Source organism: Halomonas sp. TG39a (genome assembly GCF_000744395.1).
In the GTDB taxonomy this organism is placed as follows: domain Bacteria; phylum Pseudomonadota; class Gammaproteobacteria; order Pseudomonadales; family Halomonadaceae; genus Vreelandella; species Vreelandella ventosae_B.
The window spans coordinates 3,913,659-3,970,610 of record NZ_JQLV01000001.1 but is presented as its reverse complement, the minus strand read 5'-3'; the positions used below and the strand labels follow the sequence as shown (position 1 = coordinate 3,970,610).

Sequence of the window (56,952 nt, the reverse complement as noted above, 5' to 3'; positions counted from 1 at the left end):
TACTTACTCGCTGCTTTCCTCTAGCACTGGCGCGGCATTATCCACGTCCGCAGGCCTGTCGTCAAGCGTTGGAACGCTTTGCTGCTGCTCGATCAGGCGCGAATCGGGAATACCCGCTTCTGGCGCCTGACCCGCTTGGGTAGCAAAGTAAGCTAGCGCCATTGAAGTGGCGAAGAAGCCCGCCGCCAAAATGCCGGTGGTGCGCGACAAAAAGTTACCGCTGCCCCGTGAACCAAACACGGTCTGTGATGCACCACCCCCGAAAGCCGCGCCGGCTTCGGCACCTTTACCCTGCTGAAGCAGGATGAGTACCACCAGGGCGACCGCAATCACCACATGAATCATAAGAATTGCAACTTGCATGGCGTTATCCTGCTGACTGACAAATGGCATAAAAATCATCGATCTTGAGTGAGGCTCCGCCCACTAGACCGCCGTCGATATCTGGCTGAGCGAGCAGCTCAGCCGCATTGCTTGCGTTCATACTGCCGCCGTAAAGCAAACGCAGTTGCTCGGCGAGCCCCTTATCGAAACCCGCCTGGTAGGCACGAATGCCTGCCATAACGTCCTGGGCCTGCTCAGGGCTAGCCGTACGGCCAGTGCCAATTGCCCAAACGGGCTCATAGGCAATAACAACCTGCTTGCGCTGATCAGGCTCTAAGCGGGACATGACATACCCCACTTGACGAAGCACCACTTCCATCGTGCGGCCTGCGTCACGCTCTTCTAGAGACTCACCCACACAGAGAATTGGCTTGAGCTCGACACTTAAGGCTGCCAAAAGACGCGCGAAAATTTGCTCATCGCTCTCTTTATAGAGCTGGCGTCGCTCGGAGTGCCCCACCAATACATAAGAGACCGCAAACTCTTTTAGCATACGGCCACTGACTTCACCGGTATGCGCCCCGGAGTGAATAGGGTTCAACGTTTGCGCGCCTAATGACAGCACCGTACCTTCAAACGCATGGCGCGCCGCATCCAAATAGGGGAACGGCGGAATAACCACGACATCCACGTTGGTTGGCGATACGGCGGCGGAGAAGGCCTGGCCGAATTCGTTAATCAGCGCCACGGAACCGTTCATTTTCCAGTTACCGGCAATTAAAGGCGTACGCATCGACTCTCCTCACTCAAGGTGGAGCGAAATGGTATAGGAGCGGCCTTGTCAAGACAACCGCTGTTATAACCACAAGCTGGGTTTACTAAACCAGTTTGCTGAACCGGTTTGCTTTCCCGGTTAGTTGAACACATTTAATTAAGTAGCGCCTGAACCTGACTGGCCAAGCCACGCGCCAATTGATCGACATCTAAATGGGCGCGCCCTTCCACCATCACACGAATGAGCGGCTCAGTCCCTGATGGGCGTAGCAACACTCGGCCCTCATCCCCTAACTCATGCTCTAGCGCCGCTACCGCCTGCTGAAGTGGTGCAGATGCCATGACGTCTTTGGCGCGGGTATCGGCGGGCAAGCGCACATTGACCAGTGCCTGGGGCACTTTTTCCAGCTCTTTTAACAGTGTCGGCAGGCTCTTCTGCTCGCGCATCATCAAGGCCAACACCTGCAGCGCGGAAACGATCCCATCCCCCGTGGTCTGCACATGCCCACATACAATATGCCCAGACGACTCACCACCCAGCTCCCAGCCATTGGCGGCCATGCGCTCCATCACAAAGCGGTCGCCCACTTTAGCGCGCTCAAAGGGAATCCCCAGCTTATCAAGCGCCATCGACAAGCCAAAGTTGGACATCAGCGTGCCCACTACGCCGCCTTGCAGCAACCCACGCTCGTGGCGATCGCGGGCAATCAGATAGAGAATATCGTCGCCGTCGACTTCGCGGCCATCGCCGTCTACCAGCAGCACGCGGTCACCATCGCCGTCAAAGGCGATTCCTAAATCAGCATTTTGCTGGATCACCGCAGCACGCAGCGCGGCGGGATGGGTTGAGCCCACCTGCTGGTTAATATTTAACCCATCCGGCGAGGCGCCAATGGTGGTAACGTCAGCTCCCAGCTCGCGAAACACATTGGGTGCGATATGGTAAGTAGCGCCGTGAGCACAATCCAGCACGATTTTGAGGCCATGCAGACTAAGCCGATCAGGCAGTGTCGATTTGCAAAACTCGATGTAACGGCCTGCAGCGTCATCAATACGGGTTGCTTTACCCAACTGGGCAGCTTCCGCGGTGGTCAGCGGCGCCTCTAGCATCGTCTCGATACGGTCTTCTGTCTCATCGGGGAGTTTCTTGCCCTCGGCAGAGAAAAACTTGATGCCGTTATCGTCAAACGGGTTATGCGATGCCGAGATGACAATCCCCGCGTCGGCACGGAAGGTGCGCGTTAAGTAGGCAATTCCTGGCGTGGGCATGGGTCCCAGCAGGGATACATCGACACCCGCCGCGGAAAGCCCTGCCTCTAAGGCGGATTCAAACATATAGCCAGAGATCCGGGTATCTTTGCCGATCAGCACCCGCGTTCGCCCTTTATCCCGGCGCAGCACCTGACCCGCCGCCCAACCCAGCTTGAGCATAAAATCAGCCGTAATGGGTGATTTACCCACCGTGCCGCGGATGCCATCCGTCCCGAAATAGCGTCTTGTCATGCGTCAAACTCCTTGTTTAGCGGCGGCTCGCAGCCTTCTTGTAGTACCGCCCACGCCATATTGACTGCATCAACCGTGGCAGCCACATCATGCACACGCAGAATATTCGCGCCACGCTCCACCGCCATGGCAGCGAGCGCTAAACCACCGCAGAGGCGCTCCTCCACCGGACGGCCCAGCACCTTGCCAATCATGCTTTTGCGTGACATACCCACCAGCAAGGGAAGCTCCAGTGCTTGTAGCGTTTGCATATATTTGAGTAAGCGTAGATTGTGTTCAACGGTTTTGCCGAAGCCAAAGCCGGGGTCAATCAAGAGACGATTGCGGCGCAGACCGGCCGCCTCGCACTCGGCCACCCGGCGCGCCAGATAGTCCGCCACCTCTTCTTCGATGGGGCGCTGATAGGCGGGCGATTGCTGCATATCCTGCGGCTCACCCTGGCGATGCATCAGGCAAACAGGCAGGCCACTGCCCACCGCGGCCAACAGCGCGCCTTCCCGTTCAAGGGCGCGCACATCGTTAATCATTCCAGCCCCCAGCTCACTCGCCTCGCGTATGACGGTCGGGCAGCTCGTATCGACCGACACCAACGCATCCAGCTCGCGCACCAGGACTTCCACCACCGGCGCCACTCGATCCAACTCTTCTTGCGGGCTGACCGGGGTAGCCCCTGGACGGGTCGATTCGCCGCCCACGTCAATCATCGCCGCCCCTTCGGCCAGCATCCGTTCACCGTGGCGCAAAGCATCATCCAATGCCACGTGCTGCCCACCATCGGAAAAAGAGTCCGGCGTCACATTGAGAATGCCCATCACCCGGGGAAAGGAGAGATCCAGCAGATGACGCCCACAGCGCAGTTGGAAAGCATTGTCAGCGTTTTGCGTAGAGGACGTGTCCAGAATTGATTTCATGCTGCAGCCTGGTCAAGAAAAGAAACATTGCAGTGCTATGTACATAGCATATCAAAAAAGGCGCCCCTTGACGGGGCGCCTTCGGCTCATACGAGGGGTGAACTATCTAGTCATTCACTAGGGGCCTGCAGGGCCGCCTAGCGGGTCTGAAGGGCGGCGACGCGGCTCGTCGTCATCCTCTTCACCATTGTCTCCAGAATCACCGCCTCCAGAAGCATCACCATCTGAAGCGTTGGAAGAAGCGTCGTCTTCGGCCTTCACCTGGGGCTTGTCATCGTTGACAGGCGTACCGCCACCGGATGAGTCACCGTCGTCCCAGCCTTCCGGCGGACGCGGATCACGACCTTCCATGATGTCCTTCAACTGCGTGGCATCAATGGTCTCGTACTTCATCAAGGCCTCGGCCATGGCATCCAGCTTATCGCGATTATCGGTCAGGATTTGGCGTGCCTGCTCGTAGCAATCGTCGATGATTTTGCGGACTTCCTTATCAAGGCGCGTAGTGGTGTCGCCCGACTTCATCTTACCGCCACCCTGACCCGGACCGCCGAGGAACTGATGAGACTCATCCTCGTCGTACATGATCGGGCCCATTTCGTCCGACAAGCCCCACTTAGCAACCATGTTGTGAGCCAGCTCAGTAGCACGCTTGATGTCGTTGGAGGCACCCGTGGTCACGCCGTTCGGGCCTAACGTCATCTCTTCGGCAATACGGCCACCAAACAGCGAGCAGATTTGCCCCAGAATTTGCTGACGAGAGAGGCTGTAGCGATCCTCTTCCGGCAGGAACATCGTGACACCCAGCGCACGACCCCGCGGGATAATCGTTACCTTGTAAACCGGGTCATGAGAAGGCACGACCAAACCGATAATGGCGTGACCCGACTCATGGTAAGCCGTGTTGAGCTTCTCTTTGTCGGTCATGACCATCGATTTGCGCTCAGCGCCCATCATGATCTTATCCTTCGCCAGCTCAAGCTCTTCCATGCTGACCAGGCGCTTATTGCGACGGGCTGCAAACAATGCCGATTCGTTAACCAGATTGGCCAAATCAGCACCGGAGAAGCCTGGCGTACCGCGCGCAATCAACTGCGGCTTTACGTCATCCGCCAGCGGCACTTTGCGCAAGTGAACGCCCAAAATGTGCTCGCGACCACGAATATCTGGCAAGCCAACCGTGACCTGGCGGTCAAAACGGCCCGGACGCATCAACGCTGGGTCGAGTACGTCAGGACGGTTGGTCGCGGCGATAACAATGACGCCTTCGTTGGCTTCAAAGCCATCCATCTCGACCAGTAGTTGGTTCAACGTCTGTTCGCGCTCGTCGTTACCACCACCCATACCGGTGCCACGCGAGCGACCCACGGCGTCAATCTCATCGATAAAGATAATGCACGGCGCCTGCTTCTTGGCCTGTTCGAACATGTCGCGCACACGGGATGCACCGACACCAACAAACATTTCAACGAAATCAGAACCGGAAATCGAGAAGAACGGCACTTTAGCTTCGCCCGCAATCGACTTGGCCAACAGCGTTTTACCGGTACCCGGCGGACCCACCATCAAGACGCCGCGGGGGATGGTGCCACCCAAGCGCTGAAATTTGGTTGGGTCGCGCAGGAAGTCGACCAGCTCTTCGACTTCTTCCTTGGCCTCATCACAGCCCGCCACGTCGGCAAAGGTTGTTTTGATCTGATCTTGAGAGAGTAGCTTGGCCTTCGATTTACCAAAGCTCATCGGGCCGCCTTTACCACCACCGGCTCCGCCCTGCATTTGGCGCATGAAGAACATGAAGATGCCCAAAATCAGCAGAATCGGGAAGCTGGCGATCAGCAGCCGCGTCCAGATACTTTGCTGTTCTGGCTCTTTGCCCACTACCGTCACATTGTTGCTCAACAGATCGTCCATCAGCTTCGGATCTTCCGCCGAGGGGCGGATCGTCTGAAACTGAGAGCCATCCGAGCGCTCACCCGTGATGGTGTAGCCATCAATGGTCACGCTACGCACCTGTTGATTTTGCACCTGCTGCACAAACTGGGAATAGTTTGTGTTTTGCGGTGCACTTTCGGTACTGAAATTGTTGAACACTGTCAGTAGGACGGCCGCGATGACCAACCACAGAATCAGGTTCTTCGCCATATCGTTCAAGGGGCTACCCTCATTACAAGAATCTGTCAGTTAAAGCCTGCTGCTTAATAATTCCTTTTACTAGGACATTACATCAGCATCAAGCGTTCAACCATTGCCAAAGCGTCTTATGCCTCGGGCCATCTGTGTCACGCGCACTTATGGCGACTAATGTGACACACGTTGCGCTTGCCTGTCTGGCAATCGCGATGATAAATCTTGGCTATGAACCACGCGGTCAATATCTAACCACACGGACGTTCTATGTCGCGAATAGCTATTTTTGAATAACTACCCACGAAACCCCTCTGCCAGAAAATAGACTTCACGGGAGCGTGCCCGCGAGGCATCCGGCTTACGAGTCACCACTTTGCTAAAGCTGCCACGCAACTCTTTCAAGTAGGCGTCAAACCCTTCCCCCTGGAATACTTTAGCTAAAAATCGACCACCAGGTGACAACGTTTCGCGCGCGAGTTCTAACGCAAGCTCCACTAAATACATCGCCTGAGGCTGATCAATCGCCGCCATACCACTCATATTGGGGGCCATATCCGACATCACAAGGTCTACACGGCGATTATCCAGGCGTTTTAGTATCGCCTCCAGCACCGCCTCCTCAGTGAAATCGCCCTGGATAAAGTCCACGCCGGCCAGCGCATCCATCTCTAGAATATCAGAGGCAATGACCACACCTTCTGGACCCACCCGCTCCGCAGCGATTTGACTCCACCCGCCAGGCGCTGCGCCCAGATCAATCACCGTCATACCCGGACGCAGCAGTTTATCCTTTTCATCCAACTCGATCAGCTTATAGCTAGCGCGGGAGCGGTAGCCATCTTGCCAGCTCTGCTTCACGTACTGGTCGTCGAAATGCTCCTTCTTCCAGTTATTGCTGGTCTTGCTGACGGAATGTTTTCGATTTGGGGGCTTTTGCTGCATGTAGGAATCTAACACTGGAATAAGAGATGGGCGCATTCACGCGATCGCTTTCACTCGGTGTCGTTTCACCGTAAGATGGAGCGTTAAGCGCTAACCGGGATACCGCAAGATACCATGAGCTTGTCACAGGCACAAAAGAAAGCATTTCGTAGCATTGGCCACCATCTTAATCCAGTGGTCACCGTTTCTGAGAACGGCGTCTCCGAAAATTTGCTCGCAGAACTTAACCGCGCACTCACCGATCACGAACTGATCAAAGTGAAACTCGCCCTTCCTGAGCGTGATGATCGCGCTGCCATCATCGCCGAACTGGTTGCTAACAGCCGTGCCGACCTTGTGCAAACCATTGGCAAAATGGCGCTACTGTACCGCAGAAACCCAAAGGTGAACCCGAAGCTTTCTAATGTTACCCGCTTTGAGAACCACCACGGCCGGTATTAACCGCACGCTGTTGCACTAAAACGCCCCTTCAACCGACTTAATGCAGGTCAATTGAAGGGGCGTTTTTTTATCACACGTACTCGACGCTACCTATTTCGTACTCGACGTCACCACCGGGGGTTTTGACCACCACGACATCACCCTCTTCTTTGCCAATTAAGGCACGGGCAATGGGGGAGGTAACCGAGATTCGCCCGGCTTTGATATCTGCTTCGTCTTCCCCGACGATGCGATACGTCACTTCTGCATCGTTTTCCAGGTTTATCAACGACACAGTGACACCAAAAATCACTTTGCCGGTTTTCGGCAACTTAGTGACATCAATCACCTGCGCGACGGAGAGTTTGCCTTCGATCTCCTGAATACGCCCTTCGATAAACCCTTGCTGCTCGCGAGCAGCGTGGTACTCAGCGTTCTCTTTTAGATCGCCGTGCTCACGCGCTTCGGCGATGGCCGCGATCACCTGCGGACGCGCTTCGCCTTTGAGATGATTCAACTCTTCGCGAAGACTTTTTTCTCCCGCAACCGTCATCGGGACCTTGTTCATTGACTTGCTCCTGCATGCAGATCCTGAAGGCGCCGCACCGTAATCTCCCTACCGTACTCAAGCGCCATGCAAACAGCATTAGCGCCCGCCAAGGTGGTCGCATAGGGCACCTTGCGCGCGAGAGCAGTACGGCGAATGACCGAAGAGTCGTTAATAGCCTGACGACCTTCAGTAGTGTTCACAATGTAGGCGATTTCGTCGTTCTTAAGCAGATCGACGATATGGGGACGACCTTCGTAGACTTTATTGACGCGCTCCACAGCGAGCCCGGCAGCTTCCAAAGCAGCTGCTGTTCCCTGTGTTGCACATAGCGTAAAGCCCAATGCTAACAGAGAACGACCCACTTCGATAATCCCTGCCTTGTCGGGTTCGCGTACAGAAAGAAACGCCTTACGCTCGCCGGTCAGCCCAGGGATCGCCTCGCCTGCCCCCAGCTGCGCCTTGAAGAAAGCTTCTGCAAAGGTGTCGCCAGAGCCCATCACTTCGCCGGTCGACTTCATTTCCGGCGAGAGAATCGGGTCAACCCCCTGGAATTTATTGAACGGGAACACCGCCTCTTTAACACTATAGAAGTGCGGCACGATTTCGCGCTCAAAGCCCTGCTCAGCCAGGGTTTTACCGGCCATGCAGCGGGCCGCAATCTGCGCCAGCGAGGTACCAATGCACTTGGACACAAAAGGCACGGTACGCGAAGCGCGCGGATTGACTTCAATGACGTAAATCTCGCCATCCTGCCAGGCAAGCTGCACGTTCATTAGGCCTTTAACGCCCAGCTCAACCGCCATCTGCTTAACCTGATGGCGCATTTCGTCCTGCACATCAGCGGGCAGCGAGTAAGGCGGCAGCGCACAGGCGGAGTCGCCGGAGTGAACGCCCGCTTGCTCTACGTGCTGCATGATGCCGCCGATCACTACCTGCTGACCATCCGACACCGCATCGATATCGATCTCGATCGCGGCACTCAAAAAGTGATCCAGCAGCACCGGTGAGTCGTTGGAGACTTTCACCGCGTGGGTCATGTAATTCTCAAGCTCGGAGGCGTCGTAGACGATCTCCATAGCCCGGCCACCCAGCACGTAGCTGGGGCGCACCACCAGCGGGTAGCCAATCGCCTCAGCTTTATCGAACGCTTCGGCAAAGCTACGCGCCGTGGCATTGGGCGGCTGCTTCAAGCCCAGCTTGTCGATCATCACCTGGAAGCGCTCACGATCTTCAGCGCGGTCGATAGCGTCCGGCGTGGTGCCAATGATCGGCACACCGGCTGCCTCTAGCTCGCGGGCCAGCTTTAGCGGCGTTTGGCCACCGAACTGAACGATCACGCCCACCGGCTTCTCTTTGTCAGCGATTTCGAGCACGTCTTCCAGCGTTACCGGCTCAAAATAGAGGCGATCAGAGGTGTCGTAGTCGGTAGAGACGGTTTCCGGGTTGCAGTTGACCATGATGGTTTCATAGCCGTCGTCGCGCATGGCGAAGGCAGCGTGAACGCAGCAGTAGTCAAACTCGATACCCTGGCCGATACGGTTGGGGCCACCACCCAGCACCATAATTTTCTGGCGGTCAGAGACATCCGCCTCGCACTCCTCTTCATAGGTGGAGTACATATAGGCGGTGTCTGAGGCAAACTCCGCGGCACAGGTATCAACGCGCTTATAAACCGGGCGAATACCAGCGGCCTGACGGGTTTCACGGAACGCTTTTTCGCTAATGCTAAGTAGCTTGGCCAGACGCGCATCGCCAAAGCCTTTGCGCTTGAGCTGATAGATCTCACGGGCAGAGAAGTCGGGCAATGAGCGCTTGGCGACGGCGTTTTCCGTCAGCACTAAATCTTCCAGCTGAACCAGGAACCAAGGATCAATATTGGTTAGCGCAAACACCTCATCAACGCTCATGCCCGAACGCATGGCATCAGCGATGTAGAAAATACGCTCGGCGCCCGCAGCCTGGAGCTCGCCCTGGATAATCGCCATATTGTCTGGCGTGAAATCGGTAATGATCGGATCGAGACCATCGTTACCGGTTTCCAGGCCGCGCAACGCCTTCTGCAGCGACTCTTGGAAAGTACGCCCAATCGCCATCACCTCGCCCACCGACTTCATCTGGGTGGTCAGGCGATCGTTGGCCTGGGGGAATTTCTCGAAGGTGAAGCGCGGAATTTTGGTAACCACGTAATCGATAGACGGCTCGAACGACGCCGGGGTACGCCCACCGGTAATATCGTTCTGCAGCTCATCCAGGGTATAGCCCACAGCCAGCTTGGCGGCGATTTTAGCGATCGGAAAACCAGTCGCCTTGGAGGCCAGCGCCGAGGAGCGCGATACCCGCGGGTTCATTTCGATAACGACTAAACGGCCAGTTTTGGGATCCATACCGAACTGGACGTTGGAGCCACCGGTCTCCACACCAATCTCGCGCAGAACCGCGAGGCTGGCGTCACGCATGATCTGATACTCTTTATCAGTCAGCGTTTGCGCCGGGGCCACGGTGATGGAGTCACCGGTGTGCACCCCCATGGGGTCGAAGTTTTCAATCGCGCAGACGATGATGCAGTTGTCGTTTTTATCGCGCACAACTTCCATCTCGTACTCTTTCCAACCCAGCAGCGACTCATCGATCAGCAGCTCGTGGTTGTTGGAGAGCTCAAACCCGCGGGTACAGATCTCTTCAAACTCTTCCTTGTTGTACGCCACACCGCCGCCGGAGCCGCCCATGGTGTAGGAAGGACGAATAATGGTCGGAAAACCCAGTTCAGCCTGGATCTCCCAAGCCTCATCCATGGTGTGCGCCACTTTCGCTTTCGGGCATTCCAAACCAATGCGCTTCATGGCCTGATCGAACAGGTCGCGGTCTTCGGCCATGTTAATCGCATCGGCGTTGGCACCGATCATCTCCACGCCGTACTTCTCCAGCACGCCGTGCTTTTCAAGCTCGAGGGCGCAGTTCAGCGCCGTCTGGCCGCCCATCGTCGGCAGGATAGCGTCGGGACGCTCGGCCTCGATGATCTTCTCTACCGTCTGCCAGGTAATCGGTTCGATATAAGTGGCATCGGCCATGGCCGGGTCGGTCATGATGGTGGCGGGGTTGGAGTTAACCAACACAACCCGGTAACCCTCTTCACGCAGCGCTTTACACGCCTGGGCGCCAGAGTAGTCAAATTCGCAGGCCTGGCCGATCACAATCGGGCCAGCGCCAATGATCAAAATAGTGTTGATGTCGGTACGCTTAGGCATAACGGTTCCCGCAAAAAATGGTGACGATGAGCGACAAAAGACGGCGATACAGGGCTGAGCGCGTTAGCGACGCGTCTGCATCATTGCAACAAAGCGATCAAACAGCGGCGCCACGTCACGCGGGCCGGGGCTCGCTTCCGGGTGGCCTTGAAAGCTGAACGCCGGTCGGTCGGTGAGCTCGATCCCTTGCAAAGTGCCGTCGAACAGCGAGCGGTGCGTGGCACGAACGTTGGCCGGCAACGTTGCTTCATCCGCCGCAAAGCCGTGGTTCTGGCTGGTGATCATCACCGTGCCGGTATCCAGATCCTGCACTGGGTGGTTGGCACCGTGGTGGCCGTGGCTCATTTTGACCGTCTTCGCACCGGAAGCGAGCGCCAGCAGTTGATGGCCCAAGCAGATACCGAATACCGGAATATCGGTTTTCAGCACCTCTTGAATCGCCTTGATGGCGTAGTCACAGGGCTCTGGGTCGCCTGGGCCGTTGGCCAGGAAAACGCCATCCGGGTTCATCGCCAGCACCTCAGCAGCAGGCGTTTGCGCGGGCACTACCGTCAAACGGCAGCCGCGCGCGGCCAGCATGCGCAGAATGTTGAACTTCACCCCGTAGTCGTACGCCACCACGTGGTAGGGGCGCTCGCTTTTAGACGCATCTGCATAGCCTTCACCTAGCGTCCATTCGCCTTCTGACCACTCGTAGGACTCCTTACACGACACCTCTTTGGCCAGATCCATCCCCTTCAGGCCAGGGAAAGCCTTGGCGGCTTCCAGCGCCCGCGCCACTGCATCTTCGCCTTCGGCATCAGCGCCCGCCAAAATCGCCCCGTTCTGCGCACCTTTGTCACGCAAAATACGCGTTAGGCGGCGGGTGTCGATATCGGCAATGCCCAGCACGTTCTGGCTTTTCAGGTAGTCCGACAGCGACTGCTCAGAACGGAAGCTGCTGGCCATCAGCGGCAAATCGCGAATCACCAAGCCCGCGGCGGCAATCGACGCTGATTCGACGTCCTCGGCGTTAACGCCGGTATTGCCAATATGGGGATAAGTGAGGGTCACGATCTGGCGGGTGTAGGAGGGGTCAGTAAGGATTTCTTGATAACCGGTCATGGCCGTATTGAATACCACCTCGCCGCTGGTTAATCCGTCCGCGCCAATGGCGATGCCGTGGAACACACTGCCATCTTCCAGGGCCAGTATTGCGGGTTTGCTCAATGCGGGGTTATTCAAAACAAGTCCTCCCATGCTGGTGGGAGCCTGTGGGGCGCAGGCTCAGCAATTTCTTGATTAATCCACGGCCTCATCATCAAACGATTCGTTATCAATAATGAGGTCGTAAAAAAGCGGGACGAAGCCGATAAAAAAGAATCGGTTTCATCCCGCTTGTTGTTCGATGCCTTCTGAGCCGCTGGCACAACCTAAAACTGGCTAGCGGACTCGGGGCAGGCTTTGGGCTGGCCAACGCAACAAGCGCGCCGTCTAAGGTCTGTAAGTCAGAGCTTCTAAGCCACCCGGCCAAAATTTTTGAAATGTTACAGGAATTCTTGGCCTAAGACTACCCCTTAATGACCGGGCTGTTCTAGCATGAGTGATCGCTTAATCCAGACCCAACACATCCTGCATATCGTAACGGCCGTTCTCTTTACCCGCGACCCAGCGCGCAGCGCGTACAGCACCTTTGGCAAAGGTCATGCGGCTGGAGGCTTTATGGGTGATTTCGATGCGCTCGCCTTCGGTGGCAAACATCACCGTGTGTTCGCCAACGATATCCCCCGCACGCACGGTGGCAAAACCGATCTCTTTATCGCTGCGCGGGCCGCACTGCCCTACTCGTTCGAACACGCCGTGCTCTTTCAGGTTACGGCCCAGGCTATCGGCGATGACTTCGCCCATTTTGATCGCGGTGCCGGAAGGCGCATCAACCTTATGGCGGTGGTGGGACTCGATCACTTCAATATCGTAGCCTTCATCGCCCAACGCTTTGGCAGCGGTTTCAAGCAGCTTCAGGGTTAAATTAACCCCGACGCTCATATTGGGCGCGAACACCATGGCCACCTTATCGCGGTAGCTATCAAGCTGGGCCAGCTCATCATCGCTCATACCGGTAGTGCCAATCACAATACGCTTACCGTGCTCAGCGCAGAACGCCAGATTACCCAGCGTGACCTGCGGAGCAGTGAAGTCGATCAACACATCAAAGTCATCGACAATCGACGCCAGGGAATCTACTGCGACAACGCCGCGCTTACCTACCCCGGCAAGTTCGCCAATGTCAGCGCCCGATAAGGAGCTGCCTGGCTCCACAATCCCACCGGCTAGCGTCGCCTCAGCCTCTTGCTCTACAGCATTTACCAACGTCCGGCCCATGCGGCCAGCCACGCCTACAATGGCAATTCGGGTCATGCGAACTCCTGCGCTCTGCGTTTCGGTGCATAAGATTTATGTTTTCAAAATCAGCGCGATTATAGCAGACCCGTCGTGGTCTAGTTTTCCCAAACAATCGCCAGCTCTTCATCACCGGCCATACGCATAAGGTGGCGCTCGACTACCCCCTCCAATTCATCCAGATGCTCCTCTTCGAGGGTTTCCAGGGCTACTACCAATTTATCCGATTCAGCGACCATTAAGCAGGTGCCGGTGGCAAAGGTAATGGTAGCTTGCTGATCACTCTGCTCGACCTCCAACTTATGCGCCCAGTGTTTGCACAGGCGATTGATTAAATGCTCGGCGGAAGGCGTGGCAATTTCAACACGAGATAAAGGCATAGCGGCCTCTCCATAAATGTAAGTACTTGCTAACTAAAAAAGCTACAACAACACAATTGCCGTTTAGAGCCCAATACGCGAAGCCGTCGCCGAAGAATAAATGGCAAAAACAAAGCGTAGCATGTGAACCATTCAGCGCGGCACCCCAGTGATGCCGCCTAAACGCTAATCAGTTACAATAGCAATTGCATCTCTGTGCTATCAAAGCGTTACTGCGCATCAGTGACGCCAGACCTGTTAATCAATATTGACCAACGAGTTTAAAAAATGCTCAGTTCTCCGCGCTTAAAAATCCTGTTTGGTACGCTTATCAGCTTTGCTTGCGGCGCCACTGCTATGGCTGACGCTATCACTGTTACCGATGTCGCTGGCCGCGAAATCTCTCTGGACGCCCCTGCCGAGCGGGTTATTTTAGGTGAAGGGCGGCAAATTTATCTGCTTGGGCTACTCGAACCGGAAGACCCTTTTGCCCATGTGGTCGGTTGGCGCGAAGACTTTTCTCAGGCGGACCCTGATAACTATGCCCGCTATCTAGAGCGCTTCCCAGAGATTGAAGCAATCCCCACCTTTGGCGGCTTTAAAGACGGCACCTTCGATGTAGAGCAGGCCGCCGCGCTGAACCCTGATGTGGTGCTGATGAACATCGAAGCTAAAGCCGCCACAGAAGACGCCGCCTACGACGACAAGTTGGCACAACTCGGCATTCCGATCATCTATGTGGATTTTCGTGAAGATCCGCTTGAGAACACCATCCCCTCCATGCGCATCATTGGCCAGATCATGGACGATGAAGCCGCGGCCGAAGCGTTTATCGAGTTTGCCGAGGCACAGCTGGCACGGGTAACCGACGTCATCGCCGAGGCCAATCCAGAGCGCCCCAGCGTGTTTATTGACCGGGCAGGCGGCTACTCCGACGAGTGCTGCATGAGCTTTGGCCCTGCCAACTTTGGCGATTATGTCACTCTGGCGGGCGGCCACAACATTGCTGAGAGGATTATTCCTAACAGCTTCGGCAACCTGAACCCTGAGCAGATTATTGCCGCCAACCCCGACCATGTGGTTGTTACCGGCGGCAACTGGGATGCCTACGTACCTGGCGGCGACTGGGTGGGTGTAGGGCCTGGTGCAGATATGCAAAGCGCTCACGCCAAGCTGGAAGCGCTGACCGAGCGCACCGCGATGACCGGCATTAAGGCCGTTGAATCTGGCAATTTCCACGCCATTTGGCACCAGTTTTACAACAGCCCCTACTACTTCGTGGCCGTGCAGCAGTTAGCCAAGTGGCTACACCCTGAGCTCTTTGCCGACCTAGACCCGGAAGCCACCATGGAAGAACTGCACGAACGCTTCCTGCCCATCGGCTATGAGCCCGGCTACTGGATATCGCTCCATGACGACTGATACGAGGATAACGGAAACGGAGGTCACAGAGCGCCTTTCACAGGGTCGCGCCTTCTACCATAGCCAGGTGTTCCGCCGCCAACTGATATTGGCGGCACTGGTGTTAGCGCTGTTTTTTAGCCTCTGCGTTGATCTGGCCCTCGGCCCCGCCCGCTACAGCCTGGGCGAAGTCATCGCGGCGCTATTCACGCCGGGCAGCGTTAGCCAGCAGGCGCGGGTGATTGTCTGGGAAATCCGCATGCCGGTGGCGCTGATGGCGCTCGTAGTGGGCGCCAGCCTGTCGGTGGCCGGGGCCCAGATGCAGACCATTCTGAGCAACCCTCTCGCTAGCCCGTTTACCCTGGGGATTTCCGCCGGGGCCAGTTTTGGTGCCGCTTTGGGTCTCGCCTTCGGGGTGGCGCTGGTGCCTGCCGCCATTGAGTTTGTGGTACCCATCAACGCCTTTGTAATGGCCATGTTCACCGCGTTTTTAATTCATGCCTTAAGCCTAAAGCGCGGCGTAACGGTAGAGACCATTGTGCTGCTCGGCATCGCCATGGTGTTTATCTTCAACTCATTGATGGCACTGATTCAGTTCTTTGCCAGCCAAGAGGCGGTATCCGCGGTAGTCTTCTGGACCATGGGCAGCTTGACCAAAGCGACCTGGCCCAAGTTCTGGATCGCCCTTAGCATTCTCGCTTTGTCGATGCCGCTGCTTGCCCGGCACGGCTGGGCGCTGACTGCTATGCGCCTGGGCGATGCCAAAGCCGAAAGCATGGGCGTCAATCCCCGCGCGCTGCGCTTGGAAGTGCTGGTACTGGTGTCGCTACTCGCTGCTATCGCGGTAGCGTTTGTAGGCACCATTGGGTTTATTGGCTTGGTGGGGCCGCATATTGCGCGCATTTTGCTGGGTGAAGATCAGCGCTTCTTCCTGCCCGGTTCGGCACTGTGCGGCGCGCTCATCCTCTCCGTTGGCTCAGTTATCTCCAAGATCATTATCCCCGGCACTATCATCCCCATTGGCATCATCACTTCGCTGGTGGGCATTCCCTTCTTTCTATTTCTAGTGCTTAACCACAAGAAGGCCTCATGGTAACGCTACAACTGAACCGCGTATCCGCCCGCTATGGGCGGCGCCCTATTCTGCAAGAGATCACCACACCCTGCTTTCAAGGCGGGCAAGTCGTCGCGCTACTGGGCCCTAATGCAGCGGGTAAGTCGACGCTTTTTAGGCGCGTGTTAGGACTATTGAAAGGCGAAGGCGAGGTGATCATCAGCGGCACCAGCGCCGAGCGCCCAGTGGGCTATATGCCCCAGGACACCGGCGCCAAAGCGGTGCTCACGGTGTATGAATCGGTGCTTTTGGCGCGCATGCAGGGGCGTGGATTAAAAGTGCAGCCTGAGGATTTAGCCCAAGTGGATCGGGCGTTGGACGAGCTGGCGATCACGGCCCTTGGCGAGCGCGATATTGGTGACCTTAGCGGCGGCCAGCGCCAGTTGGTAAGCGCTGCCCAGGCCCTGGTGCAAGAGCCTGAGATTCTGATGCTGGACGAGCCCACTTCAGCACTCGACCTTAACCGGCAAATTAGTCTGTTGACGGTGCTGCGCCGGTTGGCCGACCAGCGCCAGATGCTGATTCTGGTGGCACTCCACGACCTGGGGCATGCGCTACGTTTCGCCGATGCCGCCATGCTGCTGGAAAATGGCCGCCTGATTGCCTGCGGCCCCACCGCTGAAGTGATTACGCCAGCACTGTTGCAGCAAGTATATAAAGTCACGGCCCGAATTGAGCCGTGCTCGAAAGGCCAGCCGCAGCTTATCGTCGAAGCAGCCATTTAGCCGTTAACCTAAGCCGTCGCCCTTCCATCGCCGCTAGCGCTACCCCGCTTAACATCAGCGGTAGCGCTAGCAGGAAACCACTGGAGACCGGTATGCCAAACAACACCCAGTCGGCGAGCACAGGCCACACCAGGGCAATATATTCAAAAGGCGCCAACCGCGACGCCTCGGCGTAGCGCAGCGCTAATGTCATCGCGATGTGGGCGGCGCCGCCAAACAGGCCCGAGAGCACCAACAGGGCAAACTCCGCCTGTGTGAGCGCGGCCCAACCCAGCGGGAGCGTGGCAAGCCCAGCCAGTGCTGCCACCACAATAAAGTAGAAGGCGATGGAGGCAGCACTCTCGGTGCGCGAAATACGTCTCACGGTCAGTAGCGCCCCCGCGGTTAACAGCGCACCCAGCGCTCCTAACGCGTACCCGGTTATTTGCCCATTGCTGGAACTGGCATTGAGCCCAGGCAAGATCAGCACTGCCACTCCAGCAATCGCCAATATTATGCCGCCAGCGCGGTAGAGCGAGAAACGCTCCCCCAACAGCAATATGCCACCTATCGCCATAAACACCGGTGTTAGCTGGGCTAATAGTGTCGCCTCGGCAACGGGTAGCAGTGCCACCGCCGCAAAGGAGGCAAACATCGCCGCCGCCCCCATCCCCGAGCGTAACGCATGCCCCAAGGGGCGCCGCGTAGCCAACCCCTGGGGGAACTCCCGCCGCAGCAACAGAAAAATCACGATAGGCAGCAGCGCAAACAATGAGCGAAAAAACACCGACTGCCCCACCGGCACTGCGTCGCTCACGGCTTTAATGCACACCAGCATGCCGGTAAACAGAGCGCCTGAGAGCACCCGGAGCAAGATGCCCTTTGTGGGCCTTTCCTGAAGGTTATCCATTGCGCGCAGCATCCCCAAACAGCAAAAACCCCCGGCGAACCGAGGGTTTTTGAACCAAACAACTAATTATTTACCATTATTGCAGCTTTACGGCTTCATATCTTCAAAGAAGCTCTTCACGCTGTCGAAGAAACCAGTCTTCTTCGGCGAGTGGTTGTGGCTGTTGCTGTCGTCGAAGCTCTGTTGCAGCTGGCGCAGTAGGTCGCGCTGCTCGTCGTTGAGCTTGACGGGGGTTTCCACCACTACCTTGCACAGCAGGTCGCCGGGCATGCCACCGCGCACGGGCTTGACGCCTTTACCGCGCAGGCGGAACAGCTTGCCGGTTTGGGTTTCCGGCGGAATCTTCAGCTTCACGCGGCCATCTAGCGTGGGCACTTCAAGCTCGCCACCTAGCGCTGCATCGACGAAGTTGATCGGCACATCGCACTGCAGGTGCTTACCATCACGCTGGAAGATATGGTGCGGCTTGATCGCCACCTGAACGTACAGATCCCCAGGCGGGCCACCGTTCACACCGCTTTCGCCTTCACCATTCAAGCGAATGCGATCGCCGGTATCCACGCCGGGCGGAATCTTGACGGACAGCGTGCGCGTCTCGCGTACGCGCCCTTCGCCATTACACTTATGGCACGGCACTTTAATGTGCTGGCCAGAGCCATGACAGGTTGGGCACGTTTGCTGCACGGCGAAAAAGCCCTGCTGCATACGCACTTGACCGTGACCGTGACAGGTCGGGCAGGTCTCTTTCGAGGAGCCTGGCTCGGCGCCACCGCCATCGCAGCGATCACACTCGATATGCCGCGGCACGCGGATATCGACTGTGGTGCCTGCAACGGCGTTCTCTAGATCCAGCTCTAGGTTATAGCGCAGGTCGGAGCCGCGTGCCGGGGCATTGGGCCCACGGCGACGACCACCGCCTCCGCCAAAAATATCGCCAAACACATCGCCGAAAATGTCGCTGAAATCGCCGGCACCTGCGCCGCCGAAACCACCGCCGCCACCTTGGCCATCAACGCCCGCATGGCCGAACTGGTCATAGGCAGCGCGCTTTTCGCCGTCGCTGAGCACTTCATACGCTTCGGACACTTCACGGAATTTTTCCGCTGAGGTTTTATCGTCCGGGTTTCGATCAGGGTGGAATTTTTGCGCCAGACGGCGGTAGGCCTTCTTGATCTCTTTCTGATCGGCCCCTTTTTCGACACCCAGGACTTCGTAATAATCGCGTTTGGACATAGGCCCTACGCCTCCTGGTTAGCTACGCACTCAACTGCACATTTAGGCGATACACATTTAGCTACATACCTAGCTATATATCTAACTACGTGCGTCTTGGTCTCGGAAACAGCAACGCGGGAGTAAGCTCCCGCGTCACCGCTTTCCTTGGCAGAAAGAGGATGTTACTGCTTTTTCTGATCGTCGTTGACTTCTTCGTACTCGGCGTCAACCACGTCTTCTTCCGGCTTGGAAGTGCTTTCAGCACCTTCGCCGCCCTCTTGCTGCGCTGCTTCTGCCTGCTCGGCGTACATCTTCTGGGCGAGCTGGCCAGAGGCTTCGGTCAACGCATCCAGTTTCTTCTGGATGTTATCAACGTCGTCGCCTTTAACCGCTTCTTCCAGTTCGCTGATGGCCGTCTCAATCGCCTGCTTCTCGTCGTCAGTGGCCTTGTCACCGGCCTCTTCCAACGTCTTGCGCGTGGCGTGAATCATGCCATCGGCTTGGTTACGCAGCTGCACCAGTGCTTCGAACTTCTTATCTTCTTCAGCGTGCGCTTCCGCGTCGCGCACCATCTGCTCAACTTCTTCTTCCGACAAGCCGCTAGAGGCCTTGATAACGATGGACTGCTCTTTGCCGGTGGCCTTGTCTTTCGCCGAAACGTTCAGAATACCGTTGGCATCCAGATCGAAGGCAACTTCAATCTGCGGTACGCCGCGCGGTGCGGGCGGAATGTCGGCGAGGTCAAAGCGACCCAGCGACTTATTCTGCGCGACTTGCTTTCGCTCGCCCTGCACGGCGTGGATGGTAACCGCCGTCTGGTTGTCATCCGCCGTTGAGAAGGTTTGTGTCTTCTTGGTCGGGATGGTGGTGTTCTTCTCGATCAGCGGCGTCATGATGCCACCCAGGGTTTCGATGCCCAGGGTAAGCGGGGTCACGTCGAGCAGCAGAACGTCTTTAACGTCGCCACCCAGTACGCCGCCCTGAATCGCTGCACCCACGGCAACCGCTTCGTCCGGGTTAACGTCTTTGCGGGCTTCTTTACCGAAGAAGTCAGCGGCTTTCTTCTGCACCATCGGCATACGTGTCTGGCCACCGACCAGGATCACTTCGTCGATTTCAGACGCGGACAGGCCTGCGTCTTTCAGCGCCATTTTGCAAGGCTCGAGCGAACGCTGAACCAGCTCTTCTACCAGCGACTCCAGCTTGGCACGGGTCACCTTAACGTTAAGGTGTTTCGGGCCAGTGTTGTCGGCGGTGATGTAGGGCAGATTCACGTCGGTCTGTTGAGCGCTGGAGAGCTCAATTTTGGCTTTCTCAGCGGCTTCTTTCAGACGCTGCATGGCCAAGTTGTCACCGGAAAGATCGATGCCGCTGTCAGACTTGAACTGGTCAACTAGGTAGTTGATCAGCGCCAGGTCAAAGTCTTCGCCGCCCAGGAAGGTGTCGCCGTTAGTGGCCAACACTTCAAACTGGGTTTCGCCATCAACATCAGCAATTTCGATGATCGAAATATCGAAGGTACCGCCACCCAGGTCATAAACCGCGATGGTTTTGTCGCCGCGCGATTTGTCCATACCGTAGGCCAGTGCGGCAGCGGTCGGCTCGTTGATGATGCGCTTAACGTCTAGACCTGCAATGCGGCCGGCGTCTTTAGTCGCCTGACGCTGACTGTCGTTAAAGTAGGCCGGTACGGTGATAACTGCTTCGGTCACCGCTTCGCCCAGGTAGTCTTCGGCGGTTTTCTTCATTTTCTTCAGCACTTCCGCGCTTACCTGCGGCGGTGCCATTTTTTTGCCTTTTACTTCAACCCAAGCGTCACCGTTGTCGGCTTCGGTGATTTTGTACGGCACCATTTTGATGTCTTTTTGGACAACGTCGTCTTTAAAACGACGGCCAATCAGACGCTTGATGGCGTACAGGGTATTTTCTGGGTTAGTCACGGCTTGGCGTTTAGCTGCCTGACCAACCAGCGTTTCACCATCATCGGTATAGGCGATGATAGAAGGTGTTGTGCGACCACCTTCAGCATTTTCAATGACTTTAGCGCTGTCACCATCGAGCACGGCCACACAAGAGTTAGTGGTGCCCAGGTCGATACCAATTATACGTCCCATAGCAATACCTCGAATTCGGTTGTTACAAAACTGGAAATTTATTTTTTAAAGCTTGTCTGCGGGTTTCCCCGCGGGGTTGCCCTTTATTTGGGGGCCGCCGCTGACATTTCAAGGGCTTTTTTTCACACTCTTATTTAAGACTCTGTGTCGCCAGTGGCTTAATCGGCTTTTTTACTCACTACGACCATGGCCGGGCGCACTAGGCGTCCATTGAGCAAATAGCCTTTCTGCATAACGTCCATCACGGTATTCGGATCAAGATCCGGGTTAGGCACCATGGTCATGGCTTCATGCACCTGCGGGTCGAAGGGCTCGCCATGGGGTTCAATGCTTTCAACGCCGAATTTGTTAAGCACATCCAACTGCATCTTCAAGGTCATGGAGACGCCTTCACGGTGAACCTCTGAGGCCCCCTCTTCCATGGTCTCAAGGGCTTTTTCCAGACTATCCACCACCGGCAGCAGCTCTTTAACAAACTTCTCTAGGGCAAACTTGCGCGCTTTCTCGGCTTCCTGCTCAGCGCGGCGACGCACATTTTGTGCTTCCGCGGCGGCGCGCAGGGCTTGATCCTTGGCATCGGCCAAGCTCTGCTCTAACTCGCCCACCTGGGCGGCCAGCATTTCCGCTTCAGGATTGTCGGAACTGCCTTCTAGGGGCTCTTCGTCATTGATCAATCCTTCCAGCTCGCCCTCCATCAAACGCTCTTCAGCGACTTTCTCAGCCGCTTGCTCGGCGCCATCGGCTTCTTGCTCGTGGCGGGCCAGCTCATCGTCCATTGGTGTTTGCGGTTCTTTCGCCATGTTGTGCTCCTAAAAAGTAGGGCGCAGCCACGCGGGCGGCGCGCAGAGAAGTAAGCCTTTAAATCACTCGCTTTAACTAACTATGCACGCTATATGGGGGCCATAAATTCCATCTCAAGAGGTGCATTGAAGTGAGTTATTAACTACTGTATAAATCAACAACTATTGGATAAGTATCCAGCTTCTGCGCTGAACCGCCTCAGGAGGCGCCATGCTTACTCAGCTAGCCATTCAAGATTTCGCCATTGTCGATCACTTAGAGCTCGACTTAACCGGCGGCATGACCGCGATTACCGGGGAAACCGGGGCAGGCAAATCGATTCTGTTAGGCGCCCTTGGGCTGTGCCTGGGCGAACGCGCCGACGCCGGTAGCGTGCGCCACGGCCGCGAGCGTACCGACCTCTCCGCACGTTTTGACATTCAGCACCTACCCGCCGCCGTCGAGTGGCTGACCGCCCGGGAACTTCCAGTAGAAGAGTGTTTGCTGCGCCGTGTGGTCACCGCCAACGGCCGTTCCAAAGCATGGATTAACGGCCAACCCGCGACGATTTCCGATCTCAAATCTCTCGGCGAGCAGCTGATTCAAATTCATGGCCAGCATGCTCATCACGCTTTAATGCGCGAAGAGACCCACCTGGCCTTGCTGGACGATTACGCTGGCCTAAACGATGCCACCGCTCAATTAGCCATCACCTTCCGCGAATGGCGCAATGCGCGCCGCCAGTTGAAAAAGCTCAGTGAAGAAGGCAGCGAAGTAGAGGCCAAACGCCAACTGCTGCGCTATCAGGTAGAGGAGTTGGATCAGCTCGCTTTAGCGGAGGGGGAATTAACCACGCTTGAGGAAGAACAGCACACCCTAGCTCACGCGGAGGAGACCCTGCGCGAAACCCAGTTTGCCGCCGACTGCTGCGCCAGCGATGAGGGGGGTGCGCTGTCTTTACTCAACCAGGCGTTCGCTCATTTAAGCGCACTGCCGGGAAGTGACAAAGGCACCCTGGCCAATACGCTTGCCATGCTGAGCGATGCGCGTATTCAAGTGGAAGAGGCCTCCAGCGAGCTCAACCGCCTAGCCAGCACCACCGAATTAGACCCCGACCGGCTGGCCTGGGTAGAAGAGCGCATGACCGACGTCCACCGAATTGCCCGCAAGCACCACGTTGCCCCTGAAGAGCTATGCGCCCTGCATGCCGACCTACAGCGAGAAGTCGCTCAGCTCGAAGAGGGTGGCAATGACCTGGAGGCACTCAGTGCACGGGTAGTCGAGCTACGCGAAGAGTACCGCTTAGAGGCGAAGAAACTCACCAAGAACCGTCAAAAAGCCGCGCTTCGTTTAGGCAAAGAGGTGCAGCAGCAACTGGGCTTTTTAGCCATGGGTAAAGCGCGCTTTGAAGTGGAAGTCACCGCCAAAGACGCGCCCTCCCCTGAAGGCCTCGACCGGGTGCAGTTTTTAATTAGCGCCAACCCCGGCCAGCCCGCACGCCCATTGACCAAGGTCGCTTCCGGCGGCGAATTGTCGCGGATTAGTCTCGCCATTCAAGTCGTCGCGGCGACACACTCAACGGTGCCCAGCCTGGTATTTGACGAAGTGGATGTGGGTATCTCGGGCGCCACCGCAGAGATCGTTGGCCAACTGCTGCGCAAACTGGGCGAAAACGGCCAGGTCATGACCGTGACTCACTTACCGCAAGTGGCAGCCCAGGCCCACCAGCATCTGCATATCGAGAAACAGGCGAAACGCGACACCACCTTGACGCAAATGGCACTGCTCGACGAACAGGGCCGCATCAGCGAACTGGCGCGCATGCTGGGCGGTGTGACGCTTTCTGACCAAACACTCGCCCACGCGCGGGAAATGCTCCACGCGAGCCAGCGTCCGCCCCACTGACGCGCTGAACTAATGCGCCGAATTAACACGCTGAATAGCTGGATAAACACAAGCGCCCCTGATCCACTGGACGAATTCACTTAGCAAATTCGGCCCAGTAGATTAGGGGCGCTCACATTTCGAACAGCGACTAGCGTTTTCGACTAGCGGCGACCTAGAACGTTATTTCTTGTTCGTCGGCCCGCTGTCCTGGCGCGTTACGTCGGAACCGCGCGGACGCACATATAGCACCAGGGCATGATCGACTAGTTCGTAGCCGTGCTCTTCAGCAATTTCTTGCTGACGTCGCTCGATGATCTCATCAACAAATTCAATGATCTCACCGCTTTCAAGGCACACCATATGGTCATGGTGGTCCTCTTGGGTCATCTCGAATACCGCATGTCCTCCGTCGAAATTATGACGAATTACCAAGCCCGCTGACTCAAACTGAGTCAATACGCGGTATACGGTTGCCAAGCCAACATCTTCGCCCGCATCGATCAGTGTTTTGTACACTTCTTCCGCGCTAAGGTGGTGCTGACCCGAAACATTTTCGAGAATTTGAAGTATCTTGACGCGCGGCAGGGTCACTTTTAGACCGGCTTTGCGCAATTCATGGTTCTGATCGGCCATGGTCGCTCTTCGCAGTAACAGGTTAGGTCGGGTATGATCAACCGAAACCACGATAGTGAAGAATAGGCCCAAATGCAAAAATTGACTCGAATCATCACACTCTCCGTCGCCCTTACCGTTGTTAGCGGCTGCAGCTACGTCGGTGTTTACAAGCGCGACATCCCCCAAGGAAACCTGGTGACACAAGAGATGGTCAGCCAGCTTCAGCCGGGAATGACCCAAGAGCAGGTTACTTATGTCATGGGCAGGCCGCTACTGGAAGCGCCCTTTGACGCCAGCCAGTGGGATTACGTGTTTCGTTTAGACAAAGCGTATGGCGATGTGGAGCAGCGTCGCGTCACCCTTACCTTTGACCCTCAAGGGCGCTTAATGAATATTGAGGAAGAGGGTGATTTATCCAAACCGCTGCCGCTTGAAGGCGAGAGCAGCATGGGCCCTGCAACGGAAGGAGTTGATCCCATGGATGCACTCCCGGCCGAGAGCACCCGTACACAGCCACCCACGGACACACAGCCCGTTCAGCAGCCTTAATGCTACCGCACCGGGTCGCTCGCTTGGCGTTTAGCGCGCTCTAAGCGAGCGGCTTTGGGGTCAATGGCTAATGGCCGGTAAACCTCGACCCGATCCCCGTCGCGTAACGGCTGGGTATCGGGGTTGCGTAGCGCCTTACCGAAGATCCCCAGCGGTGCCTCGGCAAACGTATCGCCGGGCACCTCGGGAAACAGCGTTGGCAAATCAGCCAAGGCAACGGCTTGGCGCGCAGTCGTGCCCTCAGGCACCCTCAGAGCCACTATGCGCTGTTTAGATGGAAGCGCAAAGGCTACCTCAATGGCTAGCGTTTCAGCGCCCATACAGCTCGTTTGCGCGCTTGGTGAAGGCATCGACCAACTGCCCGGCTATTTGCTGAAAGAGTTTCCCAAACGCCATGCCGAGCAAACGATTGGCGAACTCAAACTCCATTTCCAAGCTCACTTTACAGGCGCCCTCCCCCATGGGGATAAACAGCCAGCGACCTTTAAGTCGCTTGAAAGGACCTTTGACCAGCGACAGCTCTATACGCTCAGGCGCGAAGAGGTCGTTGCGCGTGGTGATGGTTTGTTCGACACCGGCGCGCCCAAGGGTCATTTCGCCGATCAGATGCACATCATCATGTTCGAGCAAACGCGCCTGTCGGCAGCCTGGCAAAAACTCCGGGTAGCGTTCGAAGTCGTTAACCAAATCGAACATTTTCTGGGGGGTGTGCCGCACTAAGGCGGAACGATTGACGGTTGGCATTGACCTCTCCGCTGACTTCACAGTGCCCAAAGCGTATCATGGGAAACATTTTTCAGACCCTAAATGGTATCACGCCTCCCCTAATAACGAAGGGGATGCCACTGACAGATTAATTATGAGGTTCCATGGCCACTAAGAAAGGTAACAGTAAAGGTCCCGGTAGCAGCGTCATTGCCCAAAACAAGAAGGCCCGATTTGAATATCATATCGACGAAACCTTCGAGGCAGGCCTATCACTCGCTGGCTGGGAAGTTAAAAGCATGCGGGCCGGTAAAGCTCAGCTCACCGATACCTACATTTTGGTGCGCAACGGCGAGGCGTTTCTGTTGGGCAGTCATGTTATGCCGCTTAACACGGCAAGCACCCACGAGATTGCCGACCCGACGCGCACCCGTAAACTGCTGCTGCATCGTAAAGAGATCGCCAAGATCTTTTCGGTCACCCAGGACAAAGGCCACACCTGCGTGCCCCTTAAACTTTATTGGAAACGCAATAAAGTGAAGTGTGAGCTAGCGCTCGTGACCGGTAAACAGCTGCATGACAAGCGCGCCACAGAAAAAGACCGCGACTGGAATCGTCAAAAAGGTCGAATCATGCGGGAACATACCAAGGCATAACTGGTCAATCAGCTGTGAGCACGTTAGAATGTTCACCTGTATTAAGGGGGCGACATGGTTTCGACGCCGGTGACAACCCTTGAGGTGCATGCCGAGAGCGTGATGTATCTCGTAAATCCCACATCACGAAAAAATAGTCGCAAATGACGAAAACTACGCTCAAGGCGCGCTAGCAGCTTAAACACTGTTAGCTTCTTGTCTGGCCCCAAGGTGATGTGCCTATTCATCACTGCGGGGATATGAGCTAAAGCTGATAGGACCGCGGTTGGTGGTGTCTTCTCGCCAACCGTTAAACTTTAGAAGGCTCGCGTTGCTGAATCCTGACCGTCGGAGTCAGTCGCGCTAAACTAAATGACGGAATCTAAGCATGTAGAGCCAATAGGAGCGTGCTGGCGGACGCGGGTTCAATTCCCGCCGCCTCCACCACCTTACTATACAAATCAAGCACCTACGGGTGCTTTTTTTGTGTCTATGGGCTGAAAAGGGCCTGTTTAGGCATAGCGTGGTCAGCTTTTTGGTCAACATTTTTCAGTTATATTTTTAGCCAGAGCGGATTCAGTGGGTTCGTCGCCCTACTCCTTCTGCCGGTTTATTGGCCATTGCGCTTAAGGCCCATATCGTTTTCGGCAGAGTTTGCGGCACTATGATTATGATTGTTTTTCGACGGCAGATATCGGCCAGGGGCGGCCTTTTAGGAGCCACTGATATAGCGCTTTAACGCCCGGCTTTGGGGCGGCGGAAAGGCCCTCCCAGTCCCGAAGGGGCGACAACAGCCGATTGTTAGGCTTCGCCACCGAATTCCGGAAACTTAGCCAGATACTGCTGAAGCCCATAATTGCCTTTCAAAATATTGGACTCCTGAAAAAGCTGTTCTAGGTTCAAGATGTCGATTGGATCTTGCCTTGTGTGGGACCAAGCGGCAAATCCGTATATAACAATCGCTGATCGTGGTTCGATGGGACCCGCTTCGAAGTAGGAAACCTGAGTCATGCGCTCCCTATTGAAGAGCTTTAGATAAAACTCATAGCGCCAATGCTCTTCATGCTCCTGAGAGAGGCGTTTATATAAGGCCGTCTTAAGTGATCTTCGCAGTGACTTGTATGACTCGATGTGCCTTGCTGATGTTAACCAGTTCAATCGATCGGGTGCAGGCTGTCCATCCTCGCCTGCGTTCAACATGAGGGAACGAAATGCCCTTTCCAGCGCTAAGACAGACTCTTTAAAAATTTCTGCGTCGTGAGCATTTCGCCAAGGAACATAGATGGCCAGAATTGAAACCATCGCTGAGCCAAAAGCTATAGCTGCTGCAATAACGGCAATTTTATTTGTTATATCCATGACTCCCTCAAGAGTCCTAACACCGCCAACACGCGCAGCTCTATAGTGTAGGCGAAGCCGCAACGGAATAGCTGTCGCTGTACTTTGCCTTGTTAAACGCCATGGCTATAGTTACTAATGCCAGCTTGATTTAATAATTTTCTTCGAGGCTCACCAACGCTTTTGGATAATTGTCTTATATAAACACTTAATTCGTTTACCTGGATATCGTCATTGTACCCAGGCCAAAAGAAAGGCACATCTTGGTTGCTTAGACTTTCTATGAAGGTTATGTGCGTCATTGCCAAGAAGATGCGTGAAAAATTTGCAGGGTTATTAAAGTCATTTCTGAGCAAATGAACTATGATATGCCTATTTAAACCAACAACCCCCTCATTGCTGTTTTTGTATAGGACATTAGAAAAGAATAACCTAAATGCATTTATTACATCAGACTGAGGACATATGTGAGTTAGAAAATCAACTTCCACAGCGGTATTATATGATTTACCAGGATACCAAATATATTCTCGAGTTCTTCGCCGCCCCCAATCAAGGCATAGCTCTTTTAAACCCTTTTCAAATTCTTTAGAGCTGACATTTTGAGCGCTCATTCCCAGCACCGAATTTTGAATTTTTCTTAATCCGGCTTCAAATACTGGAACAAGCGACATTATTGCCAAATGATCCATTCCCATGTAATACGCTTCGATAGCTTCAAAAATTATTGTTTTATATTCTTTGAAGCTATTGCTCACGCTAAAGTAACGTTGGAAATAGGTTAATGCCACCTCTATAGAGAAATTACTGTGTAGCCATTCATCAGAGTCGCTTAGTGGGATGCTAGATTTGTTTATCTCATGGATTTCTTTGGAAATGGTCCCTTCACCAATATAAAGAGGGACAGGTATAGATAGGCCAAGCATTCTTTGTTGGAGCCCAGTGACTCGACCCCATTTTTTGTTGTAATAATCAATGGTTCTCTCAGTTACAAAGCAGGTTCCCTCATTGGTAGTTATCTCAAAGCCGGGCTTCCCTAGGTTCTTAGAGACGACTTGAACCGTGCAATTTTCATGCTTGAGAAATATGGAATGAATCAGATCTTCTGTGACTTTCGGTAAGCGACAAATCTTTTTCAAAGTTTTTTCATAAATCATGGTTGATTGTACTTACCGTTTAACGCCGCTGAGCACTCGCGGCTGCGGAATGGAGGCGAAGCCGCAATGCAGTAGCCGTCGCCGTGACTTGCATTGTTAAGCCTTGATTCGATCTAGCAAAGAGATAACATCTTGCTCCATTCTTTGTTCTGCACGGAGTTCGTAATCTCCGATTTTTTGTAACTTCCCATTGTGCATTAGATCAAAAACTATGTTTTCAATTTGACCGAACAATGCTAAAAAACTCTGGATTTCGCCAATATTGGTCCGACCAAATATCTCAGTTACATTTGACAAAGATGCAATTTCCTTATGAGCCATGAACTTGTTCCGTATCGGTCGGTAGATCTCTTCATAACGTCTTTGGTGTTTGGCTACTTCTCCTCTCAGACGCTGGAAATCTCGCTCCTTTGCTTCATAGACTTTCTCCATGTAGCCCTCTAACCACTCAGGCTCAACACCATTCTGGTCAGTCATCTTGCGCTCACGAATACGCTGAGAGGCGAACTGATCAATGTTTTCGATACAAAACCTGAGAAATGCGTGTACCGAGAATGCATCGCCATCGATATCGAAGAGCCTGCCAATCGTTATAAAAAATGTCGTCTGCAGGGAATGCGTAATTACGTTCCAAGTTGCCGCGTTTCGATTTAAACCGCTTCTTACCGCTCGATCATTTGATCCAATATTGTTCAAATGCTTCCATGCGTAAAACGCCCAGGTAGCCGTGGCAACCTCATCTCGATATAGCTTGAGCGCTTCCTCAACCTTATCCAAGAATCCCCCTCATGCTCCAAACTTCCAGTCGCCCCTTTCTGTGCATAGAGCCTGCCACGTCCATTTGTCTATCAGTTTTTTACCATACGGGCCATAGGTGCCCCATGCTACCGATATATCCTCATCCCAGCAGGCATCGCACAACAGCGCTTCGTAATGTATATCGCCCGAAACGATATCGTTTGCTATTTGTTCCAAAGAGGTGGGGTTACAGCAATAGCAACTTTTGCTACCCATAGAGTCTCGGACGTGTAACGGTCCAACGATCTGCCTGTATTTGGCAGGAGCTATGATTTTTAGCCTTTGTTGCGCAGCCTTCAATATCTTCTGCTTTTCCAGACGAGTTGCATTATCTATTAGGTTCAAAAGCTCCTTCTCAGTGTCATGGCAACCCTGATTGATCTTGGCCAAAAGCTTCTGAGACATGGATAGCCCCTAATCTGACGATCATACCTGCCTAACGCCGCCATAATTTGCCGCCTGGAGCGCAGCGTAAGGCGGTGGACTTCCCCCAATTGATGCCCTGCTACCCTTAATCCATTTTTCTGGCGGCTTGGGGTCTTTTTCAATATATTGCTCAAACAAATCTAACAGTTTATCTCTATCACCAAATTCTAGGCCACTCTTCTCCGAAACCGTCCGAGCAAGATCGTGTTTGTCACTGCGCCAATCGATAAAGCAGCATTCAGCACTACATGAAGCAACCAAAAAGTTAGGAATATGCTCAAATGCCAGCTTATCCACTACAAGTACGTTGCCAGATACACGAGACGACAATTTGTATGCCTTTGTCAAAGCCGTTCCCATTACGGGTATTGTAGTCATTAAACCAGCACCGAACCGCAGAGTTCCATTGTCAGAGAATCTGACCGAGTCGGGGTAGCAGCCATTAATGTCAGCCATGTCACCAACGGAGATAGCGGCTTTTGTGCAAAATCCTCTTATCGCCATATGGCGCATTATCGCAGTTGCGATTGCGATACACCTGCTAGAATCGGTTTCTTCACAGTTTGAAACAATAACAAATCCATCACCAAATTGGTGGGCAAAAATCCGATCAGCTTCATTAAAAGCAATATCACCTGGGTATGCGCGCTGACCAATTTTTATTACTGCGTCCATCAGCTCATGTAACGCCCATATCGCCTTGCTTTTCCCGGTCTCACCGCTCTCGTAAAGAGCAGAAAACCCTTCAATATCAATCGATATTCCCCAGCGTCTATCCACAAAGGTTATCCTTTTTCTCCATCAGCGTGACCACACATAACGCCGCCAACAGACGACCATTTGGAGTGGAGCCAAAGGCGGAACGGAAAATGGGTCGCTCTGCTTGGCCTGGTTATGCATTTGGTAGCCTACTGCCACTCGCATCAGCTTCCTCTAATAGGTCTTTAATCCTAATGATTTCGCTGACGATAGGCTCCATTTCGTGATCGCTATCTAGAAGACGAAAGATGCCAACGTCTGTGAAGAAAGCACGAAACAAGTGGCCTGGAACACCATCATCGATTGGCTTTGGACCAACATACTCGGGAATCACTACTCCCACGATGCCTTGAGATAGATAGCGATCAAGGCGCTCATCAAAGTGCTCTATGGCATTTCTGAGCTCACGCGAAAAAAGAGGGTTAGTCTCGTTGATATTGAATGACTCACGTAGATGTGCTCCACGCTCTTCGTGCCCTTTTCGAACTGGCCAGAAATAGCGAGATAATGCCGCACCATGAACAATAATATTCTGCAAGTCATTTAGAATATTGTGAGTAAGGACCCGGTCAAGCCCCTCTACCATCGCTGTTTCCGGCAGGTCTTCGAAAGCATGGGAAATACGAGCAATCGAGCGAAAAGCAGACTGGGCATTAAATAACATCCCATTGATATAGAACGCTTCATAAGGTGGCCAAATCCGGCCGTCCACCACTGCCATCAATTTCTCCCTACTGCATAACGCCGTTGTTCAGCGACAGCCTTGGCAGAGCGAAGCGGCGACAAGGCTGTCCGGTGGAGGGCCTTCAGGCCCGGAACGAACTGCAACTACTTGTTATGCGGCACGCCCTTCAGCCCGAGCCGAGTCCAGCGAAAGATTCTATACCAATTATTTGCTTACTCATTCGTTGAGTCACTATCCTGGGCGGCATTTGGTGTTGTAGATTCCGCTTCATGCTCTCTCAAAGTGACAGGAGAAACTTTCTCCCCGCCAGGAAAAAGCCGCTCTAGGACGATGATCATTTCATTAACTAATTCAATTGCATCTGGCTCCACCGAATTTAACTCCCGGTGAGCCACCCTTGGTATCCGGTGCAGCCGATGAAGTGGGTTGTGGCAGGTCACAAAGTTCGTGTCCCGTACCGCTGCCCAATTTCCATGAATGTAGCTCGAAGACCAATCATAGTACTTGTCATAGATATCCTTCGCACCACTGCCGATTGCAAGTTTTCGCAAATTGCTACTCGCCCAATGGCCGACGTCGATGTTTACAAATTCTTGCCATATATCCTCGTTAGCAATCGAGTGAAGCGTGGATTCATCGAGAAAATTCGGTAGGTCGCCATGAGTCTGCTGTATTTTCAAGAAAGCAAGCTTTGCTTGACCAGCTCCATAGACTCGATACGACTGCCACATTTCAGGCGAGTCGGTTTTTGCAAGATAGCGAAACGTTATGGAAACCTCAGCTAGGGACCGAAGCGCTAAAGCACCAACGATCCTCGTGTGGATGCGATGCATCCCAATCTCTTCTAAAATGCCAAGAGCGTAAAGCACTAGCCCGAAAGCTGAGTCCAGCCGGGAGTCAACGCGTTCCGCTCGAATATTTCGCCGAAAGTTTTCAATAACCCCATCGCGAGCAGCATAGAGAGTATCGGGGTCAATCTCGGTTTCTTTGAACGTGTAGCCTTCACCTTCCGAGGGATCTATACAAACTGTATCGCGAAGTACTTGTTCCCAGTATTGCTCAATCCATTCCGCCGTATGACTTCGACGGAGAGACATTTCCATAGAGCGGATTGATGGGCGCACTGATCTCATGTCGCCCTTGTCAGGAAATAACCGAAATTCCTCAAGCCGCTCTTCAAAAGAGGCTGGGAAGCGCATTCGACCCGAGATGATGGCAATGATGACCTTAAACCACCGAATGTCGGTAGATGCTTCGGACTGGTGATCGAGCACATTAGCAGTGACTCGGGCAAGCGTGTTCCAGTCATGTTCTGTTGGTTCCTCATCTAGGTATTTCTTCCATCTTTCAATTCCAGGAAGACTATTAATAAGGAGAATCGGCCGAAGGGCCGCATAACCTGATGGGTGAGCTAAAGGTATTTTGATGAAATCATGGAACTCCTCATCTGAAACTTCAGCCAACTTCGTTTGATCAACAATAATCGAGAAGTTAAGGCCTACCTCTGGATCAGGTGACTTCTCTTCGGCGATTTCGTCATCTTCTATCAGGAACCAGCTCCGGCAATGAATCGCAACCTTCCGTAGAATCTCTAAATAATGCCGCCGTTCGAGAACACCAGAAAGGAGGACGGCCCAAAGCATTTCTGGCATATGGTGGTCCGACCAAGAAGATGTCGCCATATTCGGGATCTGTGCCAGCGGAGGTACCAGCTTGCTTCCGTCGCGCTTGTGCTGATCGATCATGCTGATATTTAAGGAAGAAAAACGAGAATCCTTACGTCGGCCCCCTTTCCCTGACTTATTTCGCTTTTTCTTTGCGCGGTTACTCACATGCCCCCTCCTGCGTCTACGACTTTCTGTCCAGCCTCATGATGGCAGACAAAACTTCGACTTCAATCTTCGGCCTCAAAGTTCGAGTGTCGGAGAAATTCGGAAACGTATAACGCCGCAATCACGCGCTTGTCGCGTGCATTGCCTTGTTAAGCATCATCTTCATTTTCATCCCCATCTTCTTCGGCAGCGGCTACCATGCTTAAAAGCTTATATATCTGATCACCCACGACTGGGTCACTCAATAAGCGTTGCAGATTTTTTTCAAGGGACGTCTTATCCTCACAGTACATCTCATCGCGGTCTAGAATTATTGTACAAGGATATCCGTTTCTGTCGATTTTCCATTTAGCCAGTTGCTTATATTCACAATCTTGAATGGTTCGGTTTTTGGCTGCAATTGCCGTATATTTTTCCCTAGGCCTTAAGTTAGCCAGCGAGGCCAAATCAGCGATAGGGCTATTTACATAGAACTCAACACGCGAAATATATATTTTTCCATTAGTTGCCTCATCCATCTGCTGATTAAGCTCTTCAAACACAGAGTCTATCTCAGCTTTGTTGGCTTCAGCTTTCTCTGCTGCGCTCAACCCTTTTTCAAGGAATTTTTTGAAATCAACCATATCAATATACCTTCTCTACCTGACCTGAAACAGGAACGTGATCGAATATACTTTTTCTATTTATGATAGCCTCCACTACACCGGGTACTTGAACAACATGCTCAAAGTCAGTTGTTAGTCGCCAATGCTTTCCTTGTATAAATGCATGCGAAAAAATTATCTGATCGAATGTATGCCACTGAGTAACTTGTCCATTACGATAAAAGTAGCTCCCAGAGCATTCATAATCCCACTGAGTTTGACTTAGGCACTTCCAGAAAGGGTTATAAAATAGCTCATCCCTTTTAGATGCGAGCTTTAAATCTCTTGTCGCCATAACATGCTGACTTAAAGAATCTGCAAATGGATCATCATTATAGTCCCCCAATAAAACTATATATGGAGGCTCTCCATGCTCCTCAATGAGAGCATCAATTGAATCACGCAACCGGATTCCATAAAGATGCCTATTCGGGTCACCTTCTGAACACCATAATCGGCTCGGCCAATGCGACACGAACAAATAGAATGGCGTTAAGCACTCACCTACCAACAAATCTACGCGCTGGGCAATCCTCTTTTTACCTTTACCCTTTTGGCTCTCAATATTAGAAACATTTAACAATGCGACTTTTGAAACATCGTAAATATAGCATGTGTCAAACGAAGAACGTCCAGAACTCGAAACCCCGATCTTGTACTCATACCCCTCAATAGCACAAGCTTCTATTAAGTATTGAGCATCTTCGGTAGATATTTCCCCCAATGCAATAAAGGTTGATCTTTTCACATTGATGAGAAAGCGAATAACATTACAGACAAGCTCTCTGTCTTCAGGAGAAGCTCTTGATTTCGCTGATGGTGCAAGACTTGTATTCCACCATGTAAATATCAAACTGTCATCTTGGTTCAAACGACTTTCCTTATTACTCGCCATTGCTTAACGCTGAAGGTAACGGGCCGCTTTGGAGCAGAGCCAAAGGCGGCGCGGAAAAGCGGTCCCGTTGACCGCTTGGTTAGGGCTTTTTCCGCCCAATCCAGTTGTAAGGCAGATCCAGACGGCCAATCAGATATTCTTCAATTGCTGTTACCTCAAACGCACGATCAGCATCGACGCCAATTGTGTATACGAAAGTAGCATCTTCATAACCCGGATGCTTAGGCTTACCTTCACAATCACCATCCCCCCACTTGAAATATGCTCCCAATCGTACCGTTATGGTACTCCGACACGAAGCCTTGCCGATTCTCAAAATCCTTCTGTCGCTGTTACAGATAACGTATACGCCTGGCAAATTCCCATTTGGGTAGGGATTACAGTATTCAGTTCGAAGATTGTAAGGACCGTTCAACTCGATGGGCGCCATGAACGGTCGTGGATACTTCCTATTGAACTCGTCTATCACTTGTCTTAGTTCATCTATCGAAGCCATTGTTGCCCCTAACGCCAGCAGCACGCGCGGCTTTGTAGTGAAGGCGAAGCCGCAACGAAAAATCCGTCGCGGTGCCTGCGATTGTTAGTTCTACTCCTTGATAAGCTTACCCCAGTCGTCGTCTGTCTCTTCAACAACGATGTTAACTCCGCAAAACACCTCTTCGTCGTTAATGCGAACATAATTGAATAACCGGGACTTAACCTTCCCTGAGAATTTACTGCGTTGGCCTCCGTCAGCAGAATTGTCAATGTGTACGTAGTCTCCAACGTTGGGCAATATTACCTGACCTGACTCGCTAGTGGCTTCAATACCAACTATTTCACCGTCATCCAACGGGCGGGCTGAGCCCTTTGGAAGATACTGATAATCGATCCCATACTTAATCTTCATCGAATTCTCCTAAAATTCATTAAGAACTAACAGGTATTAGACTGCCCATCCTATGATTGGATAAACATGCAGGCACGTTTACCCGACAAATGCAGCCTACAAAATCCACTCTAAGTCATTGATAGGTATTTTTGCTAATTTTTATTAGGCTACATATCCAAAATTCGCGCGCCTCCCTTATTACCCTGCACCTCCGCCTTGGGCGATTATCTGTCTTGCTGAACTCACCCACCCTACCGAATCCAGATTAGCACAGTGTTCTTAAGACGGCTGATTATCTTAGGTTGGGCTTTCAACGCCGACGTTGTTAGGTCAGCGGGAGCTGCTAGGGATAAAAAGGCTCTTAGTAAACGCGATATCCAACCCCATTCTTTGCCCTTGCGTGGAGGCGGACTGAACGGGATATCTGGATACAGATGCGAGAAGAAGTAACATTTACCGCTGGGCGGGTTAGATGCTCAGCGATCTGAACAATCAACTTATTGCAGGTAATAGCCATCACCTGGATGATGGCATAGTTGCACGGAGTGGGTATAACGCGGGGTTGGAGAAAGTGGTGATCGGCTGTTTAACGCCTTTCCCTCCACTTACGCGGATCAATGCGGCCTTCGTACATGGGTAACTCCAGCACTGGGTCATCCTCCCGGAACTGAGACCACATGCGGTTTAGGCCCGCGGTGCCGAAGGTACGCACACGCTCGACCTCATCAATGTTAAGTACATCGGTGAGTATGCCCGGGGTGGCGCCGGGCATACTGGCGCGGATGCGGCCTTCGGGGTCGACGATCAAACTCTGACCTTCTCCCGCAGGCGCGGCTGAATTAGCGCTCACCATATACACCTGGTTGAAAATAGCATTGGCCTGCACAAGGATTTGCTCCTGGGCGCGGTCGCAGGTGGTGGTGGCCACTTGGTTGATGATCACCTCCGCCCCCAGCCACGCTAGCTGACGTACCGTCTCGGGGAACCAGATGTCGTAGCAGATGGCCAGGCCGATCCGGCCTATGCCCGGCACCTCGAACACTTCAAAGCGATCTCCCGGCTGATAGGGCTCATAAGGACGCCAGGGGAAGCACTTACGGTAGGCAGCCACTCGCTCACCTTCAGGCGAATACACCGGCGCGGTGTTGTACAGATGCCCGTCCTCACCTCGTTCGCATACCGTGCCGGGCAGCAGCCATACTCCCAGGTTGCGGGCGATACGTGACAAGTGCTGGTGACGGGGGCCATCGATCGGCTCAGCCGCGGCTTCCAGTTGCTCTTTGCGCTGCTGAGGCGTACCCGTGGCGCCGCATAGATGGAGCTCCGGATAAACCACCATCCTTGGCTGTTCAAAATCGGCACCGAAGTCGCTCAGGTGCACCGCCAGCGCGGCCTCAAAGTCCAGCAGTTCGGAGTCAATGCCGTGCGGCCGCGAGGCTTCCTGCACTACAAGGACAGGCAAATTTCTGGACATAGTGAATCTCCGTTTAAAGGGTCGCTTTTACCGAGGCGGGCTCTGATTCATCAAAGGCCACTTCCGGCGGCTCGCGACGGAAAAAGCGGGTCAGGTAGGCCAGTTGGGCGAGACCGATTGAAAGCCAGATCAGGCCCAGAATAAAGGCGTTGATATCCAGCTTACTCATCAGCCAAAGGTTGACCAGGGCACCGATGAGCGGCACCACCATTCCTCTCAGCACACCATACTGGCGCCTTGCATCGGCGTCTTTGCTGACCAGAAAGATCACTGACAGGTTCACCATCGTAAAGGCGATAAAGGCACCGAAGTTGATAAACGATGCGGCCGATAACACATCAAGGAACAAGGCAATGATGCCAATGGCGCCCGTTAACACGATATTGAACACTGGCGTGTGGAAGCGCGCGTGCAGCGCACCGAACAGCTTAGGCGGCAATACCGCATCCCGCCCCATGGCAAACAGCAACCGAGAGGCACTGGCTTGAGCGGCCAGGCCGGACGTGAACTGGGCAAGCACCATGCCGGCCAGGAAGATAGCGCCGAAAAGATCCGCACCGATGGTCGTGGCAATCTCAAAGGCGGCGGAGTCGGAATTTACGAAACTGCTGCCAGGATGCACCAGCTGGGTGGTGTAGCCCACGAGTACGTAAATACCCCCGCCGATCAGCGCGGTGAGCATAATGGCCTTAGGGATATTGCGCTTCGGGTCGATGGTTTCTTCGGTCAGTGTGGTGACGGCGTCGAAGCCAAGAAAAGAGTAAGCGGCCACCGCGGCGCCCGCAGCAATCGCGGTAAAGCCAGCCTCTTCACCCAAGAACGGCCCCAGGCTAAAAAGCGCATCGCTGCCACCGGTCGCAAATACGTGACGAATAGACAGCAGCACGAAGAAAGCGATCACCAATATCTGGAACACCATCAGCAACGAGTTCACTTTGGACGCGAGCTTGATGCCGTAGATATTCAGGAAGGTGGTGATACCAATGAAGCCGAGCAGGAATATCCAGCTCGGCACGTCAGGAAAGCGCGCATTCAAGTAAGCAGCGCCGATCAACCAGATCACCATGGGCAGGAAGAAATAATCCAGCAGCACGCTCCAACCCACCATAAAGCCGACCCTGGAGTCGATAGCCCTGCGGGCATACGTATAGGCAGAGCCTGATACCGGATAGGTGCGCGCCATAATGCCATAGCTGTAGGCCGTGAATAGCATGGCCGCGGTGGTGATCAGGTAAGCGGTGGGTACGGCGCCATTGCTAGTGCTGGCAATGACCCCGAAGGTGCCCAGCACGATCAATGGCGTCATGTAAGCCAAGCCAAACAGCACCACTGCTTTGAGTGATAGAGTTCTTTCCAGTTTGATATTGTTATCCGTCATGATCCATCTCCAGGAAACGTTGGAACCGACATCGGGCAATTGCCCTCACAGTTGCTGACGTTGTTGCAATGCAGCTAGACTGCGACAAAAGGTAGCCGATCTCCTTAGAACGGTATTGGCAGCCAACTTGAGCGTATATAACCCCAGAGTGGTATGGGCCTGCGGATGTGGAACGGGTGACGCATAGCGAACATGACGAGGAACTGGCCAACGCCATCATGGCGTTAGCGACCCCTGAGCTGCCTCAATATTTCTCCAGCCTGGTGAAATGCCTAGCGGCATTCGATAACTTGATCATCATCGCTTACCACGGTGAACATCGGCCCGCGGTGCTCTATCGAGAGTACACCGACCCTGTCGTCTATCTACCCATGGATAGCCAATATCTGGGGGGAGCTTACTTGTTGGACCCCTTTTACCGCGAGCATCTCAGGGGCAGTGTGCAGGGTATTCGTCGATTGATGGACGTGGCGCCCGATCACTTTAGGCGCACGCATTACTATAAAAATTACTACCAGCAAACCACGCTACTAGACGAAGTGGCGGTTTTCGCTAGCATCACCGAAAGTGTCACACTAACCGCCTGCTTGGGCAGAGACTGCTCCAGCGGCAAGCCTTTCAACAAGCGAGAACTACAGGCTTTGCGGCAGTACGGGATGACCCTCAGCTCGCTGCTGAAAAAACATTGGCAGGATTACCGCTCTGACAATGTGATGAAAGCGGCACCAGCCCCAGTAGAGGAACGCCTGAGAGAGGCGCTGAATCAGCAACACAGCATCCGGCTAAGCCCGCGCCAGGCGGAGGTGGCGCTGTTTATTCTAAGAGGCCACTCATCCCTATCGATCAGCCTACACCTGGGCGTCAGCCTTCAGACAGTTAAGGTCTTCCGCCGCCAACTCTACGCCAAGTGCTGCATCTCCTCCCAGGCGGAGCTCTTCGCGCTGCTTATGCCGCTGTTCGCTCGGCTGACCGAGCACGGATGACACCTGTACCTCGGGGCAACGGTTTGCATTCTAGCGCTTGACCACCGTTTACCGAGAGCAGCTGAGATCGCCCTCTTCACAACTAGCATGCTCGCGCAGTTGTTCAGTGCGTTCCGCTGTCAGCGTTTCCAGACAGCCGTTACGCACCATGGGTTGGGCGCTACCGCCTTCCACAGCGCTACTTTCAAACGCGCACTCAGCATCACGAAAGCCGATCCACGCCCGCTGCGCCGCTCGGAGCTTCTCGAGTGACGCTGAATTGTCCTCCAGACGGCTAACAACGGTTTGGTAAACCGTGTTGAGCTCGTCATCCGCCGCTTGATAGGCCTGCGCCGTACACTGGTTTAGCTCGGTTTGCGTATTGGCGCTAGCGCACGAATCATCCGCGGTAGCAAAGCTACTTGATAGCAAAAACCCGACACTCAGAAAGAGAGACGATAAGCGCATAGTGACACCTCTTGATGCTGGTTAAATCCGAACCGGAAAAAGTTAGCACATGTCCACGAAGCTGTATTTACCCTGTACTAATAAAGCAAAGCGCCGGCATCTCGGCCAGCGCTTTCTAGGTACACATCAAAAGATGTTTTTCGCTTAGGCGGTAACCGCTAGTGCGCAATCATTTCTTCGACAATTTCTTCACCGCTCAACTCGTATGGGTAATAAGTCGGCCAGTTGGTAACTTCTTCTAACAACGCCTCACGGTCATCGCCCCAATAGAGATGGAAGTGATGCGCATCGGTGGGGTAAATACTGTGGTCACTAAATTGGATGTATTGGGGTAGCTCATCGGATGCTTCTTCAAGCGCGTAGATGAACCGCACACCCCGGTTACCGGCTTGGTAATTTAAAATTTCATAGCCATCGTATTGGTATTCACCCGTGCGCTCTTGGCCATTTTCAAAGAAAGTGACGTCGCTTCCATCAATAACGATACGCTCTACATCCGTTTGGTAACCGGTATCGTAATACGCTTTATACTCTTCGGCGGTCTTGTCACCATTGTCTGCTTTATGCGCAAACACTTCGTCAAGGGTGCCATCTTGTAGGTAGAGATAAACGGACTGCCAATCACCCTCCCAGTCAGATAGCGCGCGATCCTCAACCTGGTCGTCATCAAAATAGCCCGAATAGATATCGCTATCGTGGTCGTGGTCGTGGTCGTGGTCGTGGTCGTGGTCGTGGTCGTTATGAGTATGATCGTGCTCATGCTCATGCTCATGCTCATGGCCATGATCGTCGGCGCTAACGCCTTGAATGCCCGTCAGTATCAAAGCACTCAATACAAGCGCGCTGGTGCTCTTAAGTGGCAATGCTGTCATCTCCGATCTCTCCTTTTGTCGATTACAAAATAATGCATTTCCACTTTAAAGATATAATATAACATACCATTAATCAAACACATTCCTACCGATGTCGGGCACTTCAGCAAGAAAGGAGACATTGAAAGAGAAACAATAAAATTAGCAGACACAAACGCATCGGGCCCCGCTTACGCGGGGCCCGATCATCGAATCTAGAAGATTCGAGAGCTTACATAATCGCTAGGATTAAGAAAGCAGCTTGATGTTTGAAGCTTGAAGGCCTTTCTGACCTTGGGTAACGTCAAAAGAGACGTTAGCGCCTTCCGGCAGGGTCTTGAAGCCGTCAGACTGAATTTCAGAGAAATGAGCAAAAACGTCATCACTGCCGTCAGAAGGAGCGATAAAGCCAAAGCCTTTAGAATCGTTGAACCACTTAACTGTGCCAGTTGCCATGATATAAATCCTTTTCGCAAGTCGCGAATTGTAAGAATCCTGGTATTACCCAGATAAATAGTGAGTAGAACAAGGAATACAATTACAGACTACCGAAAGAATTCGAATGTTTCTGGAACCATGCTTGCTTGCTAACTTACTAACTGGGCTCATCCTGCCACGTAGTCAGCAGCAGGTCAAAGCCTTTGTGTTTTTTAATTTGCAGTCCTGGCTCTCATAACCGCTTTTAAACCGCGCAAATTAGCCAAAATAGTCGTAATCTTGCCGATAAGCTAGGCACCCTTAATTCGACCGCCTGGCGCGCTTTGGCTTGCCCGGTGAATCCCGCATTATTCGCGGCCTGGCGAGCACTCTGGAAGAGGTTTGAACATGCTATACGGACTTAGTTTGTTGGCGGGTATTGTGCTACTGACCCTAGGTGGGGAGTCGCTTATTCGCGGCGCGGTGGCGGGCGCGCGAAGGGTCGGGGTTTCGCCACTGCTCACCGGGCTAGTAGTGGTGGGTTTTGGCACCTCGGCCCCTGAACTGGTTGTCTCGATTGATGCTGCGATTAATCAGCAGCCTGATATTGCGGTTGGCAATATTGTGGGTAGTAATATCGGCAATATCTTATTGATTTTGGGCATGTGCGCCGTTATTAGCCCAATGGTGGTTCAACCTTTAGCACTGCGCCGGGATGGCCTGGTGGTGGTACTCGCCAGCCTGCTGTTTATTGGGCTTTCGTTTAACGGCGCTCTAGGACGCGCAGATGCCGGCATTTTCCTAGTGGGGCTGGTTGGCTACCTTATTTGGGCGTATATCAGTGAAAGCCGCCATCACGTTCCCGCAGCGGATATGCACACCGCTGAAGCGGATGAAATGACCAAGCTACCCACCACCGGGTGGATGATTGCCTTGGCGCTGGTGATCGGCCTGGGCATGCTCATTGGCGGTTCGCAACTGCTGCTCTTTGGCGCCATTGGCATAGCGCAGGCTATGGGGATTTCCGAAGCGGTGATCGGCTTAACCATTGTGGCTGTGGGTACCTCGCTGCCTGAAATGGCCGTATCGGTGATTGCGGCCCTACGCCGCCATGCTGATGTGGCGGTGGGTAACATTCTCGGCAGCAATATTTTTAATCTGCTGGGCATTTTGGGCATCTCAGCTTTCTTGCAACCACTGCCGCTGGTCGAGCGGGTCGTCTTATTTGATCAGTGGGTAATGCTAGGTGCCGCCGGTGTACTGGTGCTGTTCCTGTATACCGGCATGCGCTTATCACGCTGGGAGGGCGCCGTATTACTCGCAGGTTATGCGGCTTATATCGCGTTAAGCTTTACGATTTTTTGACATTCGTAGCTCTGGTCGCCCTTGGCGGCTAGCGCGCCGCCTGACATAGAAGCACCGGGGCGATCAGTGTAACGAGCTAGTTAAAAGGCTAACGCAGTGCGTCAGGCACCTCGATACCTGCTTCCTGGTAGTAACGCAGCGCTCCTGGGTGGAGCATCCCGGTCATGTTTGCCAACATATCGGGGGTAATACTGCTCCACCACGGGGCCTCTTCTGCCATTGCATCGAGGCGCTCCCAAAACGTTCTGGTTAGCGTATAGGCAGTTTCGTCGTCCATTGCCGTGGTGGTGTAGGCAATCACAGGGAGCGACGTCGTTTGGACATCGTTGTTAACGCCAGGGTAAGTGCCGCCGGGTATCAATTGGCGTAACGCCCCGGTTTGCTCGACTTGTTCGTCGGTCAGGCTGACCAACGAGATAGGCAGACTGCCAGCCGCCTCGATCACACCGGGCGAGGGGTAGGCACTCGCGGTAACAAAGCCATCAATCTGGCCGTTTTTGAGCGCATCGGGCCCGCTGTTAATAGCCGCATCAGCGATTCGGACGCCCTCGTCCAGGTCAAACAACCCCAGGTAGCGAGTTGCCTCACGAGCACTGAAGGTGCCTCGCCCAATCAATATATGTTTGCCTTCCAGCGCGGAAAAATTAATGTCGCCTTTATCGCCTGCAAGCACAAAGTGCATGGTCATAGGGGGCAACGGAAATAAACCACGAATCTCTTGGAAACGAAGATGCGGGCGCTCGGCAAAATCCCCTTCACCAGCCATGGCCTGCTCAATTAAAGCTGACGGTGAGGTGAACACGTAATTGCCTTGGCGAGCCAATACTTCCATTACGTTTTGTACAGACCCCTGACTCTCTTCCGAGGCGAGAATAATCGCATCATCCGTCCCTTTGCGGACGGCTTCAGAGAGCTCTACTCCCATTAGATAGTAGGAAGTACCCGCCGCGGCTGATTTATAGGTCACGCGGGTTTCAGCCTGGGCGGAGAAAGCGAGACTTGCCAGCGCTAGCGTCGCTGCCGAAACGCCAAGCGCATGGCGTAGGAAGCAAAAGGGGTTGCGCATTGTGTTATTCCTTAACGTAAATCGGCCTTGTTTTATCGTCACCAGCTGTTTTGGCTATTGATCAAGCTGAGAGCATGGCGCTGCTCAACATAGCACGACTGCGCTCAGCCGGGCACGCGACGCCATCGCGCCTTACCCCGCCCTCGCCACATCCGCGGACATATAGTTTAAATCCAAACATTAGCTGTAAAAGATATATGTTCTGAAACTTACTCAACAATGCTATGCGGCGATAGTATAATAATGAACTGTCTATTAACTTTTTTATAGAACTAATACTGGGAAATTTACCATTACCTAAAAGATTAATTTCCTAAAAAAAGATGCTATTACCTTAAGAAGAACTACTTTCGTTCGTTTTAATAAGGTATTGCGGCGCAATATAGGCTGATAAGATAAGTCCGTTTTTACACCACTCCTGACAACTTAACCATGAGGAAGAACGTCACATGCCTACGTTGTGCCAACCCTCTTGCCAGCCACGATTATATCGTCGCTGGCTTTTTTTGTTAGCGGCCTTACTATTAGGCGTAAGCCCCAGTGCTTTTGCCGTAACCGGTGAATTAGATCTAACCACCTCTGCCGTTGGCTTTTTCGCTGTTGCGATTTTCGTCCTGGCCTATGCGCTAGTCATGGCGGAAGAAAAGATCCATATGCGCAAGTCTAAGCCGGTGCTAGTGGCCGCCGGTATCATCTGGAGCCTCATCGGCTGGGTGTATGTCCAAAACGGTATGTCGGACGCGTCTGAGTACGCTTTCCGCGTCACGCTTTTGGAGTTCACCGAGCTGATGCTGTTCTTGCTGGTGGCCATGACCTACATCAACGCCATGGAAGAGCGCCGCGTTTTCGATGCCCTGCGCTCCTGGATGCTGCGCAAGGGCTTCAACTACCGGACGCTGTTTTGGCTGACCGGCGGTCTCGCCTTTGTGCTGTCGCCGATTGCCGACAACCTCACCACGGCCCTGCTGATGTGCGCCGTGGTAACCAAAGTGGCCGAAGGCAACCAGCGCTATATTAACCTGGCTTGTATCAATATTGTGGTGGCCGCCAACGCGGGGGGCGCGTTTAGTCCGTTCGGCGATATTACTACCTTGATGGTGTGGCAAGCGGGTATGGTTGCCTTCCAGGATTTCTTTATTCTGTTCTTCCCTGCCCTGGTCAACTTCCTGATTCCCGCCTGCATCATGAGCCTGTTCATCAAGGATGAAAAACCCGAAAGCGTTTATGAAGATGTGTGGATGAAACGCGGCGCCAGGCGCATTGTGGGGCTGTTTTTATTAACCATTGTGACGGCTGTGTTATGTCACGTAGTGCTTCATCTGCCACCGGTACTGGGCATGATGACCGGCCTCGGCTATTTGCAGTTCTTTGGTTACTACCTGCGTCGCAGCCTGCCCCGCTCTTTAGAGCGTAAGCGTGAGCGCTATAGTCGCCGAGGGGATGAACGCAAACTTCAACAGCTGGGTAGCGTAGTGCCGTTTGATGTATTTAACCGCGTGGCACGCGCCGAGTGGGACACACTGCTGTTCTTCTACGGGGTGGTGATGTGCGTTGGCGGGCTTGGCTTTATGGGCTATTTGGGCTTGCTTTCAGAAGCGCTGTATACCGGTTGGAACGCGACGGCAGCCAACATTACACTGGGTGTGGTCTCGGCGGTTGTCGACAACATTCCAGTGATGTTTGCAGTGCTGACCATGGAGCCCGATATGTCCCATGGCCAATGGCTGCTGATTACTCTAACCGCGGGTGTCGGGGGCAGTTTGCTATCGATTGGCTCCGCGGCCGGTGTGGCCGTGATGGGTCAAGCCAGGGGTTCCTATACGTTTATGGGCCACTTGCGCTGGTCGCCGGTTATTTTACTCGGTTACATTGCCAGCATTTTGGTGCATATGTGGCTTAACGCAGAGAGCTTTGCGCTATTCAGTTAAGCACAGCTCAGTTAAGCACAGCACTTAATATTAGCAGCACGCTTAACCCCCTTTTCACCTGGCTGAAAAGGGGGTTTTTAATAGCTTTCAAACAGGTACTCAATGGGCGTCGGGCGACCCAATAGGTAGCCTTGATAGCGGTAACAGCCGTGGCCCCTTAACCAGTCGAGCTGCTCTTGTTTCTCCACCCCTTCCGCCACCACAGTTAAGCCTAAACTCACTGCCAGCAGAATGGTGGTATCCACAATCGCTGCGTCTGTCTTATCGGTGAGCAATTCGTGAATAAAAGATTGGTCAATTTTTAACTCATCCAACGGTAAGCGCTTCAGATAACTCAGCGATGAGTAACCGGTACCAAAGTCATCCAACGCAAAGCGGATCCCCCTAGCACGCAGCTTCAACATCGTATTGCGCACCCGGACTGGCTCACGCATCAACAGGCTTTCAGTGACTTCTAGCACCAAACGGCTAGGCGGCGCCTGAGTTTCGGCTAGCAGCGCCTCGACATCACGCACGAACTCTGGCTGCTGAAATTGCACGGAACTCACGTTGACGGAAATACTTAATGGCGCGTAGGCCGCTTGATGCGACCATTTGGCTAGCTGCTCGCAGGCTGACCGCAGCACCCAGTAACCGATCGGCACAATCAGCCGAGTATCTTCCGCAAGTGGAATGAACGTCGCGGGGGAGACCCAGCCTCGCAGAGGGTGGTACCAACGCAGTAACGCCTCTACGCCAGTGGTCACGCCCTGATGGTCGACCTGCACTTGGTAATGCAGCGCCAGCTCGTTGCGCTCCAGCGCCTTACGCAAGTCAGCCTCTAAACTGGCCCTTTCCAGCACGCTGGTTTGCATATCCGTATTAAAAAAGCACAGCGTGTTGCCGCCCGTGCTTTTCGCCTGCTGCAACGCCATATCAGCCTGTTGCAGCACGCTATCCATACTGTGCTCGCCTCCTCCGATAAACAGCGCAATGCCAATACTGGCACTGATTGGTAACGAGTGGCTGGTTCTTAACTGTGCAATGGTTTCCAGTAGTTGGCGCGCCACACGCTCGGCTTTTAGTGCAGCGTTCGTCTGTTGCTCGCCCAGATCATTGATCAGCACAACAAACTCATCGCTACTAAAACGGGCTAGCGTTACCTCTGGCTCAAGCCGCTGACGTAGCTGTTCAGCCACGCTAATCAATAGCTGATCGCCACTCTCGTGGCCCTGGATATCGTTCACTAAACGGAAATTATCCAGGTCGATTACCATTACCGCGCTATAGGACGCAGCCCACTCATCATGCTCAATCGCGGCCGTTAAGGCGTCCATCAGCTGCCGCCGGTTGGGCAGCCCGGTTAGCGAGTCGTAGAAGGCCAGGTAGTGGGTGTGCGACTGCATTTCGAGGTAGTCAGTGAGTTCGGTCGAAATACCGCACAGGGAAGGAGGAGCGCCGGGTGACATGGCAAGCGGCATTTTAATCGATAAGAACGTTCTTACCCGGCTTTCGCCCTGCAAGATATTGCTCTCTTCTACCGTCACTTTTTTTCCTGAATCCAAGACATTGCGATCAACCTGCTTGATTTCAGCAGCGCTTCCGGGATCAAAAAAGGCCTCGTCGCGCTTACCGATAATTTTGTCGGCAGGCAGACCAAATAGATCGCTAATACGACGGTTAACGTATTGATACTCCAGGGACGGCGACTTGATATAAATAAACGCATCAACGCTATCCAGAATCGTCGTCAGCATCTCTTGATTGGACTGGAGTAGCGCCCGGTTATGCCGCATACGCCGCTTGAGCAACAGATTGCCCAGCAGCGCCAAAAGAAGAAAAACGAGCAGCAAGGCGATACCCCAACGCCCCAGGTAGCCATCAATACTGCGTATCAGCTCCGCCGGAAGCGCTGCAGACGAGGCAAAATAGTCCATAGCGGCTGGTCACTGACCCGGCATGGTAAGGGGGCCTGCCCGCTCTACCACTCGCTGCCAAGCGGCGTCTTGCTCAATGCGTGACACAAACGCCGCTATGGCAGGATAGCTTTCCAGCGACTGGATGGCGGCCACCGCCTGAAGCGGGAAACTCATTTGCATATCGGCGCCGCTGGGCCACGGCCCACCAAAGTTGCCCTCCGCCAACAAGTGTTGGTTAATAAAGTTGAGGTGCCGTTTAATCTGCGGTGTCAGGAAGCGCTTGCTGACTGTATCGCTAATCCCTTTCGCCAGCGGCTTAATCAGCCAGGGGGACTGTTTTGGAATTTGGCTGAACACAAGCTGCATCACCAGCAACGGCATGAATGAGCCTTCGGCATAGTGCAACCAGTAGCGGTAATCCACCCAAGCACGCATATCATCCGACGAAGGCTGGCAGCGGCCCTGCCCATAGCGCTGCACAAGGTAATCAATGATCGCTCCTGACTCAGCCACAGTGAGATCGCCATCGGTAATCACCGGAGACTTACCCAACGGATGGATTTTTTTCAGTGCGTCGGGCGCTTGTTGTGTTTTGCCATCGCGTTGGTAAACCACCAATTCGTAGTCCAGTTCAAGGGCTTCAAGTAGCCACAGGATGCGATGCGAACGAGACTTTTCCAGATGGTGAACGTGGATCATAAACTCTCCATGGGGCTGAGTTGCGCACCAGCTTGCACTGGCGACACTTATCCTTTGTTTACAGGCACATTTAGCTTAGTACCATAAAGCCCATCATCATAGGCGCAATAAACGCAGGTGAGTATCAACGCAACGTCGAACCCCATGGAAGCGCGAACGCAATCAGTGGTTATTAAGAACTGTGTATTAAAGACAGTGCATTAAGACCGGAGCATTAAGACCGCTGCGCGTGGCGCCAACGCGCCAGCAAATCCAACGGAGACCACTTACCTTGCAACCAGGGCGCCAGTAAACGCATAGAGAGCGGAATAAACACAAACACCATCACCGGGGTCAACATCAGCGTGCTCACCACTACCCGCGGCACCAGCGTCCAATCGGCCAGTACGCCACCAAATACCAGTTGAAAAATCAGCGAGATAGGAAAGAAAGCCAGCCACACGGCCACGGCCTGCTTCCAGCGCGGCGGGGCGCTGCTGCCGGTTTGAAACCACGCATCCAGCCCGGTGGCCCGGTGCTCATGGGGCGCTTCATACAAGCCCTTACCGCGCGCCAACCACGCATGGCGTGAGGCTGAGTGTTCCCAGGCGGCTAAGGTTTCACTGCTGCTAAAACGGAATATAATCTGGTATTCATCGTCGTCAGCCGGTGGCGCCAATACGCCGGAGCCGAGGTAGCCAGTAAAATCGGCCGCCAGCTCGCGCCCTTCGTTCAGCCAACGATTAAAATCAGCGTAGCGGCCGTGCTCAACGCGACGAGCCACCATCAATGTGACAGGTGAGGCAGACATGGTATATCTCCTAATGTGTCCACAGCCAGCGCCGGGTAGGCAGGCCGTTTGCTTTCAAGGGGGTAACCCTGAAAGCCGAATGGTCACATTATACAAGCAATGTTGATGCCATGCTGTGAATGTTGCGCTATAGCCGATAACGCGGCGAGGTTTCACGCCCAGGAATAGGATGGGGACGCTCCCCACGTTGGAAAGCGCATACGTGTATATAGATTTCCACCGCGCTACGAATGGCATCGGCCTCTTGGGGGTCGGGTTCTACTACCGGGCCGGTATACTCGCCTTCGCTGCGTAGCACGGCATCTACCTCGGCCCGGTAACGGCCCAGCAGGTGCTCAAGGTTCATCCGTATACGATGAATTTCCAGCCCAAACGCCTGGCGCTGATCGGTGCGTTTAAGGATATCCAACGGGTTCGAAGCAGCTTCGATCAAATTTTCTAGCGTCGCAAAAACTAACTTTTCAGCGCTGTTTAAATTGGGAATAATGGAATAAATGAGGTCATGTAAGGTGACCGGTGTTCCAAGGCGGTGCATAGGCAATTCAACGTCCGGTTAAGGGATTAATGCTAATAAATCGGCCCTGCTCAGAAAAACTTAATCGATAAATACCGCGTACCCCATCACGCCCCACCACCCGGCGAATCGCCTCAGCGGGAAATACCACCCAACGGCCATCCACGCTGCGGGTACGTACGTTGGCAATACGCCCTTCGTAATGGGCTAGGCACTCGTCGTAGTTCAGATTAATGAATACATCAATGGTTTGCATAGGGTCTGCATCGTGCAAACTTGCACTCTCGGCATTGCTCGCTAATACTTCATGGTATCCCAACTCGTACTTAGTCGGTAATCTCCTATGGCCGTTTCTTCCGTTAGCAACGTTTCCCTCTCTGCCTGGGCGTATCCTGTAGCAAACGCTACATCACCGCGCGTTGAGCAAGCCGCAAAGGGCCGTGCACTTGAAGAAGACACGGCATCTAGCGACGATACCGATGCGACAAGCACTAGCGAAGAGAGCAGCAGCGACGCCGCTGGCCCCAAACGGGCTGACGGTACGCCCATGGCGCCGGAAGAGATTCAGCTACTAGATCAGCTTAAACAGACGGATCGCGAAGTTCGCCAGCACGAGATGGCCCACCAAACAGTGGGTGGCGCCTATGCAGGCGGCGCCAGCTACGAGTATGAAGTCGGCCCAGATGGCAAGCGCTACGCGGTGGCGGGAGAAGTACCGATCGACTACGGCCCGGTGCCCAATGATCCCCAAGCGACTATCGAAAAAATGCAGACCGTGATCGCCGCGGCCATGGCACCTGCCGACCCTTCCCCTACCGATTATCAAGTGGCTGCCCAGGCGCGTCAGTATCTATTGGAAGCCAAACTCGAAGCGTCCATGCAACGTAGTGAGATGGAGCAAGCCCGCAGCGACGGCGCCGCGGCGACATCATCCACTGCTACGCCCTCCGCAGATGAATCAGCCGCTGATGAGCTAGCCGCTTAGTTATCCGATACTGCGAGAGCGTTCCACTCTTCACGCCTAGGCCAATTCGCCAACCAGGCAGGTAGCGCCTCGGCGGGCATTGGCCGAGCAATACCATAGCCTTGGGCTAAGTCGCAGCCCAAGGCCATCAAGGCTTTAGCATGCGCTAAGGTTTCTACACCTTCCGCCAGCATCGGTCGCTTAAAGCGATTCGCCATGTAAATAACGCTCTCTACAATCGCCATATCGTCCTGATCGCTGAGCATATCGCGGACAAAGCTTTGGTCAATTTTGATCAAGCTGACCGGTAACTGCCGCAGGTGGGTTAACGACGAAAACCCGGTACCGAAATCATCAATAGCAAAACTCACACCCAGCGACTGGCAGCGCGACATATTTTGCAGTGCGGCCTGGATGTCGTGCATCGCGGCACTCTCCAGCACTTCGAGCTTGAGCATGGCGGGCGGCACATCGGGGTGACGTGCCAGCAGCTCGCTTAAACGTTGACTAAAATTACCCACGAGCAAATGCGTAGGACTTATATTCACATTGATCGGCAGCGCAATGCCTTGAGCCTGCCATTTAGTCAACTGACGCAGCGCCTGCTCAATAACCCACTCGCCTAGATCCACTTCTAACGGCGTGGTATCGATAATGGGTAAAAACTTCGCCGGCGCAAGCAAACCCTCTTCAGGGTGCTGCCAACGAATTAGCGCCTCTAGGCCGACCACCTGGCCGCTGCGCATATCGACCTGGGGCTGATAATAGAGGCACATTTCATGGTTATTGAGCGCATCAATAAAACGCTGCCTCTGCTCATGGCGCACCTGCAGCAAGCGGTCATGGTTAGGGTCAAACAAGTGGAAGGTATCGCGGCCACGCTGCTTAGCACGGTACATAGCCTGATTGGCATGGCGTAACAGCACATCGCCCTGAACATGGTCACTCGGGTAGACCGTCACCCCCAGGCTTGCCGTTAGGTGAATGCTCTGCCCGTCGATCATCAGCGGTTGGCGAATGGAGGATAACAACTTCTCAAAAAAATCGTCGTCGACACCATGGTGGAGTAACAGCACAAACTCGTCGCCCCCCACCCGCGCCAGCACATCATCCCCGAACAACAGATGGCTAATCCGCTGCGAAAAAGACGACAGCAGCGCATCGCCCACGGTGGAGCCCAGGCGGTCATTAATGTTTTTGAAGAAATCGATATCCAGCGAGCACACCGCCAAGGGTAGCTCCTTCGCATCGGCATGCTGCATGGACTCTTGAATCAATTGCGTCAGCAGTTGCAGGTTGGGTAGCCCGGTTAGGGCATCGAAATAGACTTCTCGGTTCAGGTGGCGGGCATGAGCCGGAATGGCCGAAAGGTCCGCGAGGACAATCACGTGGTGATCGACCTCGCCGTGCTCGTTGCGCACGCGATTAATCGACATCATCCCCGGATAAAACTGGCCATCGTGGCTACGGTAGCTCACCTGGCTTTTACTACGGTCACGCAACTGCAGTTCTTCACGCATCAATCGCGTGGTGCGGCTATCATCCAGCGGTAAAATGCTGAACGCTTCTGGTGTTTTGCCCTGTACATCCCCCTGGGCAAACCCCGTTAATTCACAAAAAGCGGGATTCACCTCCACCACCCGATTTTCCGCATCGGTAATAATGATCGCTTCATTGGCGTAACAAAATACCGATTCAGCGGGAGACACTGTTTGGCCGACGGATGTTGTTGGCATCACGTTCGAACGGGGCAGTGAAGGTGTTGGCTGGGAGTGCTGTTGAGACAAAGACTGTTCCTTCGATACCTTCAAGGATTGATACATACGTCTTTGCTCTCCTCGTCGTTTTTATAGAGCCGTCGCTATATAGGTTCGTTGTTATATAGAGCCGTTATTAGGTAAATAGAGTCGTTATTATGAAGACAGTAGTGTTGCTAGGCATAATAACACCCTATGGCGGCGAAGGTACTTTGCACTACAAAGTACCTTATCGGCTGACGAGGTAATAAGTTAAGGCGCTGGACTGGCGGCACCCAAAAAGCGCGCCTGCCAGTAATCGATCTCTAGCGGCACGCTGACCACGGCACGGCCATCGCCAGGCGCATGAATCATTTGGCCATTGCCACGATAAATCCCTACGTGGGTAGCTTTGCGACGGTCTCCAAAGAAAAGCAGATCACCGGGGCGTGGGGCTTTCACCTGTGGCAAGGCGCGAAACTGCTCATCGGCGGTACGCGGAACGCGAATACCCGCCGCCCGGTAGGTCATTTCCACTAAGCCAGAGCAGTCCAGACCATCGGGCGTATTTCCCCCAAAGCGATACGGTGTGCCAATGGCCTGCTGGGCATGGGAGAGAATCAGCGCACGCTCCATAGAGAGTCCCGCACGGTCAGGAGGTGCCTCAATGGGGGTAAGATCACGGCTGGCACAACCCGCTAGTGCCAGTAGTAACAGGCAGGTAAGCAGCCACCTTCCAGAGGGTACCAACCCGCAAGGTAGAGACCACAGGCGAAGCAATATCATGGGCAGCCTCTCCGATAAGCCAACGTGCCTTCATGATGGCGCAAAGCATGCCTAGCCGCCAATGGTTAGCGGCCGATCCACTCGACAAAGCTGGTTTCACCCAGCGCATGGCGCTCATGACGCACCCGGCTCATGGCCGCGTAGGGTAAATCCATTGCCAGTACCCGCGAAAGCGGCTGCTCAATCACCCGGCGCAGCAGGCCATTGCAGACAAACAGATGCGCCACTACCAGCACATGCTTGCCCGGTGGATTTTTTAACAGCTGCTGCCAGGCCTCGGCCAGGCGCGCGTCAAAGGCTTGCAGGGTTTCACCACCGGGCGGCGACACCGTGGCAGGGTCGTACCAAAACGCACTCATTCGCTCGGTGCCCTCTTCGGCAAACACCTGGGCGTGAGTTTTGCCCTCCCACTGCCCCAAGTGCAGCTCAGCGAAATCCTCTTCTACCTGAACGGGCAGATCAAACTCTTCGCCCAACCATAGGGCGAATTCGCGGCAGCGCGTTAACGGCGAAGTGACAATCGCATCGTAGGGTAAATGCCCCTCTACGGTATGGCGCATCACTGCATCGGTGACCTGCTGCCAGCCGGTTTCACTCAGCGGATGGTCGGTGGAGCCGCGGAGCATACGCCCCCCTACTGGCTCACCATGACGCAGTAAATCAATCGTTGTGATCTCCGCTTCGGGAAAACGCATACTCGCCTCCTGGGCGGCTAACTCAGTTAAATAGTTTCGTTAAATAATCGCGTGGCGCACCCGTGCAGACACCCACTCCGACACTAGCACGGTGGCAAAAATCATAATAAAAATAACGCTGACCTGATCCCAGGCGAGGCTGTTTATCGAAGCATTCAACTGCAGGCCAATACCACCGGCCCCGACCAAGCCCAATACCGTGGACTCACGGATATTAATGTCCCAGCGGTAGACGCTAATTCCGGCGAAAGCGGGCATGACTTGCGGTAACACGCCGTAGTTCATCACCTGCATGCGGCTCGCGCCGGTCGCGCTAATCGCTTCAACGGGGGTGGGGTGAATCTCTTCAATCGCTTCGTAAAGCAGCTTGCCCACAAAACCAATGGAGCGCAGGGCAATGGCGATAATCCCCGCCAACACGCCGGGACCAAGAATGGTCACCAGCAGCATTGCCCAAATCAGCGAGTTAATGGAGCGCGATGAAACGATCACCATCAGCGCCAAACTGCGCACCAGCGGATGCGGCGTAGTGTTACGGGCAGCCAAAAATGCCACCGGAAACGCCATCATAATCCCTAACGCGGTGCCCAAAGTGGCGATATTGATGGTGTCCCACATGGGCTTCCAGAGCACATTGGCGTAGCTCCATTCGGGAGGGGTCATGCGGCTGATCAGATCTGCTCCCTGGCGGCCGGCATCTTCCACAAACACCCACATGGTGTTGTCGGAAATCATCTTCCAGCAGAGCAGAAATAGGCTGACACCCGCCAGCCAAGCCAAGTACTGCAACCATTGAGCGCGGGTAGTGCGCCGCCGCCAAACTGGCTGACCCTGGGATGTAGTAGATACGGGCATAACAGTTCTCCAGAATTTCAGGGTCAGCGTTACTGGGTCCAGCGGCGAACGTGGCTAGAGCTATATTCACACAGCAGCACGATGGCGATGATGATCAACAGAATCGCCGCGGAGGTGTCGTACTCATAGCGGCTCAGCGAGGTATTCAGCGTGGCGCCGATACCGCCCGCGCCGACAATGCCAATCACCGACGACTCACGGAAGTTGATATCCAGGCGGTACATGGAGAGCCCGATCAAACGCGGCATCACCTGGGGCTGCACGGCGTGATTCATGGTCTGCCACCAGCTCGCACCGGTCGCCCTCACCGCCTCCACCTGACGCCAATCCAAGTCTTCAATATCTTCCGCCAACAGCTTGGCCATAAAGCCAATCGTCGCGAAGGCCAGAGTGATCATGCCCGCGAAAGGGCCAAAGCCGAACATCACCACAAACAGAATGGCGATGATGATCTCTTGAAACGTACGGGAGACGGCAATAATCGCGCGACACACAAAGTAGATCGGTAGCGGCGAAATATTCCGCGCTGCCCCTAAGCCCACGGGTATCGCCAGTAGTACACCCAATACCGTGGAGGTGAGCGTCATGGTCAAACTTTCCAGCAAGCCTGCGACGATATCGTCGTAGCGGCTGACAAAGTCAGGCTGCATAAAGGCGCCTAAAAAATTAACCGCCCGGCCTGCGCCTTCCGCCACCCGCGCCCAGTTCACCTCTACCGAGGCAAGCGCTAAAAACAGATAAACCACCGCGCCGATGGCGAGCCCCCAGCGCAAGCGGGGACTTTCAATTAGCGGTAGTCGCCGCCACTGACCGCGCTGCGCCGCCTGCTGGCGTGCCTGCTCGCTCATCGTGCCACTCCCGCTTCAATTGACGACATTACCCGCGCGTAGGGAGGATTAATCGGAGTAGTGTTAGTCGCCTCATCGCCGCTGACTTCATCGTCCATGGGTTCAGGCGTGGTGTCCCAATCCTCTTCACCGTAGATCGTGGTGAGGATCTCGCTGGTGAGTTCGCTGGGCAGGCCATCAAACACGATCTCTCCAGCGCGCAGGCCGACAATACGGTCAGCAAACTGCTGAGCCAGGGCCACATCGTGGATATTGATAATCGCCGCCAGCTCGCGCTCTGCGCATAGCTCGCGAATCAAGCGCATGATCTGGCGGGAGGTTTTCGGGTCGAGGCTGGCGGTCGGCTCGTCAACCAGCAACAGCTTGGGGCTTTGCAGTAGCGCCCTGGCGATACCCACCCGCTGGCGCTGGCCGCCGGACAATGCATCGGCGCGCTTGTCGATGGCATGGGTCAGCCCTACCCGCTCTAGCAGACGGAAGGCTTCGACCACTGCCTCCTGGGGGTAGCGGCGCAAAAAGCTGCGCCAAAAACCCACGTAACCGAGCTGACCAGACAGCACGTTTTCCATCACGGTGAGCCGGTCTACCAGTGCGTACTCCTGAAAAATCATCCCCATGGAGCGGCGGGCGTGACGCAGCTTGTGGCCCGAGAGCTTGGTGAGTTCGGTGTTCTCCAGGCGAATGCTGCCCTGGGTAGGTTCAACCAATCGGTTCACACAGCGAATAAGGGTACTTTTACCCGCGCCAGAAGGTCCTATCAGCGCCATTACCTGGCCTTTGGGCAGGGTGAGCTCAATATCGGTAAGCGCTCGGTCCCCGGTTGGGTAGCGCTTGCCTACGCCACTGAGTGTCAACATCGTTCTACCTCTTATGTATAGCGAAACGGCCAGAAGGTGAGCCCTCCTGGCCGAATAATTGCTGATAACCGACTGATTAATCGCAGTCGTAGGTCACGCCGTTGGCGTCGGCAATGGTGCGAATAACTTCCCAGTTTTCCTGATAAGTAATCGGAATAAACTGTGCTTCGCCGGAGTTAGCGAATTCTGACTCGAGGGCCGTGCCTTCCCAGTCGTAGCTGAAGAACGCATCCTGAATTTTCTCAGCAAGTTCCGGATTCAGGTTATTGGCCAGCCCGTACGCGGTGGTAGGGAAGGTTTGTGAGGTGTAGATAATGTCGTAATCACCTTCGCTAACCACACCGCGGGAAATCATTCGCTTGCCAACGGAGTTAGCTATTGCAGCAGCTTCGTAGTCTTCGTTAACCACGCCGAGAATGGAGTTGTCATGAGAGCCCGAGAAAGCGGTCTCAAAATCTTCACCCGCTTCCAAACCGTACTCTGAACGCAGCAGCGCGGAGGGAGCGCGGAAACCGGAGTTGGAGGTCTCGGAAGTAAACGCTAACTGGCGACCTTCCAGGTCTTCAACAGCCTCAATGCCGCTGCCTGGATAGGTGATGATTTCCATCTCGTACCCAAAGCTGCCATCTTCAGCGGCCATCATCGCAAACGGGCGGAAACCACCGCAGTTAACCGCCACCGGTACGCCACCGGTATTAAAACCGGCTACGTGCAGACGGCCAGCGCGCAGCGCTTCCTGCTGGGCAGCGTTGGACTGCACCGGGAAGAACTGGATTTTTTTGCCAGTGGCTTCGCTCAAGTGATCCAGAAAGTCAGACCAGACATCCGCGTAAACC

General features: G+C 54.0%; 57 protein-coding genes and 1 other RNA gene (1 of these 58 cut by a window edge). 12 read left to right on the top strand and 46 right to left on the bottom strand.

All coding sequences use genetic code 11. The features are described 5' to 3' along the window. Positions 1–3: 3 nt before the first annotated feature. From secG to rlmE, 6 genes are all read right to left on the bottom strand, one after another. A complete protein-coding gene (gene secG / locus U738_RS17920; protein ID WP_035582950.1) occupies positions 4–363 on the bottom strand; it encodes a preprotein translocase subunit SecG in 360 nt (119 codons plus the stop codon). Between the two features lie 4 nt (positions 364–367). Further along, positions 368–1,117: a triose-phosphate isomerase gene (gene tpiA, locus U738_RS17915; protein WP_035582946.1), complete on the bottom strand. Its 750-nt coding sequence runs from the start codon at positions 1,115–1,117 to the stop codon at positions 368–370. Between the two features lie 134 nt (positions 1,118–1,251). Next, positions 1,252–2,601 (bottom strand): phosphoglucosamine mutase, encoded by a 1,350-nt coding sequence (gene glmM, locus U738_RS17910; protein WP_035582945.1) that lies wholly within the window; start codon positions 2,599–2,601, stop codon positions 1,252–1,254. Beyond that, positions 2,598–3,512: a dihydropteroate synthase gene (gene folP, locus U738_RS17905; protein ID WP_035582944.1), complete on the bottom strand. Its 915-nt coding sequence runs from the start codon at positions 3,510–3,512 to the stop codon at positions 2,598–2,600. The genes glmM and folP overlap by 4 nt, the downstream gene beginning before the upstream one ends. A 117-nt stretch (positions 3,513–3,629) precedes the next feature. Beyond that, entirely contained in the window at positions 3,630–5,660 is a 2,031-nt protein-coding gene (gene ftsH / locus U738_RS17900) for an ATP-dependent zinc metalloprotease FtsH (RefSeq protein ID WP_035582942.1), read from the bottom strand. A gap of 270 nt (positions 5,661–5,930) precedes the next feature. Next, positions 5,931–6,578: a 23S rRNA (uridine(2552)-2'-O)-methyltransferase RlmE gene (gene rlmE, locus U738_RS17895; RefSeq protein ID WP_035582941.1), complete on the bottom strand. Its 648-nt coding sequence runs from the start codon at positions 6,576–6,578 to the stop codon at positions 5,931–5,933. Positions 6,579–6,692: 114 nt separating this feature from the next. On the opposite strand from rlmE, the gene yhbY reads away from it, so the two are divergent. Beyond that, complete coding sequence (gene yhbY, locus U738_RS17890; RefSeq protein ID WP_035582940.1) at positions 6,693–7,019, top strand: ribosome assembly RNA-binding protein YhbY; 327 nt, start codon at positions 6,693–6,695, stop codon at positions 7,017–7,019. A 70-nt stretch (positions 7,020–7,089) separates the two neighbouring features. On the opposite strand, the gene greA is transcribed toward yhbY, so the two are convergent. From greA to U738_RS17865, 5 genes are all read right to left on the bottom strand, one after another. Then, positions 7,090–7,566: a transcription elongation factor GreA gene (greA, locus tag U738_RS17885; RefSeq protein ID WP_035582939.1), complete on the bottom strand. Its 477-nt coding sequence runs from the start codon at positions 7,564–7,566 to the stop codon at positions 7,090–7,092. Then, positions 7,563–10,793 (bottom strand): carbamoyl-phosphate synthase large subunit, encoded by a 3,231-nt coding sequence (gene carB, locus U738_RS17880; protein ID WP_035582938.1) that lies wholly within the window; start codon positions 10,791–10,793, stop codon positions 7,563–7,565. Before carB ends, greA begins: the two co-directional genes overlap by 4 nt. Before the next feature lie 63 nt (positions 10,794–10,856). Then, positions 10,857–12,002, bottom strand: coding sequence for a glutamine-hydrolyzing carbamoyl-phosphate synthase small subunit (gene carA, locus U738_RS17875; protein WP_197672020.1), 1,146 nt, complete (start codon positions 12,000–12,002; stop codon positions 10,857–10,859). Between the two features lie 381 nt (positions 12,003–12,383). Then, positions 12,384–13,190, bottom strand: coding sequence for a 4-hydroxy-tetrahydrodipicolinate reductase (gene dapB, locus U738_RS17870; protein ID WP_035582932.1), 807 nt, complete (start codon positions 13,188–13,190; stop codon positions 12,384–12,386). Between the two features lie 80 nt (positions 13,191–13,270). Then, positions 13,271–13,552 carry a DUF2218 domain-containing protein gene (locus tag U738_RS17865; protein ID WP_035582930.1) on the bottom strand — a complete coding sequence of 94 codons (282 nt, stop codon included), beginning with the start codon at positions 13,550–13,552 and terminating at the stop codon, positions 13,271–13,273. Positions 13,553–13,819: 267 nt separating this feature from the next. Here U738_RS17865 and U738_RS17860 point away from each other — a divergent pair, with 267 nt between their 5' ends. Genes U738_RS17860 through U738_RS17850 form a run of 3 tightly spaced genes read left to right on the top strand, consistent with a single transcriptional unit; the run spans position 13,820 to position 16,771 of the window. After that, positions 13,820–14,953, top strand: coding sequence for an ABC transporter substrate-binding protein (locus U738_RS17860; protein WP_035582927.1), 1,134 nt, complete (start codon positions 13,820–13,822; stop codon positions 14,951–14,953). Continuing rightward, positions 14,943–16,028, top strand: a complete 1,086-nt coding sequence (locus U738_RS17855; RefSeq protein ID WP_035539352.1) for a FecCD family ABC transporter permease — start codon at positions 14,943–14,945, stop codon at positions 16,026–16,028. The genes U738_RS17860 and U738_RS17855 overlap by 11 nt, the downstream gene beginning before the upstream one ends. Further along, entirely contained in the window at positions 16,022–16,771 is a 750-nt protein-coding gene (locus tag U738_RS17850; protein WP_035582925.1) for an ABC transporter ATP-binding protein, read from the top strand. Before U738_RS17855 ends, U738_RS17850 begins: the two co-directional genes overlap by 7 nt. Here U738_RS17850 and U738_RS17845 read toward each other — a convergent pair. The 4 genes from U738_RS17845 to grpE all read right to left on the bottom strand — a co-directional run bounded on the left by U738_RS17845 (position 16,749) and on the right by grpE (position 21,789). Next, complete coding sequence (locus tag U738_RS17845) at positions 16,749–17,660, bottom strand: DMT family transporter (protein ID WP_035582923.1); 912 nt, start codon at positions 17,658–17,660, stop codon at positions 16,749–16,751. The genes U738_RS17850 and U738_RS17845 overlap by 23 nt on opposite strands. Before the next feature lie 87 nt (positions 17,661–17,747). Further along, on the bottom strand, positions 17,748–18,893 hold the full coding sequence (gene dnaJ, locus U738_RS17840) for a molecular chaperone DnaJ (RefSeq protein ID WP_027958236.1): 1,146 nt from the start codon (positions 18,891–18,893) through the stop codon (positions 17,748–17,750). Between the two features lie 164 nt (positions 18,894–19,057). After that, entirely contained in the window at positions 19,058–20,989 is a 1,932-nt protein-coding gene (gene dnaK, locus U738_RS17835) for a molecular chaperone DnaK (protein ID WP_035582921.1), read from the bottom strand. A 158-nt stretch (positions 20,990–21,147) separates the two neighbouring features. Next, a complete protein-coding gene (gene grpE, locus U738_RS17830; RefSeq protein WP_035582918.1) occupies positions 21,148–21,789 on the bottom strand; it encodes a nucleotide exchange factor GrpE in 642 nt (213 codons plus the stop codon). A 211-nt stretch (positions 21,790–22,000) separates the two neighbouring features. On the opposite strand from grpE, the gene recN reads away from it, so the two are divergent. Further along, complete coding sequence (gene recN / locus U738_RS17825) at positions 22,001–23,674, top strand: DNA repair protein RecN (RefSeq protein WP_035582911.1); 1,674 nt, start codon at positions 22,001–22,003, stop codon at positions 23,672–23,674. A 162-nt stretch (positions 23,675–23,836) separates the two neighbouring features. On the opposite strand, the gene fur is transcribed toward recN, so the two are convergent. Beyond that, positions 23,837–24,289, bottom strand: coding sequence for a ferric iron uptake transcriptional regulator (gene fur / locus U738_RS17820; protein WP_007111850.1), 453 nt, complete (start codon positions 24,287–24,289; stop codon positions 23,837–23,839). A 72-nt stretch (positions 24,290–24,361) separates the two neighbouring features. On the opposite strand from fur, the gene bamE reads away from it, so the two are divergent. Beyond that, the gene (gene bamE, locus U738_RS17815) at positions 24,362–24,820 is read left to right on the top strand and encodes an outer membrane protein assembly factor BamE (RefSeq protein ID WP_035582906.1); all 459 of its coding nucleotides are present in this window, start codon (positions 24,362–24,364) and stop codon (positions 24,818–24,820) included. Positions 24,821–24,822: 2 nt separating this feature from the next. Here bamE and U738_RS17810 read toward each other — a convergent pair whose 3' ends face one another. Together U738_RS17810 and U738_RS17805 are read right to left on the bottom strand one after the other, a co-directional pair. Next, a complete protein-coding gene (locus U738_RS17810) occupies positions 24,823–25,140 on the bottom strand; it encodes an RnfH family protein (RefSeq protein WP_035582905.1) in 318 nt (105 codons plus the stop codon). Next, positions 25,130–25,564 (bottom strand): type II toxin-antitoxin system RatA family toxin, encoded by a 435-nt coding sequence (locus U738_RS17805; RefSeq protein ID WP_035582904.1) that lies wholly within the window; start codon positions 25,562–25,564, stop codon positions 25,130–25,132. Before U738_RS17805 ends, U738_RS17810 begins: the two co-directional genes overlap by 11 nt. Before the next feature lie 125 nt (positions 25,565–25,689). Between U738_RS17805 and smpB the strand changes: the two genes are divergently transcribed. Both smpB and ssrA read left to right on the top strand, forming a co-directional pair. Then, a complete protein-coding gene (gene smpB / locus U738_RS17800; protein ID WP_007111854.1) occupies positions 25,690–26,181 on the top strand; it encodes an SsrA-binding protein SmpB in 492 nt (163 codons plus the stop codon). A 45-nt stretch (positions 26,182–26,226) separates the two neighbouring features. Beyond that, positions 26,227–26,607, top strand: a transfer-messenger RNA (tmRNA) gene (gene ssrA, locus U738_RS23035). Between the two features lie 354 nt (positions 26,608–26,961). Here the strand turns inward: ssrA and U738_RS17795 are convergent. The 12 genes from U738_RS17795 to U738_RS17735 all read right to left on the bottom strand — a co-directional run bounded on the left by U738_RS17795 (position 26,962) and on the right by U738_RS17735 (position 38,417). Continuing rightward, a complete protein-coding gene (locus tag U738_RS17795; RefSeq protein WP_035582903.1) occupies positions 26,962–27,519 on the bottom strand; it encodes a hypothetical protein in 558 nt (185 codons plus the stop codon). Between the two features lie 92 nt (positions 27,520–27,611). Beyond that, positions 27,612–28,655 (bottom strand): hypothetical protein, encoded by a 1,044-nt coding sequence (locus tag U738_RS17790; RefSeq protein ID WP_035582902.1) that lies wholly within the window; start codon positions 28,653–28,655, stop codon positions 27,612–27,614. A gap of 96 nt (positions 28,656–28,751) precedes the next feature. Next, positions 28,752–29,432, bottom strand: coding sequence for an AbiU2 domain-containing protein (locus tag U738_RS17785; protein ID WP_035582901.1), 681 nt, complete (start codon positions 29,430–29,432; stop codon positions 28,752–28,754). Positions 29,433–29,441: 9 nt separating this feature from the next. Beyond that, positions 29,442–29,858 (bottom strand): hypothetical protein, encoded by a 417-nt coding sequence (locus tag U738_RS17780; protein ID WP_035582896.1) that lies wholly within the window; start codon positions 29,856–29,858, stop codon positions 29,442–29,444. A 21-nt stretch (positions 29,859–29,879) separates the two neighbouring features. Next, the gene (locus U738_RS17775) at positions 29,880–30,659 is read right to left on the bottom strand and encodes a hypothetical protein (protein WP_035582893.1); all 780 of its coding nucleotides are present in this window, start codon (positions 30,657–30,659) and stop codon (positions 29,880–29,882) included. A 112-nt stretch (positions 30,660–30,771) separates the two neighbouring features. Next, positions 30,772–31,359 (bottom strand): hypothetical protein, encoded by a 588-nt coding sequence (locus U738_RS17770; protein WP_035582891.1) that lies wholly within the window; start codon positions 31,357–31,359, stop codon positions 30,772–30,774. A 176-nt stretch (positions 31,360–31,535) separates the two neighbouring features. Then, entirely contained in the window at positions 31,536–33,155 is a 1,620-nt protein-coding gene (locus U738_RS17765) for a DUF5677 domain-containing protein (protein ID WP_152561148.1), read from the bottom strand. Between the two features lie 149 nt (positions 33,156–33,304). Continuing rightward, a complete protein-coding gene (locus U738_RS17760) occupies positions 33,305–33,778 on the bottom strand; it encodes a hypothetical protein (RefSeq protein ID WP_035582888.1) in 474 nt (157 codons plus the stop codon). Between the two features lies 1 nt (position 33,779). Continuing rightward, positions 33,780–34,670 (bottom strand): endonuclease/exonuclease/phosphatase family protein, encoded by an 891-nt coding sequence (locus U738_RS17755; protein WP_050713986.1) that lies wholly within the window; start codon positions 34,668–34,670, stop codon positions 33,780–33,782. A 610-nt stretch (positions 34,671–35,280) separates the two neighbouring features. Beyond that, complete coding sequence (locus U738_RS17745; RefSeq protein WP_035582876.1) at positions 35,281–35,583, bottom strand: hypothetical protein; 303 nt, start codon at positions 35,581–35,583, stop codon at positions 35,281–35,283. A gap of 568 nt (positions 35,584–36,151) precedes the next feature. Beyond that, complete coding sequence (locus tag U738_RS17740; RefSeq protein WP_172821693.1) at positions 36,152–37,039, bottom strand: carbon-nitrogen hydrolase family protein; 888 nt, start codon at positions 37,037–37,039, stop codon at positions 36,152–36,154. A 13-nt stretch (positions 37,040–37,052) separates the two neighbouring features. Next, the gene (locus tag U738_RS17735; protein WP_035582875.1) at positions 37,053–38,417 is read right to left on the bottom strand and encodes an APC family permease; all 1,365 of its coding nucleotides are present in this window, start codon (positions 38,415–38,417) and stop codon (positions 37,053–37,055) included. A gap of 176 nt (positions 38,418–38,593) precedes the next feature. Here U738_RS17735 and U738_RS17730 point away from each other — a divergent pair, with 176 nt between their 5' ends. Next, positions 38,594–39,400 carry a helix-turn-helix transcriptional regulator gene (locus U738_RS17730; protein ID WP_235208658.1) on the top strand — a complete coding sequence of 269 codons (807 nt, stop codon included), beginning with the start codon at positions 38,594–38,596 and terminating at the stop codon, positions 39,398–39,400. Positions 39,401–39,448: 48 nt separating this feature from the next. On the opposite strand, the gene U738_RS17725 is transcribed toward U738_RS17730, so the two are convergent. From U738_RS17725 to U738_RS17715, 3 genes are all read right to left on the bottom strand, one after another. Beyond that, positions 39,449–39,847 (bottom strand): lysozyme inhibitor LprI family protein, encoded by a 399-nt coding sequence (locus U738_RS17725; RefSeq protein ID WP_035582873.1) that lies wholly within the window; start codon positions 39,845–39,847, stop codon positions 39,449–39,451. A gap of 158 nt (positions 39,848–40,005) precedes the next feature. After that, complete coding sequence (locus tag U738_RS17720; protein WP_035582867.1) at positions 40,006–40,719, bottom strand: metal-binding protein ZinT; 714 nt, start codon at positions 40,717–40,719, stop codon at positions 40,006–40,008. A gap of 228 nt (positions 40,720–40,947) precedes the next feature. Continuing rightward, a complete protein-coding gene (locus U738_RS17715) occupies positions 40,948–41,154 on the bottom strand; it encodes a cold-shock protein (protein WP_007111857.1) in 207 nt (68 codons plus the stop codon). Positions 41,155–41,523: 369 nt separating this feature from the next. On the opposite strand from U738_RS17715, the gene U738_RS17710 reads away from it, so the two are divergent. Further along, a complete protein-coding gene (locus U738_RS17710) occupies positions 41,524–42,480 on the top strand; it encodes a calcium/sodium antiporter (protein ID WP_035582866.1) in 957 nt (318 codons plus the stop codon). 88 nt (positions 42,481–42,568) lie between these two features. Here U738_RS17710 and U738_RS17705 read toward each other — a convergent pair whose 3' ends face one another. After that, positions 42,569–43,546, bottom strand: a complete 978-nt coding sequence (locus U738_RS17705; RefSeq protein WP_035582865.1) for a TAXI family TRAP transporter solute-binding subunit — start codon at positions 43,544–43,546, stop codon at positions 42,569–42,571. A 449-nt stretch (positions 43,547–43,995) separates the two neighbouring features. Here U738_RS17705 and nhaD point away from each other — a divergent pair, with 449 nt between their 5' ends. Continuing rightward, on the top strand, positions 43,996–45,474 hold the full coding sequence (gene nhaD, locus U738_RS17700) for a sodium:proton antiporter NhaD (RefSeq protein ID WP_035582864.1): 1,479 nt from the start codon (positions 43,996–43,998) through the stop codon (positions 45,472–45,474). A 77-nt stretch (positions 45,475–45,551) separates the two neighbouring features. Here nhaD and U738_RS17695 read toward each other — a convergent pair whose 3' ends face one another. The 5 genes from U738_RS17695 to U738_RS17675 all read right to left on the bottom strand — a co-directional run bounded on the left by U738_RS17695 (position 45,552) and on the right by U738_RS17675 (position 49,631). Next, the gene (locus tag U738_RS17695; protein ID WP_035582863.1) at positions 45,552–47,390 is read right to left on the bottom strand and encodes a putative bifunctional diguanylate cyclase/phosphodiesterase; all 1,839 of its coding nucleotides are present in this window, start codon (positions 47,388–47,390) and stop codon (positions 45,552–45,554) included. 9 nt (positions 47,391–47,399) lie between these two features. Then, positions 47,400–48,071, bottom strand: a complete 672-nt coding sequence (locus tag U738_RS17690) for a glutathione S-transferase family protein (protein WP_035582862.1) — start codon at positions 48,069–48,071, stop codon at positions 47,400–47,402. 214 nt (positions 48,072–48,285) lie between these two features. Then, a complete protein-coding gene (locus tag U738_RS17685; protein WP_035582861.1) occupies positions 48,286–48,861 on the bottom strand; it encodes an antibiotic biosynthesis monooxygenase in 576 nt (191 codons plus the stop codon). 127 nt (positions 48,862–48,988) lie between these two features. After that, positions 48,989–49,396, bottom strand: a complete 408-nt coding sequence (locus U738_RS17680; RefSeq protein WP_035582860.1) for a hypothetical protein — start codon at positions 49,394–49,396, stop codon at positions 48,989–48,991. 7 nt (positions 49,397–49,403) lie between these two features. Then, complete coding sequence (locus U738_RS17675; protein WP_035582856.1) at positions 49,404–49,631, bottom strand: DUF2835 family protein; 228 nt, start codon at positions 49,629–49,631, stop codon at positions 49,404–49,406. A gap of 87 nt (positions 49,632–49,718) precedes the next feature. Between U738_RS17675 and U738_RS17670 the strand changes: the two genes are divergently transcribed. Continuing rightward, on the top strand, positions 49,719–50,360 hold the full coding sequence (locus U738_RS17670; RefSeq protein WP_035582854.1) for a putative metalloprotease CJM1_0395 family protein: 642 nt from the start codon (positions 49,719–49,721) through the stop codon (positions 50,358–50,360). Here U738_RS17670 and U738_RS17665 read toward each other — a convergent pair. From U738_RS17665 to phnD, 7 genes are all read right to left on the bottom strand, one after another. After that, positions 50,357–52,162, bottom strand: a complete 1,806-nt coding sequence (locus U738_RS17665) for a putative bifunctional diguanylate cyclase/phosphodiesterase (RefSeq protein ID WP_081899127.1) — start codon at positions 52,160–52,162, stop codon at positions 50,357–50,359. The genes U738_RS17670 and U738_RS17665 overlap by 4 nt on opposite strands. Before the next feature lie 186 nt (positions 52,163–52,348). Beyond that, positions 52,349–52,861, bottom strand: a complete 513-nt coding sequence (locus U738_RS17660; RefSeq protein WP_051912798.1) for a C40 family peptidase — start codon at positions 52,859–52,861, stop codon at positions 52,349–52,351. A gap of 65 nt (positions 52,862–52,926) precedes the next feature. Then, positions 52,927–53,556 (bottom strand): histidine phosphatase family protein, encoded by a 630-nt coding sequence (locus U738_RS17655; RefSeq protein ID WP_035582848.1) that lies wholly within the window; start codon positions 53,554–53,556, stop codon positions 52,927–52,929. Positions 53,557–53,595: 39 nt separating this feature from the next. Continuing rightward, positions 53,596–54,411, bottom strand: coding sequence for a phosphonate ABC transporter, permease protein PhnE (gene phnE / locus U738_RS17650; RefSeq protein ID WP_035582847.1), 816 nt, complete (start codon positions 54,409–54,411; stop codon positions 53,596–53,598). A 29-nt stretch (positions 54,412–54,440) separates the two neighbouring features. Further along, positions 54,441–55,259, bottom strand: a complete 819-nt coding sequence (gene phnE / locus U738_RS17645; RefSeq protein WP_035582845.1) for a phosphonate ABC transporter, permease protein PhnE — start codon at positions 55,257–55,259, stop codon at positions 54,441–54,443. Further along, complete coding sequence (gene phnC / locus U738_RS17640) at positions 55,256–56,116, bottom strand: phosphonate ABC transporter ATP-binding protein (RefSeq protein ID WP_035582844.1); 861 nt, start codon at positions 56,114–56,116, stop codon at positions 55,256–55,258. The genes phnE (U738_RS17645) and phnC overlap by 4 nt, the downstream gene beginning before the upstream one ends. A gap of 76 nt (positions 56,117–56,192) precedes the next feature. Continuing rightward, on the bottom strand, positions 56,193–56,952 hold the 3' portion of the coding sequence (phnD, locus tag U738_RS17635) for a phosphate/phosphite/phosphonate ABC transporter substrate-binding protein (protein ID WP_035582842.1). It continues 206 nt past the right edge of the window; only the last 760 of its 966 coding nucleotides appear in the window; the start codon falls outside the window, past its right edge — the gene reads right to left on this strand; the stop codon is at positions 56,193–56,195.

What these genes read in the sequence shown, in the direction of transcription:
- secG (WP_035582950.1), bottom strand. Translation starts at nt 363, where the DNA reads ATGCAAGTTGCAATTCTTATGATTCATGTGGTGATTGCGGTCGCCCTG.
- tpiA (WP_035582946.1), bottom strand. Translation starts at nt 1,117, where the DNA reads ATGCGTACGCCTTTAATTGCCGGTAACTGGAAAATGAACGGTTCCGTG.
- glmM (WP_035582945.1), bottom strand. Translation starts at nt 2,601, where the DNA reads ATGACAAGACGCTATTTCGGGACGGATGGCATCCGCGGCACGGTGGGT.
- folP (WP_035582944.1), bottom strand. Translation starts at nt 3,512, where the DNA reads ATGAAATCAATTCTGGACACGTCCTCTACGCAAAACGCTGACAATGCT.
- rlmE (WP_035582941.1), bottom strand. Translation starts at nt 6,578, where the DNA reads ATGCAGCAAAAGCCCCCAAATCGAAAACATTCCGTCAGCAAGACCAGC.
- yhbY (WP_035582940.1), top strand. Translation starts at nt 6,693, where the DNA reads ATGAGCTTGTCACAGGCACAAAAGAAAGCATTTCGTAGCATTGGCCAC.
- greA (WP_035582939.1), bottom strand. Translation starts at nt 7,566, where the DNA reads ATGAACAAGGTCCCGATGACGGTTGCGGGAGAAAAAAGTCTTCGCGAA.
- carB (WP_035582938.1), bottom strand. Translation starts at nt 10,793, where the DNA reads ATGCCTAAGCGTACCGACATCAACACTATTTTGATCATTGGCGCTGGC.
- dapB (WP_035582932.1), bottom strand. Translation starts at nt 13,190, where the DNA reads ATGACCCGAATTGCCATTGTAGGCGTGGCTGGCCGCATGGGCCGGACG.
- U738_RS17865 (WP_035582930.1), bottom strand. Translation starts at nt 13,552, where the DNA reads ATGCCTTTATCTCGTGTTGAAATTGCCACGCCTTCCGCCGAGCATTTA.
- U738_RS17860 (WP_035582927.1), top strand. Translation starts at nt 13,820, where the DNA reads ATGCTCAGTTCTCCGCGCTTAAAAATCCTGTTTGGTACGCTTATCAGC.
- U738_RS17855 (WP_035539352.1), top strand. Translation starts at nt 14,943, where the DNA reads ATGACGACTGATACGAGGATAACGGAAACGGAGGTCACAGAGCGCCTT.
- U738_RS17850 (WP_035582925.1), top strand. Translation starts at nt 16,022, where the DNA reads ATGGTAACGCTACAACTGAACCGCGTATCCGCCCGCTATGGGCGGCGC.
- U738_RS17845 (WP_035582923.1), bottom strand. Translation starts at nt 17,660, where the DNA reads ATGGATAACCTTCAGGAAAGGCCCACAAAGGGCATCTTGCTCCGGGTG.
- dnaJ (WP_027958236.1), bottom strand. Translation starts at nt 18,893, where the DNA reads ATGTCCAAACGCGATTATTACGAAGTCCTGGGTGTCGAAAAAGGGGCC.
- dnaK (WP_035582921.1), bottom strand. Translation starts at nt 20,989, where the DNA reads ATGGGACGTATAATTGGTATCGACCTGGGCACCACTAACTCTTGTGTG.
- grpE (WP_035582918.1), bottom strand. Translation starts at nt 21,789, where the DNA reads ATGGCGAAAGAACCGCAAACACCAATGGACGATGAGCTGGCCCGCCAC.
- recN (WP_035582911.1), top strand. Translation starts at nt 22,001, where the DNA reads ATGCTTACTCAGCTAGCCATTCAAGATTTCGCCATTGTCGATCACTTA.
- fur (WP_007111850.1), bottom strand. Translation starts at nt 24,289, where the DNA reads ATGGCCGATCAGAACCATGAATTGCGCAAAGCCGGTCTAAAAGTGACC.
- bamE (WP_035582906.1), top strand. Translation starts at nt 24,362, where the DNA reads ATGCAAAAATTGACTCGAATCATCACACTCTCCGTCGCCCTTACCGTT.
- U738_RS17810 (WP_035582905.1), bottom strand. Translation starts at nt 25,140, where the DNA reads ATGGGCGCTGAAACGCTAGCCATTGAGGTAGCCTTTGCGCTTCCATCT.
- U738_RS17805 (WP_035582904.1), bottom strand. Translation starts at nt 25,564, where the DNA reads ATGCCAACCGTCAATCGTTCCGCCTTAGTGCGGCACACCCCCCAGAAA.
- smpB (WP_007111854.1), top strand. Translation starts at nt 25,690, where the DNA reads ATGGCCACTAAGAAAGGTAACAGTAAAGGTCCCGGTAGCAGCGTCATT.
- U738_RS17795 (WP_035582903.1), bottom strand. Translation starts at nt 27,519, where the DNA reads ATGGATATAACAAATAAAATTGCCGTTATTGCAGCAGCTATAGCTTTT.
- U738_RS17790 (WP_035582902.1), bottom strand. Translation starts at nt 28,655, where the DNA reads ATGATTTATGAAAAAACTTTGAAAAAGATTTGTCGCTTACCGAAAGTC.
- U738_RS17780 (WP_035582896.1), bottom strand. Translation starts at nt 29,858, where the DNA reads ATGTCTCAGAAGCTTTTGGCCAAGATCAATCAGGGTTGCCATGACACT.
- U738_RS17770 (WP_035582891.1), bottom strand. Translation starts at nt 31,359, where the DNA reads ATGGCAGTGGTGGACGGCCGGATTTGGCCACCTTATGAAGCGTTCTAT.
- U738_RS17760 (WP_035582888.1), bottom strand. Translation starts at nt 33,778, where the DNA reads ATGGTTGATTTCAAAAAATTCCTTGAAAAAGGGTTGAGCGCAGCAGAG.
- U738_RS17745 (WP_035582876.1), bottom strand. Translation starts at nt 35,583, where the DNA reads ATGAAGATTAAGTATGGGATCGATTATCAGTATCTTCCAAAGGGCTCA.
- U738_RS17740 (WP_172821693.1), bottom strand. Translation starts at nt 37,039, where the DNA reads ATGTCCAGAAATTTGCCTGTCCTTGTAGTGCAGGAAGCCTCGCGGCCG.
- U738_RS17735 (WP_035582875.1), bottom strand. Translation starts at nt 38,417, where the DNA reads ATGACGGATAACAATATCAAACTGGAAAGAACTCTATCACTCAAAGCA.
- U738_RS17725 (WP_035582873.1), bottom strand. Translation starts at nt 39,847, where the DNA reads ATGCGCTTATCGTCTCTCTTTCTGAGTGTCGGGTTTTTGCTATCAAGT.
- U738_RS17720 (WP_035582867.1), bottom strand. Translation starts at nt 40,719, where the DNA reads ATGACAGCATTGCCACTTAAGAGCACCAGCGCGCTTGTATTGAGTGCT.
- U738_RS17715 (WP_007111857.1), bottom strand. Translation starts at nt 41,154, where the DNA reads ATGGCAACTGGCACAGTTAAGTGGTTCAACGATTCTAAAGGCTTTGGC.
- U738_RS17710 (WP_035582866.1), top strand. Translation starts at nt 41,524, where the DNA reads ATGCTATACGGACTTAGTTTGTTGGCGGGTATTGTGCTACTGACCCTA.
- U738_RS17705 (WP_035582865.1), bottom strand. Translation starts at nt 43,546, where the DNA reads ATGCGCAACCCCTTTTGCTTCCTACGCCATGCGCTTGGCGTTTCGGCA.
- nhaD (WP_035582864.1), top strand. Translation starts at nt 43,996, where the DNA reads ATGCCTACGTTGTGCCAACCCTCTTGCCAGCCACGATTATATCGTCGC.
- U738_RS17695 (WP_035582863.1), bottom strand. Translation starts at nt 47,390, where the DNA reads ATGGACTATTTTGCCTCGTCTGCAGCGCTTCCGGCGGAGCTGATACGC.
- U738_RS17690 (WP_035582862.1), bottom strand. Translation starts at nt 48,071, where the DNA reads ATGATCCACGTTCACCATCTGGAAAAGTCTCGTTCGCATCGCATCCTG.
- U738_RS17685 (WP_035582861.1), bottom strand. Translation starts at nt 48,861, where the DNA reads ATGTCTGCCTCACCTGTCACATTGATGGTGGCTCGTCGCGTTGAGCAC.
- U738_RS17680 (WP_035582860.1), bottom strand. Translation starts at nt 49,396, where the DNA reads ATGCACCGCCTTGGAACACCGGTCACCTTACATGACCTCATTTATTCC.
- U738_RS17675 (WP_035582856.1), bottom strand. Translation starts at nt 49,631, where the DNA reads ATGCAAACCATTGATGTATTCATTAATCTGAACTACGACGAGTGCCTA.
- U738_RS17670 (WP_035582854.1), top strand. Translation starts at nt 49,719, where the DNA reads ATGGCCGTTTCTTCCGTTAGCAACGTTTCCCTCTCTGCCTGGGCGTAT.
- U738_RS17665 (WP_081899127.1), bottom strand. Translation starts at nt 52,162, where the DNA reads ATGTATCAATCCTTGAAGGTATCGAAGGAACAGTCTTTGTCTCAACAG.
- U738_RS17660 (WP_051912798.1), bottom strand. Translation starts at nt 52,861, where the DNA reads ATGATATTGCTTCGCCTGTGGTCTCTACCTTGCGGGTTGGTACCCTCT.
- U738_RS17655 (WP_035582848.1), bottom strand. Translation starts at nt 53,556, where the DNA reads ATGCGTTTTCCCGAAGCGGAGATCACAACGATTGATTTACTGCGTCAT.
- phnE (WP_035582847.1), bottom strand. Translation starts at nt 54,411, where the DNA reads ATGCCCGTATCTACTACATCCCAGGGTCAGCCAGTTTGGCGGCGGCGC.
- phnE (WP_035582845.1), bottom strand. Translation starts at nt 55,259, where the DNA reads ATGAGCGAGCAGGCACGCCAGCAGGCGGCGCAGCGCGGTCAGTGGCGG.
- phnC (WP_035582844.1), bottom strand. Translation starts at nt 56,116, where the DNA reads ATGTTGACACTCAGTGGCGTAGGCAAGCGCTACCCAACCGGGGACCGA.